Source organism: Streptomyces sp. NPDC030893, assembly GCF_055571535.1.
On the sequence record NZ_JBVIFC010000023.1, the window covers coordinates 1 to 55,779 of the forward strand.

The following is a 55,779-nucleotide window of genomic DNA, read 5'->3' on the forward strand; positions in this document are numbered from 1 at the left end:
CCCCCCCCCCCCCCCCCCCCCCCCCCCCCCCCCCCCCCCCCCCCCCCCCCCCCCGTCCCCCCCCCCCCCCCCCCCCCCCCCCCCCCCCCGCGCCCGGTGCGGGCGTGCGCGCCTCGCGCCCGGCGCGAGGTGCGTCGGCCCGTGTCAGTCGAAGTTGGCCTGGCCGCCGTCGAGCGGCACCGTGGCGCCCGTCAGGTAGCGGGCGTCGGGGCCGCACAGCATCACCACGGCGCGTCCGATGTCCCGCTCGCAGTCCCCGACGTAGCCCAGGGGGATGGTGGCGCGGAAGGCGGCCGCCTCCTCCGGGTTCTCGTCCTGCCACTTCGTGAAGCCGGGTGACTCGGCGTGCGGGGCGATGGAGTTGACCCGGATCCCGTCGGGGCCCCACTCGTGGGCGGCGGCCCGGGTCAGGGTGCGCAGGGCGGACTTCGCCGCCGCGTAGGCTCCGTAGGTGCTCAGGTCCCAGCGGACCATGGCCGAGGTGACGAGGTTGACGATCGAGCCGCCGTTCCGCTTCAGGTGGGGGTGCGCGGCCCGCATCAGGGCGAACGCCGCGAACGGCCCACTGCGGAAGCCCTTCGCGAACCGGTCGTCGTCCATCGACAGCAAGGGGCCGTAGCTGCCGGTGTAGGCGTTGTTGACCAGGATGTCGAGGCCGCCGAAGCGGGCGGCGACGGCGTCGACCGTGCCGGGGATGCGGTCCGTGTCCAGCACGTCGAGGACGAACGGCTCCGCCTCCACTCCCCTGGCGCGCAGCAGCTCGCAGGTCGCCTCCAGCTTGGCGGCGGTGCGCCCGAGCACGGCGACGCGGACGCCCTCGGAGGCCAGCGCGAGGGCGATGCCCCGGCCCACTCCCTGGCCGGCGCCGCTGATGAGGGCCACCTTGCCGTCGAGGCTCCGTACCGGCTCTGTCATGGTCGTCCCCCTCCTCAGCTCGGCCGCGGCAGCCGCTTGTTGATGAACAGGCCCTCCGCGGTGACGCAGACCCGGCCGCCGGCCGTGATCTCGCCGGCCGTGCGGATCCGGGAGCCGTCCACCGAGACCTGCCGTCCGGTGACGGTGAGGGGCTCGAACAGCGGGGTGGGCCGCAGGTAGCGCAGGGTGAGTTCGGCGGTCATCCCGGAGGTGCCCGCCCAGTGGTTGGCCACGCCCAGCGTGTGGTCGAGGAGCAGCGCCGAGACACCGCCGTGCACATGGCCGGGCGGGCCCTGGTAGGGCAGGTCGAGGGTGACGACGCCCTCGATGGAGCGGTCCTCGCGGCCGTGCAGGGTGAGCGGCGGCGCGACGGCGTTCTCGGGGCCGGTGACGGGGTCGTGGCGGGTGACGCCCTCGCCGCGCCACATCTCGGCGAGGCGTTCGGGGACGGTGGGGGCCTTCTCGGTGAGCCGGTCGGTGACGGCGTCGAGCCGTGCGGCGATCTCGGTCATGTCGGCGCCGGTCCCGTCGCCGGCCCGCAGCAGGGCGGTGACCAGGCGGCGGGCGGCGGCGACCGCGGCGTCCACGCCGTCGGCGCGGGGCTCGGCCACGAGGCGGGGGCCCGTGGCGGGCGCGGGGGTGGAGGCGGGGGTGCCTTCGGCGGCTGCTCCGGGCCGGGCGGCTTCGTCAGCGGTGCGGGCGTTCACGGGCGCACCGTCGCGGTCGCGTGGGTGAGCACGGGCGCGTCGTCGCGTTCGGGGCAGGCGGCGTGCAGCAGGAGCCGCTGGGCGCCGTCGTCGGCCGGTGGCCCGTCGCGCCACACGGACGTCACGATCGACTCACCGGGGACGAGGGGGCCCGCGAAGCGCACGGTGAGGCCGGTGAGGCGGGTGACGTCGCCGTTGAGGACGCCGTCGACCAGGGCTTTGGCCACGAGTCCGTAGGAGGCGAGGCCGTGCAGGATCGGCCGGTCGAAGCCGGCCGAGCGGGCGAAGGCAGGGTCGGCGTGGAGCGGGTTGAGGTCGCCGTTCAGCCGGTACCACAGGGCCTGTCGGGGCGTCGTGGCGGTGGTGAGGACGGTGTCGGCGGGGCGGTCCGGTGCCGCCGTGTGCTCCTCGGGGCCGGGGTCGCCGCCGAAGCCGCCCTCGCCGCGGGCCCAGATGCGGGTGGTCGTGGTCCACAGCGGTTCGCCGTCGGCGCCGGTGGCCGACGACTCGAGGACGACGAGCGCGGCCTTGCCCTTGTCCCGGACCTCGGCGACGCGGGAGCGCAGGGTCGCGGTGCCCGACGCCGGCAGCGGCCGGTGCACCGTCAGGCCCTGGCCGGCGTGGAGCACGGCGCGCAGGTCGACGTCGACGCCGGGCATCTCCAGGCCCGGTGCGGGCGCCTCTCCGGCGGAGGGGCCGGTGCCGGCCACCAGGGCGAAGGTGGGCAGCACCATGAGGTTCTTCTCGTAGGTCAGGTGCAGCTCGGGGTCGGTGTCCGCGGCGGCGCCGGCGCCCAGGCTCAGGTGGTACAGGAGGACGTCGCGTGCGGTCCAGCGGATCTCGCGGACGGCGGGGTCCGCGCGCAGCGCCTTGTCGCGGTCGATGGGCATGTCAGCCTTTCCGGGTGGGCTCGGGGTCGCGGGGCAGTCCGAGGAGGCGCTCGCCGATGATGTTGAGCTGGACCTCGGTGGTGCCGCCCGCGATGGACAGGCAGCGGGAGTTGAGGAACATCCACATGGCGTCGTGGCGTGCGCCCTCGCCGGTGAGCGCGGCGTCGCCCTGCCAGTCCACGCAGGTCTCCCAGACCCGCTGCTGGTCCTCGACGCCGAGGAGCTTGGCGATGGACGCCTCGGCGCCGGGCTGCTGTCCGGCGACGGTGCGCAGGGTGGTGCGCAGGGCGAGGAGGGCGCCGGTCTGCGCGTCGCAGAGGTGGCCGCCGAGGGTGGTGAGGCGTTCCCCGTCCAGGTCGTCGCAGGCGGCGGCGAGCTCCAGCAGGGTCTCGGCGCCGGAGCCGACGGCGTCGTGGGAGAGGGCGACGCGTTCGTTGGCGAGGGTGGTGCGGGCGAGTTTCCAGCCCTCGCCGGGGGCGCCGACGAGCAGGTCGTCGGGGACGAACACGTCGTCGAGGAAGACCTCGTTGAACTCGGACTCGCCGGTGATCTGCCGCAGCGGCCGGATGTCCAGGCCGGGGCTGGTCATGTCGAGCAGGAAGTACGAGATGCCCTTGTGCTTGGGCACGCCCGTGTCGGTGCGGGCGAGCAGGACGCCCCAGTGGGCGTCGCGGGCCATGGACGTCCACACCTTCTGGCCGCTCACGCGCCAGCCGCCGTCGACCTTCTCGGCGCGGGTGGTGAGGCCGGCGAGGTCGGAGCCCGCGCCGGGTTCGCTGAAGAGCTGGCACCAGCGAATGTCGCCGCGCAGGCTGGGGGCGAGGAACCGTTCGCGCTGGGTGGCGTCGCCGTGGGCGATGAGCGTGGGCACCACCCAGCCGCCGATGATCATGTCGACGGGGGTGAGGCCGGCGGCCTGGAGTTCCCCGGCGATGACGAGCTGGGTCACCGGGTCGGCCCCCTTGCCCCAGGGGGCGGGCAGGTGCGGGGCGGTGTAGCCGTGGTCGGCGAGGTAGGTGGAGCGGTCCCTGCCGTCGAGGGCGGCGGCCTCCCGCAGTTCGGCGCGGATGCCCTCGCGCACGGTCTCGGCCTCCGGCGGCAGTTCGACGCCGAGCCTGCGCCGGGTGCCGTCCAGGGCGAGGCGGGCGACGCGGCGGCGCCACCGGGGGGTGGGACCGAGGGCCGTGCGCAGGGTCTGGGCGCGGCGCAGGGCGAGGTGCGCGTCGTGTTCCCAGGTGAAGCCGATGCCGCCGAGCACCTGGATGCAGTCCTTGGCGGTGACGAACGCGGCCTCGACGGCGACGGCGCCCGCGACGGCCGCGGCGAGCGCGGCCTCGTCGGGGTCCGCGCCGCCGGGGTCGGCCGCGCGGGCCGCGTCCCAGGCGCAGGCGCGGGCCTGCTCGGCCTGGGCGAGCATGCGGGCGCAGCGGTGCTTGACGCCCTGGAACTGGCCGACGGGACGCCCGAACTGCTCGCGCACCCGGGCGTAGTCGGCGGCGGTGGTGACGCAGCGGTCGGCGATGCCGGAGGCCTCGGCGGCGAACAGGGTCGCGGCGAGGTCCCGTGGGCGCTCGGGTGCGAGGTCGAGGAGGTCGGCGGCCGGGACGGGCACCGAGCGAGCGGTCACCCGGGAGGAGCGGCGGGTCAGGTCGTGGCTGCGGACGTCGGTGGTGTCGACGGCGGCGCGGGGCAGCACGAGCCAGGTGGTGCGGCCCCCGTCGGCGGCGGGCAGCACGAACACGTCGGCGAGGTGGCCGCCGACGACGAGTCCGGAGGTGCCGGTGAGGGTGGCCGTGCCGTCGGCGGCGCGGGTCAGGGCGAGGGTGCCGGGGGCGAGCGCGACGGCGCCGACGGAGGTGCCGGAGGCGAGCGCGGCGAGGTGGGTGCGGTGTCCGGCGGCGTGCAGGACGGCGGAGGCGAGCACCGTGGGCAGGAAGGGGCCGGGGGCCATCGCCCGCCCCAGTTCCTCGGTGACGACGGCGAGTTCGACGAGGCCGTAGCCGGCGCCGCCCGCCTCCTCCGGCAGGTGCAGTCCGAGCAGTCCCTGTTCGGTGAGGCCGCTCCAGTGGGCGGGGAGGGTCTCCTTGTCGGCGTCGGCCGCCGTGCGGGGGGTGTCCTCGGTGATGTGCCGGCCGGCGAAGGCGCGTACGGCGTCGCGCAGGTCGCGGTGCTCCTGGGTGAGACCGATGGTCATGACGGCGCCTCAGATGCGTTCGATGACGGTGGCGGTCGCGTGCGCCCCGCCGGCGCACATGGTGACCAGCGCGGTGGACTTTCCGGTGCGTTCCAGTTCGTGCAGGGCCTGGGTGATCAGCCGGGCCCCGGTGGAGCCGACGGCGTGGCCGAGCGCGATGGCACCGCCGTTGACGTTGACCTTGTCCAGGTCGGCCTTGTGGACCTGTGCCCAGGACAGCACGACGGAGGCGAAGGCCTCGTTGATCTCGACGAGGTCGATGTCGCCGAGGGTCATGCCGGCCGTGGCCAGCACCCGTTCGGTCGCGGCGACGGGTCCGTCGAGATGGTAGTACGGGTCGGAGCCGACCATGGCGGAGGCCACGATCCGGGCGCGCGGGCGCAGCCCCTCCCGGGCGGCGCGCTCCCGGCTCATCAGCAGGACGGCGGCGGCGCCGTCGCTGATCTGGGAGGAGGTGCCCGCGGTGTGGATGCCGTCCGGGAGGACCGGCTCGAGGGCGGCCAGTGCCTCGGCGGTGGTGTCGCGCAGTCCTTGGTCGCGGGTGACGTGGGCGGTCTCGCCGGTGGGTCCGTCGGGCCCGGTGACGGGGGCGTCGATGCCGAGGATCTGCCGGTCGAAGCGGCCTTCCGCCCAGGCCCGGGCGGCCTTGTGCTGGGAGGCCAGGCCGAGGGCGTCGGCGTCGGCGCGGGTGATGCCCCGGTGCCGGGCGATGCGTTCGGCCGCGGTGAACTGGTCGGGCATGTCCAGGGACCAGCCGTCCGGCACCGGGACCCCGGTGCCGGGGGCGAGCGCCTTGCCGAGGAAGACACGGCTCATCGACTCGACGCCGCAGCCGATGCCGGTGTCGATCGCGCCGGCCGCGATCAGGCCGGCGACCAGGTGCACGGCCTGCTGGGACGATCCGCAGGCGCAGTCGATCGTGGTGCAGGCGGTGGTGTGCGGGAGCCCGGTGTGCAGCCAGGCGTTGCGGGTGACGTTGTTGGACTGCTCGCCCGCCTGGGTGACACAGCCGCCGATGACCTGCTCGACGGTGCCGGGGGTGATGCCCGCCCGCTCCACGAGACCCTTCTGGGTGAGCCCGAGGAGTTCCGCCGGGTGGAGTCCGGACAGGACGCCGCGACGCCGGCCGACCGGTGTCCGCACGGCTTCGACGATGACGGGCTCGGTCATGGCGCTCCATAGGGGTGGGGGGCCGCGGTGGCCCGGAGGGGTACTGACGCCGGAAAACTAGAATTCGTTCTCGAAATGGGCAAGGGCCAGTCCCGCTCAGTGGCAGCGGGGCGACCGGCCGCCCACGCGGGCCGTCAGATGTGCGATCCGCCGTCCACCCGCATCTCGGCCCCCGTGAGGTATCCCGCGTCACGCGACGCCGCGAAGGCGATCACGCCGGCGATCTGCTCGGGGTCCGCGGTGCCGAAGGGGGCGCGGATGCGCCGGTAGTACGAGGTGTCCAGCTCCGCCGGCAGCACGTGGGGACCGGCCAGCGGCGTGTCGACCGAGCCGGGTGACACGGGCACCACCCGGATTCCGCGGTGGGCGACCTCGGCGGCCAGGGACAGGGAGAAGCCGAGGACGGCTCCCTTGGAGGCGGCGTAGGCGGTCATGTACGGGTTGCCGTGCGACGCCGCCGACGAGGCGATGTTGACGATGACGCCGGTGCCGTCCGGCAGGTGGGGCAGGGCCTCGCGGCAGAACAGAGCGGTGCCGACCGCGTTGACCGTGAAGAGCCGCTGCAGGTCGGCGACGGTCAGCCGGTCGACCGGCGTGGTGCGGTGGATGCCCGCCACGTTCACCAGGACGTCGATCCCGCCGAGTTCGCCGGCCGCCGCCCGTACGGCCGCCACCACCGACCCCTCGTCGGCGACGTCGGCGATCCGGGTCACGATCCGCCCGGGGCCGGACACCGCCGCGGCCGTCTCCGCCAGCCCCCCGGCGGACAGGTCGACGGCGAACACGGCCGCTCCCTCGGACACCAGGCGCAGCGCGGTGGCCCGCCCGATGCCCGAACCCGCCCCGGTGAGCAGGACGTTCACACCTTCGAAACGGTTCATCACGGGCTCCTCGCTGCCGCATGCGCCGACGGACGGAGCGGCGGACTGTACGCCCGCGGCAGGGGCGCGGGCGGCCCGCGGTCCCACCGACCGGGACCGGCGCCCGCACGGTCCGGCGGCCGCCGGTTCCGGTCAGTGGGACTCCCCGCCGTGGCCGGCGGTGTCCGCGCCTACCGTCCGGACCCTTACGACCACGCGTCCTGAGGGGATGAGAGCTACGTGAGCGCAGTCGAGTCAGCACACGACGACGTCAGGGCCATCGAGGCGGCCGCGGCACCCACCCGGTTCGCGCGCGGCTGGCACTGCCTGGGCCTCGCGGAGAAGTACCGGGACGGCAAGCCGCACTCGGTGCGGGCCTTCGGCCAGAAGCTCGTGGTGTTCCAGGCCGCGGACGGCACCCTCAACGTCCTGGACGCGTACTGCCGCCACATGGGCGGCGACCTCTCGCAGGGCACGGTCAAGGGCGACGAGGTCGCCTGCCCCTTCCACGACTGGCGCTGGGGCGGCGACGGCCGCTGCAAGCAGATCCCGTACGCCAGGCGGGTCCCGCTGCGGGCCCGCACGGCGGCCTGGCCGACCCTCGACCAGGACGGCATGCTCTTCGTCTGGAACGACCCGGAGGGCAATCCCCCGCCGGCCGACGTGACCATCCCCCGCATCGAGGGGGCCACGAGCGAGGAGTGGACGGACTGGGTCTGGTACGAGACCGTGGTCGACGCCAACTGCCGCGAGGTCGTCGACAACGTCGTGGACATGGCTCACTTCTTCTACGTCCACTACTCCTTCCCGACGTACTTCAAGAACGTCTTCGAGGGGCACACCGCCACCCAGTACATGCGGGGCACCGGCCGTCCCGACGCCCGCCCCCAGGAGGCGGACGGCAGGCCGAAGACCACCGGCAGCAACTCGGTGGCCTCCTACCACGGCCCGTCGTTCATGATCGACGACCTCACGTACCACTACGAGACCGGTGACGTGCAGTCGGTGCTGATCAACTGCCACTACCCGGTGGACGCGGACCGCTTCGTGCTGCAGTACGGCATCGTCGTCAAGCGGTCGGAGTCCCTGTCGGACGAGGCCGCCGACGAACTGGCCGCGGGGATGGCGCAGTTCATCAAGCTGGGTTTCGAGCAGGACATCGAGATCTGGAAGAACAAGGCCCGCATCGACAACCCGCTCCTGTGCGAGGAGGACGGCCCGGTCTACCAGCTGCGCCGGTGGTACGAGCAGTTCTACGTCGATGTCGCCGACGTGACGCCGGAGATGACCGACCGCTTCGAGTTCGAGCTGGACACCACGCGCCCCGTGGAGGCGTGGCAGAAGGAGGTCGAGGCGAACCTCGCCCGCAAGGCCGCCGCCGCCGGCGCCGGGAACGAGCCGGTCTGATGCGGCTCGACAACAGGCTCACGGACGGCGCCCCGATGCGGCCGCTGGCCTGCGAGCGGTGCGCCGCCCAGGTCCTGGTGCGCAAGAGCAGCTGGCAGCAGACCAGCGTGCAGTGGAACGCGCGGGCCAGTGCGGCCTGCGCGGAGCGGGACCCGGCGGGCGGGGCCTTCGAGGGCTGCCACTCCTTGCGCGCCACGATCCGCGAGGCCGCGCTGCTCGGCACGATCGAGCTGGCCGACGGCGGTGCCGGCGTCGAGCGGCCCGCCGGTCCGGTGGATCCGCACTGACGGACGGGCCTTGCCGGCCCGGAGCCGGCCGGCCCGGTCACCAGGACCGACCCGCCGGCCCTCCGCCGGATCACGTCCCCCGGCTCCGGCGGACGGCGGAGCGGCCGGGTACGCACCCCGCGTGCCCGGCCGCTCCACGTCCTGCCCCCGCTCGCTAACCGCCCGCCGCCGCGACGCCCGCCCGGCGGCCGAAGAACGTGCCGTCGCCCAGCGAGGTGCCGCTGACGTACCCCTCGCCGTGGATGCCGGAGGCCGCGCGGCCGGCGGCGAACAGGCCGGGCATGACACGACCGGACACGTCGAGCACGGCACCGTCCACGGTGGTGCGCAGCCCGCCCAGGGTGAAGCCGGCGATTCCCGTCCCGGCCCCCGCGCTCGGCCGCCCGCCCGCGTGGAAGCCGGCCCTCGGGTCGAGCGCCGCGTACGGGCCCTTCAGCGGGCGCAGCCAGCGCGCGTCCTTGTGGAAGTACGGGTCCTGCCCGCGTTCGGCGTGCGCGTTGTAGGCGCCGACGGACGCTCGCAGGGCTCCGGGCGGCATGCCGAGTTCGGTCTCCAGCTCCTCCAGGGTCTGTGAGACGAAGCGGGGGGCGGTGCCCCAGCGGTCCCGCTCGGGCACCGCCTCGTAGCCCTCCTCGTCGACGATCACCCAGTAGGGGGCGGGCTGGGTGAGGGCGGCGGCACTGAAGAGACCGGGGTAGACGTCCTCGTTGATGAAGCGCTGCCCGAGACCGTTGACCAGGACGCCGCGCACGGCCAGAGCGGGCAGCGCGGTCAGGGACAGCTGGGTCACGCCCATCCGGCGGGTGGCGGCGCCCAGCGCGGCGGCCATCCGGATGCCGCTGCCGTCGTCCAGTCCGTCGCTGGTCCTGCCGTGGCCCAGGAGGTGCGGGGCGTGGTCGGCGAGCATCTCCTCGTTGTCGGCGAAGCCCCCGGTGGTGAGCACCACTCCCCCGCGCGCCCGGTACGCCAGGTCCTCGCCGTGCCGGCGTGCGGTGACGCCGACGACCCGGCCGGTGTCGTCCGTGATCAGCGCCGTGGCGAGGGTGTCGGCGTGCGTCACGGCTCCCGCGGCCCCGGCCGCGGCGGTCAGCTTCTCCATCAGCAGCCGGCCGCCGTACCCCTCGGTGGCGCAGCGGTGGCCGCGCGGGGCGGGCCGGGCGATCTCGTTGTACGGCCAGGCGTTCTCGCCGAGCCACATCAGGCCGTCCCGGGTGGTGGGCATCCAGGTGGGCTCGTCCCACAGGGTGGGTTCGAAGTCCAGTCCGCGGTCGACGAACCACTGGAAGTGGGCGGCGCTCCCGTCGCAGTACAGCCGCAGCTTCTCCTCGTCCGCGTGCGGGCCGAGGGCCGCGGCGAGGTAGCCGAACATCTCGTCGGCACTGTCCTCGAAGCCGCATGCCCTCTGCACCTCGGTGCCGCCGCCCAGGTACAGCTCGCCGCCGGACAGCGCCGACGATCCGCCGGGGCCTCCCGCCCGTTCCAGGACCAGGACGTCCGCGCCCGCCGACGCCGCTTCGAAGGCGGCGGCGGCCCCGGCGCAGCCGAAGCCGACGACCAGCACGTCGGTCTCGGCGGCGTAGCGGGTGACGTCGCCGGCGCGGACCGGTGCCACCGGCCGGCCGGTGCTCACGGGGCCCCGGGCGGGGTGAACGCGGCCAGCGGCTGGGAGCCGGACCAGTCGTGGCCCCAGTAGCTGTCGGCGGTGATCTCCTCGGCGGTGTAGTGCCGTTCGTCGACGCGCATCCCCTCGCAGCCGTACTCGATGTCCCAGCCGCCGGGGGCGCGCACGTAGAACGACACCATCTTGTCGTTGGTGTGCCGGCCCAGCGTGGAGGAGAGGGAGAAGCCCTGCCGGCCCACGTTGTCGAGGGCGCGGCCGACCGCGTCCAGCGTGTCCACCTCCACCATCAGGTGCACCAGTCCCGGTTCCCCGCTGTGCGGGGCGGGGCAGACGGCGAGGCTGTGGTGGCGTTCGTTGACGCCCAGGAAGCGCAGGCGCCTGGCCGGCGCGTCGGCGGCCCGGCCGCCGAGCCGGATGGCGCCGCGCGGCAGGAAGCCGAGCACCTCGGTGTAGAAGGCGACCGTCTCGTCCATGGCGGTGGTGGGCAGCACGACGTGCCCCATGCCCTGGCCGCCGGTGACGAAGCGCTGCCCGAGGCCGGTCAGCAGGGGGCTGTGGTCGAGGACCGGTCCGAAGAACACCTCGACCAGCACGCCGGCCGGGTCCTCGAAGGCGATGGCCCGCTCCACGCCCCGGTCGTCGGCCTCCTCCTGACCGAGCAGCTTCACGGCCGTGCCGGACGCCTCGACGGCGCGGCCGACCGCGGCCAGCGCGAACTGGTCCCGCACCTCCCAGCCGACGGACAGCACCCGGTCGCCGTCGCCCGGCAGGACGGCGAGCCGGGCCCGGCGCTCGTCCATCCGCAGGTACAGGCCGTCGGGGTCCGGGCCCGATCCTTCGGCGAAACCGAGGGCGTCCACGGTGAGTTCGCGCCAGCGGTCGATGTCACGGGTCTGGACCCGGAGATAGCCGAGCCCTCGGATCTGCGTCATGCGTTCCACTTCCTCGTCCGTCTCGTCATCGCAGCGAACCTCAGATCATCGAACGCATCGGTCCCTGCGGCGGCTCGACGCCGATCTCCGTCAGGGCCGAGGCGTGGAAGACGGGTCCCGGCACGTGGATGGCGTGCGTGAGGCCCGTGTGCACGTCGCGCCAGAAGCGCTGGATCGGGTTGTCCAGGCGCATCGCGTTGCCGCCGGAGCGGGCGACGACCTCGTCGACGGCGCGGACCGCCCGCCAGGCGGCGGCGGCCTGGACACGCCGGCCGACGGCCCGCCGCTCGAAGGAGATCTCCCGGCCGGCGGCGACCATGTCGTACAGCCGGCAGACGTTGTCCAGGAGCGCGGAGCGGGAGGCGGCGATCTCGGCCGCGGCGTCGCCGACGGCGTACATGACGTACGGGTCGTCCTTCGCCGCCTGGCCGGTGATCTGCACCCGGTCGCGCTGATGGGCGAGGTGGTGGGCGAGGGCCCCCTCGCACATGCCGATGACGGCCGAGGTGATGCCGAGGGGGAAGGCGGCGGAGAACGGCAGCCGGTAGGCGGGGTTGGTCAGCCCGGCCTCGACGGCCAGCGAGCCGTCCACCACCTTCGCGTACTCGATGACGCGGTGGGCCGGCACGAAGGCGTCCTCGACGATGATGTCCTTGCTGCCGGTGCCGCGCAGGCCGACGACGTCCCAGGAGTCCTCGACGATCTCGTAGTCGGCGCGCGGCAGGATGACGTGCACGGAGCGCGGGGGGCTCAGCCGGTTGCCGTCGGGGTCGGTGAGGAAGCCGCCGAGGAAGATCCACCGGCAGTGGTCGGTGCCGGAGGAGAACTGCCAGCGGCCGTTGAAGACGTAGCCGCCGTCGACGGGCCGCAGCAGGCCCATCGGGGCGTACGGGGAGGCGATCCAGGTGTCGGGGTCCTCGCCCCAGACCTCCTCCTGGACCCGCGGGTCGGCCATCGCCATCTCCCACGGGTGGACGCCGACGACGCCGGCGACCCAGCCGGTGGAGCCGTCGCAGGAGGCGATCCGCATGACGGTCTCGGCGAACTCGCGCGGGTGCAGTTCGAGGCCGCCGTACGCCTTGGGCTGGAGCATGCGGATGGCGCCGGTGTCGCGCAGGACCTTGACGGCCTGGTCGTCGAGCCGGCCGAGGGATTCGTTGGCGGGGCCGAGGGCGCTGATCTCGTCGGCGCGTGCCTCGACGGCCTCGAGTACGGGATTGGTCATGGCGTGGCTCACTTCCCCGGGGCTGTCGGTGCGGCGGCGCGGTCCCTCTCGGCGAGGCCCACCGCGATCTCGATGAGCTGGTCCTCCTGGCCGCCGACGAGTTTGCGCCGCCCCGCCTCCAGCAGGATCTCGGCGCCGGACACGCCGTACTTGCCGGCCTGGCGGGCGGCGTGCTTGAGGAAACTGGAGTAGACGCCGGCATAGCCCATGGTCAGGGACATGCGGTCGAGCAGGCACTCGCCGTCCATGACGGGCCGTACCACGTCCTCGGCGGCGTCGATGATCTTCAGTACGTCGATGCCGGTGCGGATGCCCAGGCGTTCGGCGACGGCGGCGAACGCCTCGACGGGGGTGTTGCCCGCGCCCGCGCCGAACCGGCGGGTCGACCCGTCGATCTGGGTGGCCCCGGCGCGCACGGCGAGCACCGAGTTGGCGACGCCGAGGCCCAGGTTCTCGTGGCCGTGGAAGCCGACTTGGGCGTCGTCGCCGAGTTCGGCGACCAGCGCGGCGACCCGGTCGCTCGTGTCCTCCATGACCAGGGCGCCGGCCGAGTCGACGACGTAGACGCACTGGCAGCCGGCGTCGGCCATGATGCGGGCCTGCCGGGCCAGTTCCTCCGGCGGGCTGCTGTGCGACATCATCAGGAACCCGACGGTCTCCAGGCCCAGTTCGCGGGCGAGGCCGAAGTGCTGGACGGCGATGTCGGCCTCGGTGCAGTGGGTGGCGATACGGCAGATCGAGGCGCCGTTGTCGGCGGCCTCGCGGATGTCGTCCTGGAGGCCGAGGCCGGGCAGCATCAGGAAGGCGATCCTCGCCCGGCGGGCGGTCTTCACCGCGGCCTTGATCAGTTCCTGCTCGGGGGTGTGGCTGAAGCCGTAGTTGAACGAGGACCCGCCGAGGCCGTCGCCGTGCGTGACCTCGATGACGGGGACGCCCGCGTCGTCGAGGGCGGCCACGATGGAGGTGACGTGGTCGACGGTGAACTGGTGCTGCTTGGCGTGCGAACCGTCCCTGAGGGACGAGTCGGTGACGCGGATGTCCAGGTCGGTGCTGTAGGGCATGACTGGTGCACTCCTCGGTGAGCGGGGGTCAGGCGCCGGCGCGGCGGGCGGTGATCCGCTGGGCAAAGCCCTCGCCGACCTTGGTGGCGGCGGCGGTCATGATGTCGAGGTTTCCGGAGTACGGGGGGAGGAAGTCGCCCGCGCCCTCCACCTCCAGGAACACCGCCACGCGGGCGAGCCCGCCGCTGACCGCGCTCGGCCCGTCGAACTGCGGCTCGGTGCGCAGCCGGTAGCCGGGCACGTAGGAGGCCACCTTGGCGACGGTCTCGTGGATGGACGCGGCGACGGCGGCGCGGTCGGCGTCGGCGGGGACGGCGCAGAACACGGTGTCCTGCATCAGCATCGGGGGTTCGGCCGGGTTGAGGATGATGATGGCCTTGCCCTTGGCGGCGCCGCCGATGGTCTCGATGCCCCGGCCAGTGGTGAGGGTGAACTCGTCGATGTTGGCGCGGGTGCCGGGCCCGGCGGACGGCGAGGCGACGCCGGCGACGATCTCCGCGTAGGGGACCTCGGTGACCCGCGAGACGGCGTGCACGATCGGGATGGTGGCCTGTCCGCCGCAGGTGATGAGGGAGACGTTCGGCGCGTCGAGGTGGTCGCCGAGGTTCACCGCGGGCACCACGGCGGGGCCGATGGCGGCCGGGGTCAGGTCGATGGCCTGGATGCCGAGGGCGGCGTACTTGGGCGCGTTGGCCCGGTGGACGTGGGCGGAGGTGGCCTCGAAGACCAGGTCCGGCCGCTCGGCGCCGTCCAGCAGCGGGTCGACGCCGTCGGTGCCGGTGTGCAGGCCGTGGTCGGCGGCACGCTTGAGGCCGGGGCTCCGGTCGTCGATGCCGATCATCCAGCGCGGCTCGATGTGCTCGGAGCGCAGGAGTTTGTACATCAGGTCGGTACCGATGTTGCCGGATCCGACGATCGCGGCGGTCGCCTTGGTCACGTGTGGAACCTCATCCGAGTCGAGGGAGGGGACGATGGGAGGCGGTCAGCCGTCGTAGGTGACCTTGAGCCGGTCGCTGACCGGGCGCGCCTGGCAGGCGAGGACGAGACCGTCGGCGAGGTCCTGGGCGTCGAGGACCTCGTTGCGCTCCATGACCACCTCGCCCTCCACGAGGACGCAGGCACAGGCGCTGCAGGCGCCCTCCCGGCAGGAGTAGGGGGCGTCGAGGCCGGCCCGCAGGAGCACGTCGAGCAGGGGCTCGCCGTGCGGCCACTCGACGGTGCTGCTCGTCCCGTCCAGCTCCACCTCGGCGGTGCTGACGGGGCCCGCGGGGTCCGGTGCGGGCCCGTCCCCGGGCGTCGCGAACGGGTCGCCGGTCAGGGAGGTGAACCGCTCGACCGTGATGCGGCGCGACGGCACGCCCAGGTCGGTGAGTGCTCCGGTGGTGAGGTCCATGAAGGGACCCGGCCCGCAGACGAAGGCGTCACGCCCGGCGTACGGCCCGGCGAGGGCGCGCAGACCGGAGGCCGTGGGCCGGCCCTGGAGGGACTCCAGCCAGTGCAGCACGGTGAGCCGGTCGCCGTGCTCCCTCGCCAGCGCGGCGAGTTCGTCGCGGAAGATCACGGACCGCTCGTCGCGGTTGGCGTAGACGAGGGTGACGTGGCCGGTCCCGGCGTGCAGGGCCGAGGCGAGGATCGACATGACCGGGGTGATGCCGCTGCCGGCGGCGAACAGCAGGAAGTCGCCGTCGAGCGAATCGGGCGTGAAGGTGCCCGCGGGCCGGAGCACCTGGAGGGTGTCGCCCTCGGTGACGTGGTCGCAGATCCAGTGGGAGGCGTAGCCCCCGGCGGTGCGCTTGACGGTGACCTTCGGCAGTTCGTCGCGGACCGGTGAACTGCACAGCGAGTAGCAGCGCGCGACCGAGCCGTCCCGCTCCGAGGGCACCCGGAGGGTGAGGAACTGGCCGGGCCGGTAGGCGAAGGCGGCCCGGTCCTCCTCGGCGGGCTCCAGCACCAGGGAGTGCGCGTCGGCCGTCTCCCGGATCACCTTGACGACGCGTACGGTCAGGGGGCCCGCGCTCACGAGGCACCTCCGGGGATGACGGACCGGGTGCGGGAGGCGGCCGCGTGCCGGGCGGCGACGTAGCCGAAGACGATGGAGGGGCCGATGGTGGCGCCCGGTCCCGCGTACTCGTTGGCCATCACGGACGCCGAGGTGTTGCCCGTGGCGTACAGCCCGTCGATGGCCGTACCGTCCTCGCGCAGCACCCGGCTGTGTTCGTCGCAGACCAGGCCGCCCTTGGTGCCGAGGTCGCCGACCTCGATGCGGACCGCGTAGTAGGGGGCCTTGTCGATCCGGTCCAGGTTGGGGTTCTTCAGGGTGGGGTCGCCGTAGTAGCGGTCGTAGGCGCTGTCGCCCCGCCCGAAGTCGGTGTCCTTGCCGGCGCGGGCGAAGCCGTTGAACCGCGCCACGGTGTCGGTCAGCGCGTCGGGCGGGACCCCGATCATCGCCGCGAGTTCCGCGATGCTGTCCGCCCGGTGCACGGTGCCGTTGTCGTAGAACGCCCTGGGGAACGGCATGCCGGGCAGGATCTGGGCGAAGGGGTAGCGGCTGCGGGCCTTGGCGTCCATCACGAACCAGGCGGGGACGTGCCCGCCGGCCAGCTGGTCGTGGACGAAGTTGACGTACGGCGACGACTCGTTGGTGAAGCGCCGGCCGCCGGCGGAGACGATCAGCGACGGCGGGATGCACCGTTCGGAGACCAGGGGGATGGTCGCGCCGGCGGGATGCCGCACGGACGGCATCCACCAGGCGTCGTCCATCAGGTCGAGGGCGGCGCCGAGCGCCCGGCCGGCTCTGATGCCGTCGCCGACGTTCTCGACGGCTCCGGCGCTGTGGTCCTCCCGGCCGCCCTCGGGCAGGTACTTCCGGCGCATCTCCGGATCGTGGTCGAAGCCGCCGGTGGCGAGGAGCACACCGTGCCGGGCGCCGACCCGCACGGTCCGGCCCTGCCTGGTCACGACGACGCCGGTGACCCTGCCGCCCCCGTCGACGACGAGTTCGCTCATCGGGCTGCCGAGCCACACCGGCACGCCCGCGTCCTTCAGCGCCATGCGCATGCGGGCGACCAGGGCCCGCCCGCCGGTGGCCATGTGGCGTCGGCGCACCACGTTGGACGAGACCCGCCAGGCGGCGACGACGGACGCCCAGCGTCCGCGCCAGGTCCGCTTGACCATGGCCAGGTCGCGGTAGTCCTTGGCGGTGATCCAGAGACCGAGGGGCCCCTTGAGGCTGTTGGGACGCTGGTGCTTCTCGTCCTCGCCGAGCTTGCGGGTGTCGAAGGGCAGCGCCTCGACGGACCGGCCGAGCGGGCGGCCGCCCTCGTACTCGGGGTGGTAGTCGGCGTAGCCCTTGACCCAGAAGAACCGCATCCAGCGGCTGCGGCCGAGCAGTTCCATGGCGGCCGGGCCGTGGTCGACGTAGGCGTCGAGCCGGGCGGACGGCACCCGGCCCTCGGTGAGCAGGTCCAGGTAGCGGCGGATCGACTCGCGGCTGTCGTCGTGTCCCCGGGCGCGCAGGGTGGGGTTGTTGGGGATCCAGATGCCGCCGCCGGAGATGCCCGTGGTGCCTCCGTAGAGCGACGCCTTCTCCACGACGACGGTGGACAGGCCGGTGTCGGCCGCGGTCAGCGCGGCGGCCATGCCGCCACCGCCGCTGCCGACCACGACGAAGTCGAACTCCTCGTCCCAGGCCTGGCCGGCCGGGGCGCTCACGCCTGCTCCTTCCGGGTCAGGAAGGCCAGGACGGCGCTCTCCCAGGCGGCCTTCTGCTCGATCATCACCCAGTGCCCGCAGTCGGGGAAGACGTGCAGTTCGGCGTCCGGGATGGTGCGCATCGGCAGGATCGCCATGTCGAGGGGGCTGACCCGGTCGTCGCGGCCCCAGGTGATCAGGGTCTTCGCCTTCAGCCGGTGCAGCTTCGCCCAGTACGGCGCCTCGTCGGAGGCGGCCGCGGCGGCGGCCTGCGCGGCGAAGGCCTCGCTGCCGTACATCCGGCGGGCGCCGGCGAGCGTCCCGGGGTCGGTGGCCTGCGTCCAGCGTTCCTCGATGAGTTCCTCGGTCACCAGCGACCTGTCGTACACCATGGAGTTCAGCCAGCGCACCAGGCCCTCGCGGGAGGGCGCGTCGGTGAACTCGGTGAGCAGTTTGATGCCTTCGCCGGGTCCGGGACTGAACACGTTGCGGCCCAGACCGCCGATCGTCACCAGGCGCCGTACCCGGTCCGGGTGGTCGAGCGCGAACCGGGCGCCGATGATGCCGCCCATGGAGTTGCCGATGACGTCGACCTGCTGGAGCCCCAGCCCGTCGAGGAACCGGGTCACCGACGAGGCCGCGGTCGCCATGGGGTGACCGTCGACGGGGTCACTGACACCGAATCCCGGGAACTCCAGGACCAGACAGCGGAAGTGCTCGGCGAACGCGGCCAGGTTGCCCCGGTAGTTGCGCCAGCCGGTGACACCGGGTCCCGATCCGTGCAACAGCAGCAGGGGCGGGCCGTCGCCGGCCTCGTGGTAGCGCAACACGCCCTGTTCGGTGGGGAGCTCGCGCAGTGTGGAGTCGTGACTCAGCTCCGTCATCATTCCTGCCCTCGGTTGACCTCGGTGAAAGCCGGCCCTGGTCACCGGCGGTGTCCGGGCGGCCGCCGGCTGCGGGCGGCCACGGTGCCGGGTGATCGGTTCCTGGACGGTAGTCATCGCGGGCGGCGTCACGCGGTGGACGTCTCGGTCAGCGGGATGGGCGCCGCCGCCCGGGTTCCGGACCGGTGCGCGGCCCCGGGCGGCCGGAGCGTTCCACTCATCGGGAACGGGTGTCGGGCACGGTCGGACGGGGGCCCGGCCTGGGGGTCCCCGCCCGCTTCCGGGCACCTCGCGGCACCGTCCCCGCAGAGGTGAATCGACGACCGCCGAGTCCCCGTCCACGCCCGGAGCCGCAGAGGAGACCGGGCCGGCGCCCCTGCGGATGCGGCGTGTCCTGGGCGATTCCGCGTCCGGTGCGGCGGTGGTGACGGGGGCCGGTCCGGACGGCTTCGCCTTCCAGTCGTTCGTGTGCGTCCCGCCGGCACCGCGCCGGTCCTGTTCCGCGCCGATCACCGCGGCCGCGTCTGGCCGGGGATCAGGGAGGCGGGACGGTTCGCGGTCGCCATCCTGGCGGTGGAGCAGACGGGCCTGTCCGGGCGGTTCGGGCCGGGAAGGGGCCGCACGTACGAGGGCTGCGCGGGGAGCTGTCCCGCCGGGGAACGCCCTCGCTGCCGGGGGTGCCGGCGCGGGTGCACGCCGGGGTGCACCTCGCGGGCGGCCATGACGTGGTGGTGGGCCGGGTCCTCGCCCCTGGAGTCGGTGACCGACCGGCAGCCGATGCTCTTCGGCCGGGGCGGCTCCGGCGTCGAGAGCCCGCCGGCTGCCCTCCCGGACCCGGGCCCCTGGGGCTGGGGGGACCGCCGGGGATGAGCGGTCACCGCCCGGGAGCGGGAGTGCCGGGCCCTACCGCCAGTCCCCGTACTGCCCCGCGGCGAGCAGCCGGTCCCAGGTCTGCGCGGACCACGTCTCCTCCGGCGCGGCCGCCGGCCGCCGCCTCGCCGGGGCCGGTGTCCGGCGGTCGGGGTACAGCTCCCGGGACACCTGCCGGGCCGCGTCCACCACCAGCGGGGCGGCCTTCTCCAACGGGGACAAGGTGTCCCCCACCAGGGAGATCGCGGCCACGGGTCCCTCGGGACCGCGGATCGCGGTGGCCACGCACGCGATGTCCGGGAAGCACTCGCCGCGTTCGAAGGCCAGGCCGTTGCGGCGCCGGATGCGGTGGAGCTCCTGGTGGAGGGTGCCGAGGTCGGAGATGGTGCGCTGGGTCATGCGGCCGATGGAGTCACCGGCCCTCGCCTCGACGTCCTCCGGTTCGAGCCAGGCCAGCATGGCCTTGCCCAGCGCCGTCGAGTGGGCGGGGGCCCGGCCGCCGACGCGCGACGGGACGGTCGTGGCGAAGCGTCCGCCGACCTTGTCGAGGTAGTAGACCTCCGCCCCGTCCAGAACGGCGAGGTGGACGACCAGCCCGGTGTTGATCTGCAGGTGATGCAGCCGGACGGCGGCGGCCTCGCGGATCCTGCCGTGTGCGCCGTCCCCGCCGCCGAACCCGAGCGCGCGGCGCCCGAGCCCGTAGCCGAGGCCGTTGTGTTCCAGCCAGCGCAGCCGCACCAGCTGGTCGAGTATCCGGTGCGCCGTCGACCTGGGCAGCCGCGTACAGCGGGCCACCTCTTCGAGGGACAGCCGGGCGGTCCGGCCCTCGAACAGGTCCATGATCAGTGTCACCCGCTCGACCATCGACGGCGGCAGCTCGCGACGGGCCTGCGCCTGCACGGGGGGAACAGTCTCGACAGCCGCCATGGGAGCCTCCAGCCACAGACTGAAATGAATTCTTGTTTTCCGGAATGTAACAGCGCCCCCGGGCTCCGAGAAGAGGTACGCACGGGCTGATTTCGCCGTGCGACGCAGCGTTGCCACGAGACCCTGGCCGCTGCCTGCTCGTGTGTCCGGGCACGGGCCGCCGCGGGGCACGGCCCGGAGCGCGCCCAATGGGGTTATCCCGCACCGAGTCGCCCGGCTGCGCCGTCGAACGATCGTTACGCTCAGCCACCACGGCTTGCTTCATCGGCAACGGGGAAGTTCGGCGAGCGCCGTCACTCCCCCGGGCCGCCCCGGATGGGACGCGGAGGCTCTCACATGGCGAGGTACGACTACGCGTGCGAACGGTGCGGTGTGTTCGAGGTCGTCCGTCCGATCGACGCCCCGGTGCATGAGCCGGCGTGCGCCACATGCGGCGGAGCGGCGACGCGTCTCTACGCCCCGCCCGCCCTCACCTCGCCCCGCTCCGCCCTGCGACGGGCGCGCGACGCCGCCGAGGCCAGCGCTCACGAGCCGACGGTGCGCCACCGCGTGCCCGCGCCACCCCGTCGTGGTGCCCAGCCGCCGAACCCACTGCACGCACGCCTCCCGAGGCCGTGACCCCCAAGGCAAGGAGCGACAGATGCCCGAGGTGCTCTTCAGCATCGACCAGTCCCGGTCGTTCTACGACCAGGCAGTCCCGCCGCACAACCGCTGGCACCCCGACATCCCGCCGGTGGCGACCGTCCGGCCCGGCACCGAGTTCCGCCTCGAATGCCGGGAGTGGTTCGACGGGACGGTGCACAACGACGACTCCGCCGACGACATCCGCGACCTCGATCTCTCGATGGTCCATCCTCTGAGCGGACCGATCGCCGTCGAGGGCGCGCAGCCCGGTGACCTGCTGGTGGTCGACATCCTCGACATCGGTCCCGTCCCGCAGGAGACCGGGCCGGTGGCGGGCCAGGGCTGGGGCTACACGGGCATCTTCGCCAAGGCCAACGGCGGCGGTTTCCTCACCGAGCACTTCCCGGACGCGTACAAGGCGGTCTGGGACTTCCACGGGCAGATCGCCACCTCCCGCCACCTGCCCGGCGTGCGCTTCACCGGCATCACCCACCCGGGCCTCATCGGCACCGCCCCGTCCCACGACCTGCTCGGCCGGTGGAACGCCCGGGAGGCCGAGCTCATCGCGACCGATCCCGACCGGGTGCCTCCGCTCGCGATGCCGCCGGATGCGCAAGGGGCGATCCTCGGCACCCTGGAAGGCGAGGCGTTCGAGCGCGCCGCACGGGAGGCCGCGCGCACCCAGCCGCCACGCGAGAACGGCGGCAACCAGGACATCAAGAACCTCACCCGCGGCGCCCGGATCTTCATGCCGGTGTACGTCGAGGGGGGCAAACTGTCCGCCGGTGACCTGCACTTCAGCCAGGGCGACGGCGAGATCACCTTCTGCGGCGCGATCGAGATGGGCGGCTACCTCGATCTCGGCGTCGACCTCATCAAGGGGGGCATGCAGGCCTACGGGGTGACGACGAACCCCGTGTTCTTCCCCGGCAACGTCGAGCCGCGCCACACCGAGTTCCTCACCTTCGTCGGTATCTCCGTCGACGAGGACGGCCGCCAGCACTACCTCGACTCACAGGTCGCCTACCGCCGAGCCTGCCTGAACGCGATCGAGTACCTGACCAAGTTCGGCTACTCGCCCGAGCAGGCCTACCTGCTCCTCGGAGCTGCCCCGATCGAGGGCCGCTTCAGCGGCGTGGTCGACATCCCCAACTCCTGCGCCACGCTCTATCTGCCCACCGCCATCTTCGACTTCGACATCCGCCCGTCCGGCGACGGACCGCAGAGGGCCGACCGGGGAAACTGCGCCCGCTCCAGCTGACGGGCCCGTGCACGGTGAGCGGGGAGCAGCGGGACCGGGACGCGCTCACCACGCGCCGGCTCGTCGAGGTCCGACACGCCGTGCGCCGGACGCCCGCGGCGGAATCCCTTCGGCCCGGTGCTCCGCCTGAAGCGGGAGTACCGGGCCGATGCGGGGAGGCGGGCGTCAGTCGTCGTACGACAGGCCGTGTCCGGAGCGGAAGAGGACCTTGGCCGGGTCGTCGGCCCGTTGGACGGGCACGGGCAGCTTGCCGCGCGGCTCGACCCGGCCGGCGATCACCCGGGCGGCGGCGCGCAGTTCGACCTCGGTCCAGCAGTAGGAGACCAGTGAGGCCGGGACGCCGTCGAGGTGGGCGATGTCGTACGGGTTGCGCACCGCGAGGTGGACGACGGGGACGCCCGTCGCGAGCAGCCGGGACACCAGGGTGCGCTGGGCGCTGGTCGCGCCGACGTTGTCGGTGGTGACCACCACCGCGTCCCGTCCGCGTGCGGCGGCGACGGCCTCGTCGATCTTCGCCGCGTCGGGCGACCGGCCGGTGGCGAGGTGGGTGGTGCTGTAGCCCAGTTCGTCGAACGCCTTGGCCAGTTCGGGCACGGTGGTGCGGGTGTCGTCGGTCGGGAAGGCCGGGCTGGCGCCGACCACGAGCAGCTTCCGCTGCCTGCGGCGCAGCGGGAGCGTCTCGTGCTTGTTGACGAGCAGGGTGGTGGTGCGCTCGGCGATGCGGGCGGCGGCGCGCTGGTGCCGGGGGGCGCCGACGATCCGGTCGACCTCCCGCCGGGAGACGTAGGGGCTGCCGCTGAGCAGGCCGGCCTTGTCCTTGAGCCGCAGGATGCGCAGGACCGACTCGTCGAGCCGTTCCTCGGTGATCTCTCCGCTGCGGACGGCGGCCAGGACGCCGTTGTAGGCGACGTCGATGTTCGGCGGGAACAGCAGTTGGTCGGCGCCGGCCTTGAGGGCGAGGACGGGCACCCGGTCGTCGCCGTACTTGGTGCGCACGCCCTGCATGTTGAGGGCGTCGGTGACGATCACGCCGTCGAAGCCGAGTTCGTCGCGCAGCACGCCCTGGAGGATCGCGGGCGACAGGGTGGCCGGCTCGTTGCTCGGGTCGAGCGCGGGGACCTGGAGGTGCGCGGTCATGATCGAGTCGACGCCGGCGGCGATCGCGGCCTTGAAGGGCGGGGCGTCGATGCGTTCCCACTCCTCGCGGGTGTGGGTGATCACGGGGAGTCCGGTGTGGCTGTCCTGCGCGGTGTCCCCGTGGCCCGGGAAGTGCTTGGCGCAGGCCACGACGCCGGCCTGCTGGTAGCCGGTCACCTGGGCCGCCACCATGCGCCCGACCTCGCGGGCGTCGGCGCCGAAGGAGCGGATGTTGATGATGGGGTTGGCCGGATTGATGTTGACGTCGGCGACCGGGGCGAAGTTCTGGTGGATGCCCAGGGCGGCGAGTTCGGTGCCCGATATCCGTCCGGCGGTGCGCGCGTCGGAGAGCGAGCGGCCCGCGCCGAGCGCCATCGCGCCCGGCAGCTGGGTGGCTCCGCTGCCGATGCGGACGTTGGCCCCGTGCTCCTGGTCGATGGAGATCAAGGACGGGACGGGGGTGGGCAGGGCGAGCGAGGCCCGCTGCACACCGTTCGTCAAGTCCGCGACCTGGCGGGGGTCCTGGATGTTGTTCGTCCAGCCGGAGAAGTAGATGACACCGCCGATGTGGTACTTGGCGATGAGCTCGGCGACGGTCCGTACGCCGAGTTCCCTGAGGTTGCGGTCCTGGTCGAACTGGCTGGGAGAAGTCGCCGACGCGCCGTAGAAGTACGGCACGAACAACTGGCCGATCTTCGCCTCGACGCTCATCCTGGAGATGATCCTCTTGAGGCGGTTGTCGCGCCTGTGCGCGACCGCGGGGGTAGCCGTCACACCCACGACGCCCGTCGCGCTCGCGGCGACCACGGTCGCGGAGGCGAGCACGGTTCGTCTGGACAGACTCCGGTCCTGCATGCGGACATGCTCCTTCCAGCCTTGCTCATCAAGGGAGTTGAAGGAAACGTGCGGTATTCCGAACAGCGGGAAACGTAGCCCGCAGGTCATGGGCAGGGCAAGAGGTCTAGACAAAATAGGTCTAGACAAGGTGGGCCGGGGTCGGGGAGCGGAGCGGGGCGCCGGGCGGGACCATGGGGGGTGGCAGCCTGGCGGCGAGGAGGTTCGAGTGGTGGGTGTCCCTGATTCCATGCGCGCGGTGCGCATCACCGGGTACGGCGGTCCGGAGGTTCTGGAGCCGGCGGACGTGCCCGTGCCCGGTCCGCAGGCGGGAGAGGTGCTGGTCCGGGTCGGCGCGGTGGCGCTGAACAACACCGACCTGTGGACCCGGGAGGGTGCCTACGGCCGTCCGTGGGACCCGGAGGCGCTGTCGGGGTGGCGGGGTCCGATCGACTTTCCGCGCATCCAGGGCGCGGACGTGGCCGGTCGGATCGCGGCGGTCGGTGCGGGCGTGGACGCACGGCTCGTCGGGCGTCGCGTGGTCGTCGACCCGGCGATCTACGACGCCGAAGGGCCGGACGCGAACCCGGTGGGTCTGATGGGCAGCGAACGCGACGGCGGGTACGCCGAGTACGTGACCGCGCCGGCGGACCGCGTGCACGACATGGGGGATTCCCCTCTCAGTGACGACCAGCTCGCCGCGCTGCCGACGGCCTACGGCACGGCGCTGGGCATGATCGAGCGGGGCCGGCTGCGGGAGGGGGAGACCGTTCTCGTCTCGGGTGCGTCCGGCGGTGTCGGTCTCGCACTCGTGCAGCTCGCCCGTGCGCGGGGCGCGAGGGTGCTCGCCCTCAGCAGCGGAGCCAAGACCGACGCGGTGCGCGACGCGGGCGCGCACGAGGTCGTCGACCGCGCTCGGGATGTCGCCGGGCAGCTCCGTGCCGCCGCCCCGGGAGGCGTCGACGTCGCACTCGACGTCGTGGCCGGGGAGCTGCTGACCGAAGGGCTGCCGCTGCTGCGCGAAGGTGGGCGGTGGGTCGTCGCCGGCGCACTCGGCGGTCATGACGTGGCCCTCGACGTCCGCCGTCTCTACCTGCACAACGTCCAGGTGATCGGCTCGTCGATGCACACGCCGGCACACTTCGCGCTCCTCATGGACCTGGCTCGCCGGGGTGAGGTCCACCCCGTGGTCGCCGCGGCCTTTCCCCTGGAGCAAGCCGCCCGGGCGCAGGAGGAACTCGCCCGCCGCGAGCACGTGGGAAAGATCGTCATGCATCCCTGACGACCTGGAAGGCACCTGGTCGGTACGGCAGCCCCGAGCGCGGGCTCCCCGGCCTTCCGGGGCGATCCGCTGAGCGCCGTCCCCCCCTGCCCGGATTCGCGGGAGGGGTCCGGGGTAGGCGGATCGCCACAGCACATCGTGGACCGGATCGGGGAGCGGACTTGAACGAGTCGGAGTTCATCGCCCTGCAGCAGGAGATCGCCCGGCTTCTGGGCGTCGCCGAGACCTTCGACGCGGGTCGGGAGATCGAGCGGCGGGTGGCCTTCCTCAGCGAACGGCTCACGGCGACGGGCCTGCGCTCCCTCGTCCTCGGCATCAGCGGCGGGGTCGACTCCACCGTCGCGGGCCGGTTGTGCCAGCTCGCCGTGGAGCGGGCGCGCGCCGCCGGACGCGAGGCGCGGTTCCACGCCATGCGCCTGCCCTACGGGGTCCAGGCCGACGAGCACGACGCCCGGCTCGCCCTCTCCTTCATCCGGGCCGACCACGTCCTGACCGTGGACGTCAAGCCCGCCGCCGATGCCGCGCTCGAGGCCACCCTGGCCGCCGGGGTGGGTTTCCGCGACGCACGGCATCAGGACTTCGTGCACGGCAACATCAAGGCACGCCAGCGCATGATCGCCCAGTACGCGGTGGCCGGCGCGCAGGACGGACTCGTCGTCGGCACCGACCAGGCCGCCGAGGCGGTCACCGGCTTCTTCACCAAGTTCGGCGACGGCGCCGCCGACCTGGTCCCGTTGGCCGGCCTCACCAAACGGCGGGTACGTGCCCTCGCGGACGCGCTCGGCGCACCCCGCGAGCTGGTGTGGAAGATCCCCACCGCCGATCTGGAGAGCCTCGACGCGGGCAAGGCGGACGAGGACGCGCTCGGCGTGAGCTACGACGTGATCGACGACTTCCTCGAGGGCAAGCCCGTGGACGAAGAGGCGTTCGACACCATCGTCCGCCGGTATCGCCTCACCGACCACAAACGTCACCTGCCCGTCGCCCCCTGGGACTGACGGGTTCCCGGCGACACCCCGTGCGCCGTCCCCGTCAGGGCCGCAGCGCGCCCGGGCTCAGTCCCAGTACCGTTTCGGCGATGTGGCGGACCATCCCGCCGGCCGCCGGGCCACGCAGGTCGGCGCTGGTGTTGACGTACGAACCGGTGCCGTCGATCGCGACCAGGAGGCGTACGGCCGCCGCCCAGGGGTCCTCGCAGCTGAACACCCGGCCGTCGACTCCCTCGGCCACGACCTGCTCCAGGCGTCGGCACCAGAGCAGTTCCTGGCTCACCACCTGGTCCCGGAGGACGGGCCGGTAGCGCGACAGGTGGCGCGCGTTCAGCCACAGCTTGCTGACGTCGTCGAACTCGGCCCCGGAAGTGCGGGCGACGAGTAACCGGACGGCGTCCAGCGCCGCCGGTCCGCTCCGGCCGTCCGGCACCTCCGGGAGCAGACTGTCGAGTTCGGCCAGGGTGGCGCCGGCGAACGCCTCGGCCACGAGCTCCTCGGCCACCGGGAAGTAGTGGCCGACGAGGCCGGCCCGGACCCCGAGTTCCTCGGCGACCCGTCGCAGGGTGACGCACTCCAGGCCCTCACCCAGCGCGACCTGCGCGGCCGCCCCCACGATCTCGCTGCGCCGCTCGGCGGGCGGCTTTCGGATCCGTTTGCCGGCACCCCTTGACTCCATGGGACGGAATGCTATTGGGTAAGCAGCCAATAAAGCAATTGTTCACGCGCCCAATAACGTTGGCCGCGTGGGCGGCTGCCGTCGCAAGGACCCCCTCACGCGAAGGAACGGGCCACCGACCGCCCCGGTCGGACCGGCCCGTCACCACGCCCGGTGCCGGCCGCTGCCCTGTAATGGCGGTGCCGTTCGGGCCTGCGCCCGCACGCACCCCTGTCAGGAGACAAACGTGGGAAACACACGCAACGATGCCGCCGAACTGGCCGAGTACGGCTATCAGCAGGAGCTGAACCGGACCCTGTCCGCCTGGGCCGTCTTCGCCATCGGGTTCGCGACCATCTCGCCCGTCGTCGGCATCTACGCCGTCGTACAGCTCGGGTTCGTCTTCGCCGGCCCGGCGTGGATCTGGGCGGTCGTCATCGCCTTCCTCGGCCAGTTGCTGGTCGCCACCGTGTACGCCGAACTGTCGTCCCAGTTCCCGATCACGGGCGGCGTCTACCAGTGGGTGCGCAGGCTCGGCGGACCCCGGCTGGGCTGGCTGGTGGGCTGGATCTATCTGGCCTCGGCCATCGCGTCGCTGACGACGGTGGCCTACCTGGGCGCGGGCTGGCTGCACATGCTCTTCAGCGACGCTCCGCTGTCGGCCGGCACGCATGTCCTCCTCGGTGTGGTCTTCGTGGCCGTGGCGCTGGGCATCAACCTGCTGGGCGTCAACCCGGTGAAGCACTTCCTCAACGCCGGCATCATCGCCGAGGGCGTCGCGTCCATCGCGGTGAGCCTGATCCTGCTGGTCTTCGCGCACAACAACGGCTTCGGCATCCTCTTCGACACCCTGGGCTCCGGCGCGGCCTCCGGCGGGTCGGTGGCGGCCGGGTTCCTGACCTGCCTGGCCGTGGCGGGCTGGGCGTTCCTCGGCTTCGACGCCACCACACAGGTGGCCGAGGAGACCGAGCATCCGCGCCGGAACGTACCCCGGGCCCTGATCCGCGCGTACCTGTTCGTCGCCTTCACGGTGCTGCTGACGGCCCTCGCCGTGACCCTCGCGCTGCGCCGCCCCGAGGACGCCGTCTCCGGCGAGATCGCGGACCCGGTGTTCGCGGCCGTCACCGAGAGCCTCGGGGCCTGGAGCGAGAAGCCGTTCGTCGCCGTCGTCCTGATCGCGTTCATCGCCTGCGCCATCTCCATCCAGACCTACATCGGGCGGGCGGTCTACGCCTTCGCCCGGGACGGGCAGCTGCCCTTCTCGGCGAAGCTCGCCACCGTCGGACCGCGGCAGATCCCCTGGGTGTCGCTCCTCGTCACAGCCGTGCTCGCCAGCCTCGGGCTGCTGCTCGGACTGAACGGCAACGCCGCCGCCACGCTGATCTCGTTCGGCTCCGGTGGTTTCTACTTCATCTTCCTCACCGTCGCCGCCGTCGCGCTCGTCGCCCGTCTGCGCGGCCGCTGGAACCCGGCCGAGGGGCAGCTGCGGCTGGGACGGGCCGGTCTGCTGATCAACGTCCTCGCCGTGGCCTGGCTGCTCTTCGAGGCGGTCAACGTCGCCTGGCCGCGCGAGGAGCTCGCCCCCGTCGGGGGCAGCTGGGTCCAGGTGTGGGCCGTGGTCCTCGTCTTCTCCGTACTGCTCGCCATCGGCCTCGTCTACGTCGTGACCGCCAGACCCCACACGAAGCACGTCGCCCGCCCGTCCCAGGAGAAGGAAGAGGTCGAGGCGTCCTGATGCCGAAGCAGCTCTCCCCCGCCATCGTCTTCGACCCCGCCACCGGGCTCCACTCGCGCGACGTCTCGCTCAGGCCCGCGGGCCCCGGGGAGGTGGAGGTCGACGTGCGCGCCGCGGGCGTGTGCCACTCCGACCTGCACATCGTGAACGGGGACTGGCCCACCGACCGCCCCCTCGTCCTCGGCCACGAGGCGGCCGGTGTGGTCACCGGAACCGGCCCCGGGGTCACCTCGGTGAAGCCCGGCGACCACGTCGTCCTGTCCTGGTTCGCCCCGTGCCGCAGCTGCCGCAAGTGCCTCGCGGGGCAGGCCTGGCTGTGCACCGGTACCCGGGCGGTCGCCAACACCCTGCCCGACGGGAGCACCCCCTTCCGCGACGGCCGGGACGAGGAGGTGTGGCCCTACCTGGGCCTCGGGGCGTTCACGGACCGCGTCGTCGTGCCGGAAACGGCCGCGGTGCGGGTCCCCGAGGAACTGCCGTTCACCATCGGCGCCCTCCTCGGGTGTTCCATCACCACGGGCGTCGGCGCGGTCGTGAACACCGCGCGGGTGCGGCCCGGCGAGTCCGCCGTCGTCGTCGGCGCGGGCGGGGTGGGGCTGTCCGTCGTCATGGGTCTGCGCCTCGTCGGCGCCGACCCCGTCATCGCCGTGGACCTCTCGCCCGAGCGCCTCGCCGTGGCCGAGCGGTTCGGAGCCACCCGCACCCTGGACGGCCGCACCACCGACGTCGCCGCCTGGTGCCAGGAGGAACTCGGCGGAGTGGACTACGCGTTCGAGGCGATCGGCAGTCCCCGGGTCATCGAGACGCTGCCCGCCATGCTCACCTCGGGCGGGGCCGCCGTCCTGGTGGGGATGGCTCCCACCGACGCGACGGGGGCGTTCAACCTGTTCGACCTCGCCGACCAGGGCAAGCGCATCCTCGGATGCAACTACGGCTCCAGCGTCGGAGCCATCGACATCCCGAAGCTCGCGGGCCTCTACCTGGCGGGGCGGCTCCCCGTCGACGAACTGATCGGCACCGTCCGGCCGCTGGCCGAAGCGCCCGCCGCCTTCGACGACCTCAGGGCGAACGCCGGAGTACGCACCATCCTGCGGCCGTGACATCCGAGCCGGCCCCCGCCCCGGCCCGTGGACCTGGGCGGGGGCCGGCGCCCGACACCGCGCGCCCCTCACACCTGGAGATCACATGTACGCCGTCACCGATCCGGCCACGAACACCGTCGTGTCCGCCTACCCGACCGCGAGCGACGCCGACGTCGCCACGGCCGTGTCCGCCGCCCACTCCGCCACGGCCTGGGGCCGCGACAGCTCCGTGGCCGAACGCGCCGCCGCGCTGCGCCGGCTCGCGGACCTGCACGCCGGGCACCGCGCGGAGCTCGCGGCGAGCATCGTGAGGGAGATGGGCAAGCCGCTCCCGGAAGCGGAGGGCGAGGTCGACTTCTGTGCCGACATCTACCGCTACTACGCCGACCACGCGGAGGAGTTCCTCGCCGACGAGCCCCTCGCCGTCACCTCCGGCCCCGGTCGCGCCGTGATCCGGCGCGGCCCGCTGGGCGTTCTCCTCGGCATCATGCCGTGGAACTTCCCCGCCTATCAGGTGGCGCGGTTCGCCGCCCCCAACCTGGCCGTGGGCAACACCATCGTCCTCAAGCACGCCCCGCAGTGCCCGGCGACGGCGGCTCTCCTCGAGGGGCTGTTCGCCGAGGCGGGCTTCCCGCCGGGCGCGTACGTCAACGTCTACGCCACCAACGAGCAGATCGCCGAGGTGATCGCCGATCCGCGCGTCCAGGGGGTGTCACTGACCGGCTCGGAGCGTGCCGGTGCCGCCGTGGCCGAGATCGCCGGCCGGCATCTGAAGAAGGTGGTCCTCGAACTCGGGGGCTCCGACCCGTTCATCGTGCTCTCCACCGACGACCTCGACGCGGTCGTCGACGCGGCGGTCGCGGCCCGCCTCGACAACACCGGTCAGGCCTGCAACGCCGCCAAGCGGTTCGTCGTCGCGGCGGAGCTGCACGACGCGTTCGTGGAGAGGTTCACCGAACGGCTGCTCGCCGGCCGGTCCGGTGCGCCGCTGTCGTCGGTCGCCGCGGCCCGAACCCTCGGCCGTCAGGTCGACGCGGCCGTCGCCGAGGGGGCGACACTGCACAGCGAGGGTGAGCGCGACGGCGCGTACTTCCCGGCCGGGGTGCTCACCGGGCTCACCACCGAGCACGCCACCGCCCGTCAGGAACTCTTCGGTCCGGTCGCGATGGTCTTCCGGGCCGTCGACGAGGAGGACGCCCTGCGAATCGCCAACGACACTCCGTACGGCCTCGGTTCCTACGTCTTCACCACCGACCCCGCGCAGGCCGAACGCGTCGCCGACCGGATCGAGGCCGGCATGGTCTTCGTCAACGGTGTCGGCGCCGAGGGGGCCGAGCTGCCGTTCGGCGGCATCAAGCGCTCCGGGTTCGGGCGTGAGCTCGGCCGCCTCGGGATCGAGGAGTTCGTGAACAGGAAGCTCATCCGCACGGTCGCCTGACGGGGCGGGGAACGCGGGCGGGTCCCCTCCCCCTGCGACCGGGTCCCCTCCCCCGTGGGCGGGTCCCCGCGCGCCTCTACGGCCGGATCGACCGGCGGGTCGGTCGCCGACGCGGCGGGAGCGGGCGCCCGCCCGGCCGTGTACTGGCGGGGGACGGGTCGGTGGGCTGGGCCGGCTCCACCGGCCCGACGCTACGGGGGTGCCGGGTGCCAGGGTGCGTCGGCCCGGGTGGGCAGCGTGTCGGCGGCCAGCCGGAGGGCGAACACGGGGGGTTCGTCGCCCGGGAGGGGGCCGAGGTAGTGGTGGCCGGTCATGTGACACCAGGCGGGCAGGTCGAGCGGGGCCGCGGGGTCGGTGGCGATGACGTGGACGACGGTGCCCGGCTCCACCCCGTCGATCTCCTTGCGCAGGCGCAGCAGGAGGGTGACGCAGAGCAGTCCGGTGCCGTCGACGGTGATGCCGGGCGCGGGGGTCTCGGAGGGTGTGGGGTTCATTTGCGGTGGGCGGTGGCGGCGACGGCGGGCAGGACGGCGAGGGAGAGGATGCCGCCCGTGAGGGCGAGGGCGGGGTAGCTGGTCGCGGCGACCATGAGGCCGGAGGCCATGCCGCCGGTGGCGCCGGCGATGGCGATGGACACGTCGACCAGCCCCTGGGTCCTGGCGCGGGTGGCGAGCGGGACGGTGTCGGTGACGATCGCGGTGCCGGAGACGAGGCCGAAGTTCCAGCCCAGGCCGAGCAGGGCCAGCGCGAGCGCGAGCAGGGCGACCGAGTCGCCGGGCGCGAGCGCGGCGAGGACCCCTGAGCCCAGCAGGGTGACGCCGGACGCCGCGGCCACCTTCATCCGTCCGTAACGGTCGACCAGTCGGCCGGTGAGCGGTGAGGGCAGATACATGGCACCCACGTGGATGGCGATGACGAGGCCGGAGGCCGCGGTTCCGTGGCCGTGGTCGTCCATGTGGACCGGCGTCATGGTCATGATGGCGACCATGACGAGCTGGGTGAGGACCATGATCAGGGCGCCGAGGACCACTCCCCCGCGGCCTTCGCCCGCGTCGTCACCCGCGGCGGCGGCCGGCCCGGCCGCGGCATCGGCTTCCCGGGCGACGGCCCGGGCCAGGAGGAGCGGGTCGGGGCGCAGCCACAGGGCGAGGACGAGCGCGGCCAGGGCGTAGGCGGCGCCGGAGAGGATGAACGGCCCGGCGAGGTTCGGGATGCCGAGGGTTTCGGCGAACCTGCCGGTCGGCGCGGCGAGGTTGGGGCCGGCGACGCCGCCGAGGGTGGTGGCGACCAGGACGGTGGAGACGGCGCGGGCCCGGTGGCCGGGTGCGGCGAGGTCCGCTCCGGCGTAGCGGGCCTGGAGGTTGGTGGCGGTGCCGGCGCCGTAGACGAACAGGGCGATGAAGAGCAGGACCGGGGTGTCGGTGGCCGCGGCGACGATGACGCCGGCGGAGCCGAGGGCGCCGGTGAGGTAGCCGGCCGCGAGGCCGGGGCGGCGGCCGCGGGCCTGGGAGACGCGGCCGACGGCGACGGCGGCGAGGGCGGAGCCGGCGGTGAACAGGGCGCTGGGCAGTCCGGCCAGGCTGGTGGAGCCGAGCATGTCCTGGGCGAGGAGGGCGCCGACGGTGACGCCGGCCGCGAGGCCCGCGCCGCTGAGCACCTGGGAGGCGACGAGGACGCGCAGGATGCGGGCCTGTGCCTGGTCGGGGTCGGATATGTGGGCCGCCGAGCCGGCGGGTGCGGTGCTGGTCATGTTTCCTTCCGAGCAGGGGCGCGGGCATCGCCGTCGCTCCCCGCGTCTCGTGCGGGCCGGCGGTCAGGGGCCGCGGTGAGGGTGCGGCCCCTCGTGCGGAGTCGGGCCGGCGGAACGGTGACGGATCCCCCGTCGGCGGCGGCCGCGGTGTGCGGACGCCGAAACCACCCGTCGTGGCAGGGGGGCCGGGGCCGGTTCCCTCCCACGACGGGTGTCGGGCGCGTCAGCGGTGCGCGGCCGGCTCCGTGTCCGGCGGTGACTGCGTGTCCCGCCGTCGGGGCGGCCGGAGCAGCACCACCAGTGCGGCGAGCGCCGCCACGCCGGCCAGGACCAGCACGACCGTCCGGTCGGACACCGCCGCGCCGATGGCGGACAGCCGTTCCTCCAGGGCGAACTCGGTGCCGGTACTCAGCGGGGACGGCAGCGCGGACGTACCGTCGAAGGCCAGGAACGCCGCCCCCAGGGCGACGAAGAACAGGCCGCCGGCGAGAGAGGTGCTGTGCAGGGTCACCGGTCCCGCCCGGAAGGTCCGGCCCCGCAGCCAGCGCCTGCGCCCCAGATCGAAGCGGTCCCACAGCAGGGCCAGTACGAACATCGGCACCGCCATGCCCAGGGCGTAGACGGCGAGCAGCACCCCGCCGTGCAGCGGGTCGCCGTTCACGGCCGCCACGGTCAGGATGCCGCCGAGGATCGGTCCCGCGCAGAACCCCGCCAGCCCGTACACCGCGCCCAGGGCGAACACCGACAGCGCCGAACCCGAACGGCGCCCGCCCGCGGCCTGCGCCATCCGGCGGGAGCCGAAGCCCAGCCCGGCGATCTGCGCCACGCCCAGGGCGATGACCGTCCACCCTCCCACCGTCACCAGGGTGTCCCGGTGGCCGTAGAAGAGGCGGCTGGCGAACGAGCCGGCCACACCGAGCGGTACGAGTGTCGTGCACAGGCCGATGTAGAACAGGCCGGTACGCGCCACCAGCCGGGTGCGGCTGGTGAAGGAGTAGGCGAAGAAGGCCGGCAGCAGCAGTGCGCTGCACGGACTGAGCAGGGCCAGCAGTCCGCCGAGGAAGGCCACGGCCAGGCCGGCCTCGCTCATCGCCCGGCCGCCTTCGCCGCGGTCTCCACGGCTTCCTCGAAGGTGGCGGTGGGCTGAGCCCCCAGGATCGGTGTGCCGTTGATCAGGAACGCCGGGGTGCTGGTCACGCCGAGGTGGTAGCCCTCCTCCTGGTCCCTCTGGATGGCGCTGCGGGCCTTGTCGGACGCCATGTCGGCCCGGAACCGCTCGATGTCGGGGATTCCGGCCTCGCGGGCCATGGCGGTGACGTTCTCGGCGCTGAACTCGCCGGTGTTGCGTGTGCGCGGCTTGCCATAGGCGACGTCGTGGAACTCCCAGAACTTCTTCTGCTGTCCGGCCGCCCAGGCGGCCAGCGCGGCCTGCTCGGATTCCTCGCCGAAGATGGGGAAGTTGCGCCATTCGATGCGCAGGATTCCCTCGTCCACGTACGAGCGCACCAGTTCGGGCTCCGTCTCGCGGGCGAACTGCGCGCAGAACGGGCACTGGAAGTCGGAGTACTCGATCATCACCACGGGAGCGTCCGCGCGTCCGACCGCCAGACCGTCGGACGGATCGCGGCGGGCGAGGGCCAGCAGGCTCTCGTCGGCGGGGGCGGGGGACTCGTCGACGGCCACGGACGTCCCCGCTTTCCCGTTGCGGGCGTCCGAGTCGTCGAGGGTGAGGGCGAAGGCCGCGGTCACCGCGGCGGCGGCGAGGACCGCGACGGCCGCGACGGTCCGCCTGCGGGTGCGTCGGGACGGGGACGGGTTGGATGCAGTCATGGGACACCTCAGACGTCGAGGAGGAAGGAGGAGAAGGGTGTGGGACCGGCCGCGGGTCAGGCGGACGCCGTGACCGGGCACTCGGTCTGGGAGGAGAGGCGGCGCAGCGCGGCTTCGGCCAGCAGCCCCGCCGACAGGACGGCCAGCAGTGGCTGCAGGGGAGCCCAGTAGCTCAGGGCGCCGGAGGCCCCGAGGAGCACGAGGACGAGCTTGTTGCAGACCGGGCAGCCGACGGCGAAGAAGGACAGCACCCCGCCGATCGCCCCGAGGCGGCTGCCGTCCTTGGCCGCCGGCTCGGGAGCGGGCGAGGGGCGGCGCACGTAGGTGCTCAGGACGATGCCGGCGAGGACGGCGGTGACGGCGAGGGCCGGGTAGTTCCACCACTGCACGGGGATCGACCGGCCGAACAGCGGATTGGGCACCACGTCGGTGGGCGCGCCGACCAGGAGCGCCGTGGCGAGGGCACCTGCGCCCGCCACGGTCCACTGCCGGGACCGCCAGGCACGCAGCGCCGCACCCGCCCGGCGCCAGGAGCGCGGGGAAGCGGACATGCTGAAGAACTCCATTCTTGGGGATTCAGGGACGCGGCCGACGGGCCGGTCTAAATCCGCAGAACGGAGTGGAGTGGCAGGGGCGGCGGAGCCGGGCTGCCGGACAGCACGCCGGCATGCCGGGCCACGGACGGTGCGGAATCCACGGGCGACGACACGGCGGCGGGGCACGGAGCGGACGGCGGGGTGAGCTCGGCCGCGCGCTGCGCGCCGGGGTCGGCGACAGCCTTCTTGCCGCACGGCGCCGCTCCACCGTCCGACGGTTCGGCGACCGTGTCGGCGGGACCGCTCTGCGTGGCCGTCAGGGGCGCGCCCTGTCCTGCGCCCTCCGCGTGCCCGAAGACACAGAGCAGCGCCACCACGGCCACGAGCAGAGCCAGCACACCACGGAGCCGGGCGTGCGCCCGCCCCTGTGCCGCTCGACTCATCGCCCCTCCCGCCCCCTGTTCGTGGACACGGCCACCCTATGCCACGCGGGCCGGAGCATGGTCAGCCAGGTCGGCGAAGGAGGCGTGGTGCGGTGGCGACGCGGTCCGGCCGGCCGACAGGCGCCGGGCGGTGTCTACAGGTCGAACTCCAGGTGTTCGATGTCCGTGAACCGGACCTCCTCCAGGGAGCCGGCGCGGCGGCCGCCGTCCTGGAAGTAGACCTCCTTGAGCGCCTCGGCCGCGATCTCCTGAAGGCGGGCGTCGCCGGCTCCGGCCTCCTGGGCCTCGAAGAGGCGGGCGGCGTGCCGGGGAGGCAGGGCGACGGTCAGGTGCCGGATGCGGTCCTGGTCCGTCGATCCGATCGGCGCGGTGTAGCCGAGGCGGGCGCGGGTGTCGATGACGATGCCGTCGGTCGTCGCCGCCTTCCGCCGGGCCCTGGCCCGGATCTGCGGCTGCCACCGCTTCTTCACCTCGCGCTCCAGACGCGCGGCGAGTTCCGGGCGGGGCTTCCTGATCTGGTCCTTCACGTACCGCTCGACGGTGCGCTGGGAGATCCGCAGCGTCCGGGCGACCGCCCTGGTGCCCTTCAGCTGCTTGACCAGGTACCGCATCTGCGCGGGTGCGGTCTTGGGTGCCGGGCGGGTGAACGCCTTCTGCACCGCGGCGTCCAGGCCGTCGCCGAACAGGCTCATCGTCGCCCCTCCCTACTCTCCGCCGTCGACGTCGGTGACGGTGCCGTCCTTGATGTACCGGGCGAGGTTGAGGTCCGGGGCGTCGAACCGCTCGCGTACCTCCTCGCCCCACAGCACGGACTGGGTTCCCTCGTGCTTGACCAGGCCGGGATTGACGCCGATCTTGAACCCGCCGGGCAGCGGCCTGCCCTCCCGGTAGGGCAGGAAGTCGAGCGGGCCGGTGCCGCCCGCCGCGTAGACGACGCAGTCGGACAGCACCGCGACCGGGTACTGGCCGGTGAACGCCGCATGCCTGACGATCTTGCGGTGGAGGTTGACGCGGGTGCGGGAGATGACCGCCGCGCGGATGTCCGGCCGCCACGTCGGACGGGACAGGGCGCGCCACGGCTCGCCCGGCCGCCAGCCTTCTCCGCGCGGGCGCTCGCGCAGCTTGCCCAGGCCGCCCTTGACCGTGGCCTTGACGGCCGAGACGACGATCGCCAGCTGCGGGTCACGGCTGCGGTGGCCGTCCATCGCGGCGAGGAAGTCGGCCGGCGCCATGTCCGCGTGCACACCGAGGTCGGCCATCGTGGCGAGGTAGGCGTCGCGCAGCCGCTGGTACCAGGCGTCCAGGTAACGGCCGTTCTCGTACCGGACGTACGCCTCGGCCGGCCGGACCTCGTAGCCGAGCTCCACCGCGTACGCCACGGTCGGTGTCGCGTACCAGGCGGGGCCCTCGGGCCGTTCGCCCTTCGGCGTGAACGGGCTGGGCAGCAGGCTCGCGTCCAACTCCGCCCACTTCTCCTTGCCCACCCTCACCCTCGACAGGTCGACGTGGGAGAGGTCCACCAGCCAGGAGCCGGGCAGCTTCGGGTCGAACACCGGCCGCTCGACGTGGGTCGGTGCGCCGAGGCCGACGACGAGGCCGTTGGCTCCGGCGGCGAAGGCCATGTTCACGTCGATGCCGACCAGGTGCCGCAGGGTGCACTCGGCGTCCGTCATGGGCCGCGCCCAGTCGTACGCCTCCTCGAACAGCTTCTCCGCGGGGCCGCGCACATGGAATCGCGGCAGGTCCTTGAGCAGCGGGTGCCCGTCCGGGGCCTCGCACGGCGCGCAGTGCACCGGGTCCTTCCCGAGCGAGCCGGGGTTGTGCTCGGAGTGCCGTCTGCCTTCGGCGTCCGGCTCGGAGGCGCGGGTCGCCGGGTGCAGCGCGGTCATCAGTTCCAGGCCGGTCACGGCCGTGGACCCGCGCGGCGTCATGACCCGCGCGGCGTACACGCCGAGGACGCGGGCGAGTTCGGCGGGCGGGAGCTGTCCGGCTCCGTTCCAGTGCCGGGTGTCCAGCGCGTTCCAGGACGGGATGCACAGCTGCACGCAGGCCCGCTCCGAGCCCTGCGCGGGGCGGTAGATCCGCGCCCACGGCCCGAAGCCGCGTTTGGTCAACTGCCATTGCGCACGGGTCAGTTGCTTGACGACCTTGTGGCCGTCCGGGATCCGTCCGGCGAGCCGCTCCTTCTCGGTGAGGGTGACCGGCAGGCCGTAGCGCCGCAGCGCGGCGGCGGTCAGCACGAGGAGCGGGTCGGCGTCCTTGCCCGGTCCGGACAGCTTCGCCTGCCCGAGCCCTGCCTCGTTCAGGGTCCACTGCACCAGGGCCGGGAGTGACTTGGCGGGCACCTCCAGGATCAGGCCGCCGGCGCAGTACGCCAGCACCTGGCCGTCGGCGTCGACGTCGACGACCGCCAGCGGACCGTTCTCGAACCGCCGGCCGGTTCCCTCCGCATCGGGGTGGCTGGGCGAGGGCGGTTCGGGGCTGGTCCGGGCGTTCTCGGTCACCGTGGGGACCGCCGTGTCCGGAGCGCTCGGCGTCTCCCGTGCCGGGGGCGGGGGGTAGAGCTCCGCGAGCTGCTTCAGCAGCCGTGCGTACGCCTCACGCTCCGGGCCGCGCGGCTCGGTCGGCTTCCTGGCCGACTCCCAGCCGGACACCGTGGCCCGCCGTACCTGGAGCGCGGCGGCGACTTCGTCCAGTGTCAGGCCGTGTGCCGTACGCAGCCGCTTGCGCTCCTCCGCCGGCGGCAGCGGGGAGCGGGACGCGACCAGCGCGTCGACCGCGTCGAACAACTCCGACATGGAACACCTCCGGACACGGACTCTAGCGCCTCGGGCGTACGGATCGCGCACGGTTGCCGTACGGATCGCGTACTGCGGCGGCACCGTACTCTTTCCCCCATGGTTCCGATGATCCGCGCCGCCAGCCTCCGCGGTTTCGTGGAGCTCGTGGACGGGCTCGGCGGTGACGCGGGCGGGCTGCTCGCCCGGTTCGGCATCGCACGGGAGGTGCTGGAGTCCGACGAGGGCCTCATCCCCATCACCGCCAACGATCTGGTGCTCGACGCGGCGGCGGCCCGGCTGCGCTGCCCGGACCTCGGTCTGCGCCTGGCGGAGGCGCAGGACCTGAGCATCCTCGGACCGCTGGCGGTGGTGATCGAGGCGTCGTCGACGGTCGCCGAGGCGCTGCACGCGGCGTCGCAGTACATGTTCGTGCACAGTCCGGCGCTCAGTGTCGGCGTCGAGGCCGATCCGTACGGGAACCGCGGGGTCGTCGCGCTGACCTACCGCAAGGACCTGGGCGAGTCGCCGTACTCGCCGCAGGCGATGGAGCTGGGGCTCGGGCTCTTCCGGCGGGTCGCCGTGATGCTCGTCGGCAGCCCGACGGGGCTGCGTTCGGTGGAGGTCCCGCATCAGCCCCTCTCCCCCGTGCGCCGCTACACCGAGTTCTTCGGCACCGACGTGAGGTTCGGCCGGCCGACGGGCGCGCTCCGGGTGGAACGGCACGTGCTCGACAAGCAGTTCCGCACGGCCGACGAGGCGATCCGGCAGCTGGCGGTGGGATACCTCGCCGACCACTACGCGGATCCCGGACGCGAGGTGTCCACCCAGGTCCGGCGCGCCCTGTCGGGCAGCCTCGGCGTCGCTCCCCCGGCGCTCGCGGGTGTCGCGCGGCTGCTGTCCGTGCACCCGCGGACGCTTCAGCGGCAACTGGCCGGCGAGGGCACCACCTTCGAGACGCTCCTGGACGAGGCGCGGCGGGACGCGGCGCACCGCTGCATCACCACGACCGACCTCCCGCTGGGGCAGGTCGCGGCACTCGTCGGGTTCAGCGAGCAGTCCACCCTCAGCCATGCCGTACGGCGCTGGTTCGGGACCAGTCCGCGCGCGTTGCGCCGGGCGGCACGGCCCGCCGACGGCCGGCCGGGATTGTCGCACTGAAACAAGTATCGAGGCCGCCGTGTCAGCACCCTGGGGGGAACCCCGGCCCTGGAGGGAGCGACCCATGGTGGAACAGAAACAGCGAAGCGACACGGATCTCGCCGCGATCGGCGCCCGCCCGATTCCCGAGTTCGACGGCGTGCACGACGTGTGGCCGCGTGGCGAACGGCTGGCGGCGGTCCGGCGGTCCGCGGCGGCGTACAAGGAGCGCTTCAAGGCGCAGGGCCAGGTCCTCGCGGTGCGTTCGGTGGACATCGCGGCGGCGCCGTACCCCGTCTCGTACGCCTTCCACGGGGCGGTCTCGGTGCCCACCCTGCCCCTGATCTCCATGATCAACCGGATGGTCGTCGTCCAGTACGACGACTGGAACGGCACCCCCCGCACCCTGGTCTTCGAACCGACGGTGCCGGACGGCTCCGCCGAGGCACCGTTCTACCGGAACCTGCGCAGGCTCATCGACAAGGTGCCCGGCGGCCGTCTGGTCGAGAAGACGGTCCTGAAGTACTACAACGAGCCCGGCGACGTCCTCGCCGAGGTGGGACTGACCACCGACGACATCGACTTCTGCACCTTCGACCACCTGCATGTGCAGGACCCGCGCATGATCCTCGGCTCCACCGAGGTCATCGAGGGCGAGACGGAGCCGCGCCGGCCCCTGTTCGGCGAGGCGAGGATGCTGGTGCACAGTCGCGAACTCGCCACCCTGCGCTCCCTGCACCCGATGCAGTGGGCCTGGTACGTCGACGGCGGTCTCGGCGGAGTGGACCCCGAGAAGCTCGTGACGTTCGACGGCGACATCGAACTGGGCCCCGGAGTGGCGCTGTTGTGGACGCCCGGTCATACGGACGGCAACCACTCGCTGGTGATCAACACCCCGGACGGCGTGTGGGTGTCCTCGGAGAACGGCATCTCCCTGGACAACTGGCAGCCGGAGCTGTCGAGGATTCCCGGCGTGCGCAAGTACCACCGGCAGTTCGGGCGCGAGATCTGCCCGAACGCCAACACCCTGGAGGACTCCCTCGACCAGTACGACTCGATGGTCAAGGAGAAGACACTGGCCGACCGTTGCGCGAAGGACCCCCGCTGGCTGCAGATCCTTCCCTCGACCGAACTCGCCCCGTGGAAACGGTTCTGGCCGGTCGTGCCGACCTACGCGCACGGCGGGATCGCGTACGGCGAGATCACGTCGGGCCGGCGATGAGCCGCCCGCCCGCCGGTGCGGTCGTCACCGGCGCCGGCCGCGGCCTGGGGCGGCGGATCGCCCGGCTCCTCGTCGAGCGCGGCCACCAGGTCCTGCTCACCGACCGGGACGCCGCCTCCGCCCGGGCGGCCGCCGACGAACTCGGCGGCGCGGCCACCGCTCTGGCGGTCGACGTCCGCGACCAGGACCAGGTCGAGGCCGCCCGGGACGCGATCGTCGCCCGGGCGGGGCGCCTGGACGTGTGGGTGAACAACGCGGGCGTACTGGTCACCGGCCCGGCCTGGGAACAGGACGAGGCGACCCGCCGGCTGATGATCGAGGTCAATGCCCTGGGCACGATCAACGGCACCGTCGCCGCGATCGGCGCCATGCGCGGCAACGGCGGGGGCCATGTGGTCAACGTCGTGTCCCTCGCCGGGCTGACGGCCGTGGCGGGCGAGGCGGTCTACGCGGCGTCCAAGCACGCGGCGATCGGCTTCAGCCTGAGCACGATGGCCGATCTCAAGCTCGCCGGCGTCAAGGACATCAGCATCTCCTGCGTCTGCCCGGACGGCATCTGGACACCGATGCTCCACGACAAGCTGGACGACCCCGCCTCGGCACTGTCCTTCTCGGGCAAGCTGCTGCGCTCCGAGGAGGTGGTCGACACCGTCCGCCGCGTGCTGGACAAGCCCCGCCTGGTCACGGCCGTACCGGGCTGGCGCGGGCTGCTGGCCCGCCTGGCCGACGCGGTGCCGGCACTGGGCCTCGCCACCGTACCGCTCGTGGTCGCCCAGGGACGCCGTGCCCAGAGGAAGCTGCTGGCCAGGGGCGGACCGCAGGGGCCGTCGGCCGGCTGACGGCCCGGCGGGCCACCGCCGGGAGCCGTCGGGCGGCTGCCCGGCGGTTGGGGGCCGTGAGCCGGGGAACCCGCACCCCATGATCTTCTTCCGCGCCGGGTCGGCGGCCTGCCGCGCCCGGTGCGGGACGAGCGGAGCGCAAGGGAAACGGAATGACGAAACAGTTCTCCGTCGGAGACCACGTGCGGTGGAACTCCGAGGCCGGCCATGTCGAAGGCGTCATCGTCAAGAAGCACACGCACGACGTCCAGTACAAGGGGCACACGCGTCGCTGCTCGAAGGAGGATCCCCAGTACGAGATCGAGAGCGACAAAACCGGCCACATCGCCATGCACAAGGGCGGGGCGCTGAAGAAGTCGTAATGGGGCACCACCATCGCGCGGCAGGGATCATGAGTCTCGTCGAGGACGTCCGGGAGGCCGTCGCGTCGGTTCCTCCCGGTTCGGTCGCCTCCTACGGTGACATCGGTGAGCGGATCGGTGCCGGTCCGCGGCAGGTGGGACGCGCCATGAGCCTGCTCGACGAACAGGTGCCGTGGTGGCGTGTGGTGTACGCCGACGGCACGCCGGCGTCCTGCCACGGCGGGCGCGCGCCGGAACTGCTGCGCGGCGAGGGCACCCCGATGCGGGGTGCGCGGGTGGACATGGAGCGTGCGCGGCACCGGTGGACGGCGTGAACTCCCCCGCCCTGTGACGCCCCGGCACCGGCACACTGGCGGGCCCCGTCGTTTCAGTGCGGCGGCCCGCGGGCAGAGTCCCGGCAGCGTGGACCCGGTCCCAGGACCCGGCGAGGGGGAGCGCGACGGTGCCCGACCAGGTACGTACGGCGGACGGACGGCGGTTGCGGGTCGAGGTCTCGGGGGATCCGCACGGGCGGCCGGTCTTCCTCCTGCACGGCATGCCGGGCAGCCGGGTGGGCCCGAGACCCCGGTCCCTGTTCCTCTACCAGCGCGGCGCCCGTCTCATCAGCTACGACCGGCCCGGCTACGGCGGTTCGGACCGGCGGCCGGGCCGCCGGGTGGCGGACGCCGTCCAGGACGTGGCCCGCGTCGCCGACGCACTGGAGCTGGACCGGTTCGCGGTGGCCGGCCGCTCCGGTGGCGCCCCGCACGCCCTGGCCTGTGCCGCGCTGCTGCCCGACCGGGTGACGAGGGCCGCCGCGCTGGTCGGCCTCGCGCCGCAGGACGCGCGGGGACTGAACTGGTTCGAGGGCATGGCGCCGTCCAACGTCACCGAGTTCCGTACGGCGGTGGCCGACCCGGAGCGGTTCGCGGCCGGGATCATCCCGCGCTCGGCACGCATCCGCGACAACCCCGCCCGGCTGCTGGAGGAACTGCGCGACGATCTCACCGCGGACGACCGGCTGATCGTCTCCGACAACACCGTCCGCTCGATGCTGCTGCGCAACTACCGCGAGGCGCTGCGCACTTCGCCCTACGGCTGGATCGACGACGCGCTGGCCATCACCGGGCCGTGGGGCTTCGACCCGGCGGGGATCCGGGTGCCCGTACTGCTGTGGCACGGCGCGCAGGACGTGTTCTCACCGGCCTCGCACTCGGCCTGGCTCGGTGACCGCATCCCGCACGCCACGGCCGTCCTGGAGACCGGCGCGGCCCACTTCGCCGCCCTGCGCGCACTGCCCGAGGTACTGAACTGGCTGCTCGCCGACTGACCCGCCTCACACCGCCAGCGGCTCCAGGTCCCGGTAGATGCGCTGCTCACGGGTGACCAGCCGGGTGATGCCGTTGTCCTCGCCGAGCAGCCGCCGCAGCTCCGTCAGCGCCTCGTCCCGCAGCAGCCGTCCCTCCGCCTCCCGCCCCAGACTCCGCAGGGTGAGCGAGTGGTTGGCGGCCACGGCCAGGCTCTCCGGGTGGTGGTGACCCAGGACGACGCGCAGCGCGGCCAGATACCGCTCCTCGCGGCCCCGGGCCTCGTCCAGCCGGCCCTGGGAGAACAGCACGTTGGTGTAGTTCACGCCGGCGAACAGGGTGTGCGGATGCTCCTCGCCGAGCACCTCCGTCATCCGCGAGATCACCTTCAGGAAGACCCTTTCGGCCTCCTCGAGATCGCCGCAGCCCCAGTGGAAGATGCCGATGTTGTTGAGCGCGGCCTGGGTGTACGGGTGTGCCTCGCCCGGCACCTTCATGTACTCGGCCAGCGCCTCCAGGGCCACCTCGCGGGCGGCCTCCCGGTCGTCCGCCGCGAACAGGTCGGCCGCCATGTTCAGATCGCAGGCCAGCGAGTCCGGTGTGGGCGCCTCGTACTGCGCCCGGTACTGTGCCCGGGTGGCCGTCGTCAGCCGGTGGGCGTCCTCGAGCTGGCCGTCCCTGCGCAGCGACACCGCCAGCGACTTGGCGCAGCGCAGCGTGCCGGGGAAGTCCTTGCCGAGGATGCGCTTGTGGGCGTCGTAGGCCCGTGCCAGTGTCGTGACCGACTCCGCGTACCGGCCCACCTCCCTCAGGTCGCGGCCCAGGCCCTCCGCGGAGGCCAGCGTGTAGGGGTGGTCGGGCCCGAGGACGTCCATGCGCCGGTCCAGGGTGTCCTGGTCGATCCTGCGCGCCTCGCCGTACTGGCCGACCATGCGCAGGGCGAGGGCGAGGTTGTTCGCGGCGTTGAGGGTGCGCCGGTGCGACTCGTGGAAGATCTGGCCGAATCCGCGGTACGCCTGCTCGGCGAGGTGCACCGCCCTGCGGTACTCGCCGAGCGCGGCGAGGTCGCTGGCGAGCGACGACATGGTGACGTACGTGTGCGGGTGCGACGCGCCGAGGACGCGTGCCTGCCGCTCCACCAGTTCCTCGTCGATGGCCCGTGCTTCCACGTAACGTCCCTGCGAACGCAGCACGTTGGCGAGCTGGCAGCGCAGGTAGAGGTACTGCATGTCGTCCTCGCCCAGCAGCGGCCTCCAGTGCTCCAGCAGGTCCTCGGCGAGCCGTTTGGCGGCGGGGAAGTCCCCTCGCTTCCACTGGTAGCGGACGCGGTCGATGAGCAGCCTGCGGGTTTCGGCCGCCTCGCTGCTGCGGGCGTCGGAGGCGGCGAGGTGCGGCCAGATGATCGCGAACCGGGGCCAGGTGTCGGGGTCGTCGATGGGTTCGTCGCCGTCGGGCCGGGCACCGGCCAGGACGGTGTGCACCACGCGCCGGGCCTCGCGCTGCTCCTCCTCCGGCATCTGGGAGCGGATCACGGCCTGGACCAGCCGGTGCACCTGGATGCTGCTGGTCTTCTGGTCGACCTTGGCGAGGGCGAACCGGCCGATCTCGCGGATGATCCGGCCCAGCAGCAGGCTCTCCTGGAGCGCGGCGTCGTAGGGTTTGAGGGCCTCGATCATCTCCTTGCTGTAGAGCAGTTGTGCGGAGATGGGCTCGGGGGCGAGGAAGGCGCACAGCTGGAGCAGCCTGACCGCGGCCCGGGAGCGTTCCTCCATCCGGGCGATCGACACGTTCCAGGTGGCGGCGACCGTCTCGGGGTAGTCGGAGGGCTGGCTGAGGGCGAGCACGTCGGTGGTCTGCCTGGCCAGCAGCCGCAGGTAGTCCTCGATCGGGGTGGCGGTCTCGGCGAGCCACGCCGCCGCCTGCTCGACGGCCAGCGGCAGGTCGCCGACGGCTTCCGCCACACGGTCGGCGTCCTCGGCGGACAGCCCCCCTTCGGTACGCCGGGTCAGGTGCTCCACGCTCTCCGCCCGCAGGAAGACGTCGATCTGCTCGGACGTGCCCTGCTGCTGCCAGGTCTGGTTGCGGGAGGTGACGAGGATGTGCCCGCTGCCGCCCTTGGGGAAGTAGCGGGCGAGCCGGGCCGGGTCGTCGGCGTTGTCGAAGACCAGGATCCAGCGTTTGCTGGGCACTCCGCGCGACAGCCGGTGCACGGTCTCCTGGCAGGCCAGGGTGATGTCCTCGCCGCCGGGCACGCCGATCAGGGCGCCGAGTTCGGCGAGGGAGGCGACGACGTCGTCGACGTGCTCGGCGGACGTCCACCACACCAGGTCGTAGTCGGCCATGAAGCGGTGCACGTATTCGATGGCGAGCTGGGACTTGCCCACGCCGCCGAGCCCGTACAGGGCCTGCGGCTGCGGCGGTCCGGGGGTCGTGCCGAGCCGGTCGCGGACGCGTTCCAGGATCACGTTGCGTCCGGTGAAGGTGGTGTTGCGCTGCGGCGCGTTCCAGATCGCCGGTGTGTTGCCGGGGAATCGGGGTGCCGTGGGCGCCGACTCGGCGGGCATCACGGGGAGTTCGAGGGCGCGCAGCAGCACGGTCACGCACTCCGCCTCGTCGAGCCGGTGCAGGTCGATGAACGACTCCGGGAGCTGCCGCACCTCGTCGACGCGTACCGCCACCACCGGAGGGTCGACGGCGTGCGCGGAGGGGCCGGTGAGGGTGCGCCGGACGGAGCCGGCGTGGCGGGACTTCTCGAAGACCTTCGACAGCAGCACCAGGGTGCGGGTGCCGGGGTCGGCGGGTTCGGCCGGGCCGGTGGAGATGTCGTGCAGGGTGACGTCGCAGCCGGCCCGCCTGAGCAGGTATCTGACCCAGTCGGCCCAGGTGCGGTTCTCCGCGGCGTACGCCACCAGGAAGGCGGCCGCCCCGGCCGGCGGGCGGCGCCTGAGGTAGGCGTCGCGGCAGCGCAGCCGCACCGCCTCGGGGACCGGGGGCAGGGAGGTGACCTCGCGGTCGGAGATGACGGCGGTGAGCCGTTCGAAGGCGGACAGCAGCGAGTTGGCGATGCCGGCTTCGTCGCCGACCGTGGCGAGGGTCTCCTCGTAGGCGTAGTAGGGCCGGTAGGGGATCTCCACGTTTCCCCAGTAGGCGCTGCTCTCCTCGGCGGACAGCTCCCGGCCGTCGGCTGCCCTGGGCAGTCCCTCGAACCGCATCCGGGCCAGGGCCCGTCCCGCGTCGACCTTCTCCTTCTCCCCCTCGTCGATGCGCATCGGTACGGGCAGCACCCGGATGCGGCGCGGCCGGTAGCCCTCCTCGATGCTGCGTGCCACCGCGGCGGCGCCCTCCAGCGCCTGGTCGCTCAGGGTGAAGCAGTCGACCAGCACGTCCGGCATCTGCATGGTGCAGATGTCCGCGTTGTCCGACAGTCCGGTGCGGCTGTCGATCAGGACGTAGTCGTACGTCGCCTTCATGTCGGCGCGCAGCGCGTTGAGGAACTTGCCGCCGCCCAGGCGCTCGTAGAAGTTGTCCCACTCGAAGGAGGTCACCGTCGTCGAGTAGGCACGGTCCTGGCGGCCGGCGGAGAGGAAGTCCAGGGAGCCGCCGTCCGGGAAGCGCAGGTCGAGGCGTTCGGGGCGGATGGACAGGGCGTGCTGTTCGACGTGCGCGTAGGGCAGGTGCCAGTCGTCGGGCCGGTCGTGCGTGCCCGTGGTCGCGGCCCAGGCGTAGTCCTCGATGATGTTGATGACACCGGGGGTGGCCGACAGCGCCTTGAGGTCCAGGAAGGGGTGGAAGAAGCGGTGCAGGCCGGGGGCCTCGAGGTCCCAGTCGACGGCCAGCACGCGTTTGCCGTTGGCGGCCAGGATCCAGGCGGTGTTGGCCAGGGCCATGGTGCGCCCGGTGCCTCCCTTGTACGAGTAGAAGGTGATGATGCGTCCATCCCGCGCGGCCGTCATGCTTCTCCTTCGTCGTCGGGTCCGCCTGCCGGGTCCGGCGGCTGGGTGGGGCCCATCAGACGGGGCCGGGGTATGTGCGGGCCGGGCGGCGGGTAGGCCTCGGCGTGTTTGAGGTACTGGCGGGTGGTGTGCGCCACGACGGCCGGGAGGACGTCGGTGAAGGCCTTCAGGGTGGGGACGCCGTTGACCGCGATCCGGCTTTCGGTGCGTCTGCCGCGTTCCAGGATCAGCGGCAGGGTGTGTTCGAGTTCGGCGGTCAGCCGTCTGCCCTCCTGGCTGTGGCACTGCAGATCCGCCCGGTTCCAGGGCACGATGGCGCTGGTCCAGGGCGGTGAGGCGCGGTCGAACGCCGCGAGCCGGTCACGCCGGTCGTCGTCGGTGAGGGCCCAGCGGTCCACCAGGAGAATGCCGGGGCGGCCCGCCGCCTTGCCTTCCCGGCCGGGGCCGGCCTGCTGAGGGCCGTGGGTGTCCTCGTCGTCCAGGGAGGAGACGGTGATCCGGTAGTCCAGCGAGCGGATCAGTTCCTGGGCGAGCGCCGGCAGCGGCCGGGTCGACTCCGAGTGGTACGGGTTCCAGTCCTGCGGATCGTCGCCGTAGGGGCCGGCGTCCCGGTGGTGCGGGATGGTGTCCCGGGTGGGGGCGGCCACCGTCAGGTGGATGCGCCGGGGTCCTTCGCCGCGTGGCCGGAACGCGCTCGGCGCGTGCTCGTAGTCGCGGGGTCTGCTCGGCGGCAGCGGGGTCCGCTCGGCGACCTGGACGATCCGCTGGGCGAGCGTGAGCACGGTCTCCTCGTACTCGTCGCGCAGCCGGCTGAGTTTGATCAGTCCGTAGATGCCGTTGGTCGCGTACCGCTCGCCGAAGGCGGCGTGGTCGAGGTGGAGGTGCCGTACGGAGTCGGGCAGTTGGGCGTAGTCGACGCGGGTCCACAGGGCCGGGACGATGGCGGAGACCTCCCTGCCGTCGACTGCCTTGACCCGCACCTGGCGCTCGTGGAAGGCGTACCACTCCCGGCCGCACATCTCGCTGGTGAAGTAGCGCGGGGAGAGCAGCGGCACGAACACCCGGCAGCGGGCGAGGTTCTCGCTGAGTTTCTGCGGCCAGCCGTCGCCGGAGCTCATCTCCCGGTCCATGAAGCCGGCGGGTGCTCCGGCGGGCAGGTCGGTGAGCGCCATGATGTGGTTGCACAGGTCCCGGTAGAGCACGTGCACCCAGTGGTCGGGGTCGCCGCCGCCGGGTCCGACGCGCGGTGTGTGGGCGTAGCTGAGGAAGAAGTAGGGCTGGTCGTCCGAAGCCCTGTCCCGTTCCCTTCCGGGTACGTCCAACACGTCCCCCCACCCGTTGTCGCACCCGCGCCCTCGCGGTCGCCCCGACCGACGCCAACAATGTGCCCGACGACCGCTCCGGCGGGACCGCTTGTTTCACACCAATCGTCGGGCGCTCCTGGACAGTTGGTCCGTGGCGTCGTCGACGGCGGGGCGCATCCGGAACAGCACGACCGCTCGTGACGACCATTCCCGCCGCGTGAGGAGATCACTCGGCAGCCGCTGTCCGATCTCCGCGAAGTCGCCGTCGTCCAGGGCCGCGTCCTCGTACGAGGTCCAGTTGCCCTTGTCCTCGACCACGCACCGGTAGGTGCGCCGGGGCGGTGGCGGGTTCTTCCGGTACTCGGCGAGGTGGAAGGCGCTGCAGACGTCGAACCCGACGCGGAGCAGGAGGACTTGGGCGTCCGCCGCGTACAGCCGGGCCAGGGGGGACCGCTCGCCGAGGTGGCAGTGCGGGTCGTGTCCGTCGAGCAGTTCCGCCGCCCGCGGTCCGATTCCGGCGAACGAGGTCTGGGGGTGGGCGCTGCGCAGGGCCCCGGGTGTTGTCCGTACGCATTCGGCGAGGGCACCCGTCGTGGGGCAGGGGGTGGTACCGGGCTCGAAGGGGAGCATCGACTCCCGGAAGGCACGCACCTCCGTCTCGTCCAGGCCGGCGATGAGGTCCTGGTGGGCGCGGGAGGTGTCGGAGTTCTCCGGGGTGAAGGCGGGCACGACGAGGGTGCCGTCGGGGCCGAGCGCGGTGAGCAGGGCGTCACGTACGCGTTCGGGGGCGGTGCCGGTGCCCCGGAGGGAGGCGTGCACCAGGAGAGCGCCCCCGCGGCGGATGCCCAGCTCATGGAGGAGTGCGTGGATTCCGCCGGTTTCAGACATGTCGGCCGTTCGTGCGTGCGGCCCACTCGGCGCGCAGTTCGGCCACCAGGGCGGCTCCGGTCTCGGTGAGGTCGCGGGCCGCCGGGCCGGTCAGCTCGGTCAGGGCGTGCGCCGCCCGGTCCGGCGCCGGTGCCGCCTCGTGTGGTCCGGACCGGTGGCGGGCGGCGTCGCCGAGTGCCTCGACGGCCTCGGTGATCAGCTGTCCGGCACGGGTGCCCGGCACGTTCAGGTCCGTCGCCCGTCGTAGGCCGGCCAGCCGGGCGCGTCGGCCCAGGCGCGGCAACTCGGCCGCGATGTCCTCGGGTTCGGCGTCGATGGCCACGCCCAGGGCGCCGAGGCCATCGGTGTCGAGCCGCACTCCGGTGCCGGCCGCCAGGGGCGTGACCACATCGGCGCGCAGTGTGTTGAGGTCGTCGTGCCGTCCGGGCTCACGCTCGGCGAGGATGCGGTGGGCGGTGCGCAGTCGCTGTCCGAACGCGGTCAGGGCGGGCGGTTCCAGAGGATCGGTGACGGCGGCGTCGTAGCGGGTGCGCCAGGGGTCGGCGTCGTCGACGAGCACCGGCCGGGTGTCCCCGATGTCCACGAAGGCGGACGGCCGCCAACGCGGGGCGCGTTCCTGCGCGTCCACCGTGTGGTCGGTGCCGTCGGGCATGCGGACGGTGAAGTCCCGGCCCTTCACGGCGACTTCGACGCGCCCGGGGGCGGGGAGGGTGAGCGTTCCGAGCGTCGGCAGATGCAGCGTCGGGTCCGGCTGCGGCCAGGACAGGCGCAGGGGTACGCGGGCGTGGACGGCGGCGGCGACCGCGGCGGCGGCGACGCGGGCGGTGACGATGCCGTCGGCCGCGGGGTGGCCGAGGGAGGCGCGCAGATGGCTGCTGGACATCACCCGGTCGAGGTGGGTGGCGGATTCCTCGTCGGCGTCCAGCCGGAGCAGCGCCCGCCAGACCTCGTCCCAGTCCGGTTGGCCGGCCAGCCGTTCGCCGGTGTGGAAGAGGAGTTCGCGGTCCCGTCTGAGCTGGGCGAAGCGCAGTTCGTCGGCGTCTCGGACGCCCGGGCACAGGGCGCGCTCGGTGATCCGTTCCGCGATGCCCTCGACCAGGGCACGAAGGTCGGAGCAGAAGACCGAGGGATTGTCGAACATGCGGTCAGCGCTGTAGCGGTGGGCGTAGAGGCCTCCGCCGCAGGAGTCGACGACGGGGCAGCGGCGGCAGGTTCGGGAGACGCCCTGGAGGCCGAGTCTGCGGGCCTGTACGCCGGGGTGGCGGGAGAACTCCTCGAAGTCGTGCCGGAAGACGTCGTAGCCGGTGGCGGGGGCGCCGTCGTAGGCGATCTTGAGGGAGTCGGCCTGCTCGAAGGTGCCGTCGGTCTCCACGACGGCCAGGTCGGAGGGGGCCAGCCCCATGGCCTCGGTCAGGCTGGGCCCGCCGCGCAGTGTGCTCAGCACCGAGTCGAAGAGTCTGACCGGCACTTTCGCGCCCTGCTCCAGCCAGCGGTCGAAGACCGCGAGGAGCCAGTCGGCGTAGGGGACCCGGGAGTCGGAGAGGCCGCGGGGCGGTGGGCTGTCCCACGTGGAGTGGGGCAGGAGGTAGTCGATCCGGGGCGGGTCCAGCGCGGTGAGCGCGTCGTGGACGGCGACGGGGTCGTTGGCCACGTCCACCGTGCAGAGCAGTCCGCCGAACAGGTGCCGGTACTCGGGGGCCTGCAACAGGCCGATGGCGCGAAGTACGCGGTCGTGGCTGCTGCGGCCACGGCGGTCGAGGCGGTGTCTGTCGTTGGCGACGCGGTCGCCGTCGAGCGAGATTCCCAGGCGGACGTCGAATTCCCGGAACACGTCGAGATGACGTCTGCCCAGTTGTACGCCGTTGGTGTGCACGCGCAGGTCGAGCTGGGTGACCGCGCCCACGGTGGCCCTGAGTTCGGCGCAGACGGCGCGGAGCCGGGCGGGTCCCGCGAGCAGGGGTTCGCCACCGTGGAGGATCACGGTGACGGTCTCCAGAGCGCGTAACCGGGCGTAGTCCGCGAGTCGGCGCGCGGTGTGCGCGACCGTTTCCTCCGCCATGACGACGGGCCGGGCCCGCCAGCTCTGGTCCGCGTGCTCGTAGACGTAGCAGTGGTCGCACGCCAGATCGCAACGACTGTGGATTTTGAGCACCAGTTGCTGCAGCGGAGTGGCCGCGGGGTCGTTCATTCACGACAGACTATCGCGGGCCGTCGGCGCCGGCCGCCCTTGTCTCCCTTGCCGTCAAGGGTGATCGACCGGAGCGGGTCGTGCCGCCGGACGGTCGCGGGCGAACGGGGCCGCGCCCGGTGTGCTGCCGGGCGTGACCCGTTGTCGTCACGTGGTTCCCGGGGGTTCGGTCCGGGTTCCGCGCGGGTTTCAGACCGTGGAGTTGAACGTGACCCGCTTCGCGGAGGGCCGGCCTGCGGTTTCCATGACCCGGGCGGCCGTCCTGGCGGCGTCGCGCGGGTCGATCGCCGCCAGCGGGGTGAGCGGTCGGCGCGGCGCGGGGCCGGCGGCCGACTCCCGTCCGGCGGTCATCTGTGCGTTCATCGTGCTGATGTCTCCTCTCAAGGACACCGGCTTGTCCCCGGTCCAACGGGACCAGAGGTCCGGTGCCATGGGTGGTCCTCGGACTGCTGTGAAAGGGACAGCGCGGGTTTAGGCGGACCCTACCCCAGGGACGTGCCGGGAGGATGGCCCTGCGGGCCGTTCGCGTTCATACTTCGGGGTGCGAGGCGACTTCGGGGGTGGTCGATGAGCTCCACTGTTCCCGGTCCCGGCACGACGTTGACCGAGAGGGACCTGCCGCCGCTCTTCCATGCGAACGATCAGTGGGCAATCGCCCGCCAGAGTGAGTCCTTCCGCGCCGTGCGCACCCAGTTGGCCGTTCTGCTGACCGCCACCGCGGTCGCCATGCTGGCCGAACGGCTCGACAGCCGCTTTCCCGCGGCTCTCGCCGCGGTGCTGTACGCGCTCAGCATCGCCCTGGGCCTGCACATCTCGCGGCGCCGCTCCCGCGCTCACTGGCAGACGCACCGGGCCGTGGCCGAGCTGCTGAAATCGCTGGCCTGGCAGTACATGGTGCACGGTGGTCCCTTTCACTCCCGGGTGCCCAACCCCGATGCTCTGTTCGAGGAGCGTCTGGAGGCCCGGCTGCGGGAGTTGCGCAAGGTCGGCTGGCAGGACTCCCGGGGCCGGGCCGGCCATCGGGGGGCGCGGCAGATCACCCCGGCCATGCGGGCGGTGCGGGCCAAACCCTTCGCCGTGCGCCGGGACATCTATCTGCGCGACCGGCTCCTGGAACAGCAGGCCTGGTACAAGCGCCGTGCCGCCCGGGCCCACCGGGCCGCCGCGCGCTGGTCGTCCATCACGGCGCTGCTGACCCTGCTCGCCCTGACCGCGGCCGTGCTGCGGGCCGCCGGCCTGATCGGCGGCTGGGATCTGACGGGGCTGTTCAGTACCGCCGCGGCGACGGCCGTGGCCTGGCAGGAGGTGCGGCGGCACCGGCCGCTCACGTACGCGCACTCGCTCGTCGAGCAGGATCTGGACACCCTGCGGGTCGCGATGACCACCACGGTGACGGAGGACGGCTGGGCGGAGGCGGTGGCGGAGGCCGAACGGCTGGTGTCTCCTCAGCACTCGGACTGGCTGGGCACGTTCGGCCGTTGACGGCACGCCCGGTCCCCGGGCCGGCGCCGGGTCAGTCGCGTTGCACGCCCGGTTCCCACAGCACCGTGACGGGCACGCCGCTGCGCCGCGCGTACGCCACCACGTCCCCGGTGCCTCCGGGGCCGCGGGCCGGGCGGCCGTCCCAGACGGCGACCAGTCGGTCGGCGTGGTCGACGATCCAGCGGCCGGCCGCGGAATACGCCTCTTCGTGTGTCGGCTCGGCCGGCAGCTGCACCCGTGCGCTGCACGAGCCCAGGATGCGTCGGTAGGAGGCCCGGGCGGCGGCGTCGCCGAGGTGCGTCTCGTAGTCCATGCCGGGGATGACGGCCGTCACCGGCACCCCGCGGGCCAGTGCGATGTCGGCGAAGAGCTGGTCGGCGCCGGCGGCGAGACTGGTCAGCGCCTCCAGGTTCCCGCCGTCACGCAACAGCCTGCGCATGCCGGACCGTACGGAGGGCTCCACCGCGGCGGGAATCGAGCGGTGCCCGGTGACGCCGATCCGGGTCACCCCCGTACGCCGGACGGAGAGCGCTGCTTCGCTGGGCCCCCGGACGGTCGTCCGGGCCGCGGAGCCGGTTCCGGCCACAACAGGTCCCTTCCCGCTCGCTGTCCGTGACGACCACCTTAGCGCCGGGTCACCTGGCCGCGCAGGGGCCCTGACCGGCCATCACCGGCCGTACGGCCCGTCGCCGCGCCGGGCCGCACGGATCCGGTCGAGCCACTCCCTGCCCAGCCGGCGCCCGTCGGGGAGTTGGTCGCCCGGGTCCCAGCGCCATGCTGTGATCATCGCCAGCACGAGGACACGGCACTCGCGCACCAAGTCCTGGTCGGCACCCGGGTATCGGGGGCCGACTTCTTCGGGTGCGTGCGCGATGTCGAATTCGACGGGTCCACGGCAGCACGTCTCGAGATCGATGAACAGCGGCCCGTTCTCCGTGGCGAGCACATTGCCCGGGTGCGGCTCACCGTGCAGCAGCTGCTCGGCGCCACCGCGCCCGGCGATCGACCCTCCCAGGCCGCGCAACGTGGTGACGAGCAGTTCCCGGTCCGCTTCGGCGAGCGAGGGAGAGCGGTCGCGGTCCTCGACGAGCCGCAGGGCCTGCTCCACGCGATCCGTGAAGTGGGGTGCCGGGACATCGACCCTGCGCATTCCGGCGTGCAGCCGCTCCAGCGCGCCGGCGTAGTCGGCCGGGGGGATCTCCCGAGTGGTCACGGGTTCGTGGTAGGTCCACAGTGTGACCACGAAGCCGTCGCGCTCGTGGACGCGTGGCTCGACCCGGGGTTCCGGAGCGGCTACGGGACACCCGGCTTCGGCGAGCCGCTGAGCGAGCTCGACCTCGAAGTGTGCGACCTGGTCCGCCGCGGGCGCCACCCGGGCCAGGACGCCGCACGGGCTCAGAAGCAGGGTGAGTTTGTTCGAGTCGTGGAGGACGGTCGCGTCGTCGGCTGGCAGGCCGAGTGATGAGGCGGTCTCCAGGGCCGCGGCCACCGCGCGCGGAAGATCCGACACCTTCATGGTCGCCTGCCCTCCTCTCCGGCACCCTATCGAGCGGCCGGGGCGAGGGTCGCGGAAATGCCGTACGACGCTGTTCGGATCTAGACTCGTGAGGGCCGCCATGACGTCCGCGTCGCCCGATCCACCGGCGACGGCCACGAGGAGGGCCGCAGACATGGGCCAGGTCACCTGTGACATCACGACCACCGTCGACGGCTACTCGGCCGGGCACCACCAGACCGAGGAACGCCCGTTCGGTGACGACGGCGGCGCCGGGACGGGCGACCGGCTGCACGCCTGGATGCTCGAAACGCCCGAGGAGAACAGGGCCGAAATCGACCGGTTGGGCGGAGCCGGCGCGTACATCATGGGCCGCAACATGTTCGGCCCGGTGCGCGGCGCGTGGGACCGGCCGTGGAACGGCTGGTGGGGCGCGGATCCGCCGTTCCACGCGCCGGTGTTCGTGCTCACCCACCATGCGCGCGAGCCGCAGCCCATGGAGGGGGGCACCACGTTCCACTTCGTCACCGACGGGATCGACGCGGCACTGGATCGGGCGCGTGAGGCGGCGGGTGAGGGCGATGTCGCGGTCCAGGGCGGCGCGACGACGGTCAACGAGTACCTCGCCGCCGGCCTGATCGACGAGCTGCGGCTGCACATCGTGCCGTACACCATGGGCGCCGGCACCCGGCTGTTCGACGGCGTTCCGCCGCTGAAGCTGGAGCAGGTGGCGTCCCGGTCGGCGACGCTGGTCACACATGTGACGTACCGCGTGCTGTCCTGAACCCCTAGAAGGATGCCCGGCCCCCGGGGCGTCCCGCCGGACGGCGCCGCTACTTGATCACGGCGTTGGCCCCGATGATCACCAGGCCGATGACCATATCCCCGGCTCCGGCCCGCATGGATGCCGGCCGGCTGCGGCCGGCGCGCCGCGCCGTCCATGCTCCGCCGGCCGCGAGGAGCAAGGTGTTGAACAGCAGTGCGACGTTCACCGCGTCGCTCTCCGGCCACCAGGAGGGGACGGAGGTCAGCAGGAACACGACGGTGGGCACCGCCGCCGCGACGACCGGCCACTCGGCGACCATGGCGCGCAGGCCGACCCCGACACCGCTGTGGTCCGCCGACATCCGGTGCGCGAGGACATGGGCGTAGCCGTGGGCGGCCGCGGCGGCGACGGCGGTGAACAGGACCCACACCGCGTCCGAGCCGAGCCGGGGTCGGTCTGCTCGTCCGGGGAATCGAGGGCGGCTGCCAGCGCGCTGGCCAGGACGAGTCCGTAGACGCCGCTGAGGAGTCGTGGTTCCGGCAGGTGCCGTCCTCTGGCCCGCGGGGCCGGCGGCTCGGGGGAAGGGGCTGCGGGGTTGCGCATCGCTGCGGCCTCCGGGGGGAGGAAGACGGGGCAGTACGGCACCCGGCGGGCGGCCGGGTCCGGCCGGGTGCCGCGTGCTGCTGACTCAGCTTCTGTGTCTCATGGAGGCAACGCCCATTCCTGAGGCGTGCTCCATTCGCCTGACCTGCGGGAAGCCGTGCGAGTCGCGGGGCCGGGCATCCCGGGGAAGAATGGAGCATCTGCCGATCGCCGGCCCGGCCACGGGTGAGACGTG

The 55,779-nt window shown here is 73.0% G+C and carries 50 protein-coding genes; 17 read left to right on the top strand and 33 right to left on the bottom strand.

Annotation, left to right across the window (positions count from 1 at the left end; translation table 11 throughout):
• Positions 1-144: 144 nt before the first annotated feature.
• From ACZ434_RS30030 to ACZ434_RS30055, 6 genes are all read right to left on the bottom strand, one after another.
• Positions 145-915, bottom strand: coding sequence for an SDR family NAD(P)-dependent oxidoreductase (locus ACZ434_RS30030; RefSeq protein ID WP_468461367.1), 771 nt, complete (start codon positions 913-915; stop codon positions 145-147).
• Between the two features lie 14 nt (positions 916-929).
• A complete protein-coding gene (locus ACZ434_RS30035) occupies positions 930-1,622 on the bottom strand; it encodes a PaaI family thioesterase (protein WP_468461369.1) in 693 nt (230 codons plus the stop codon).
• Entirely contained in the window at positions 1,619-2,512 is an 894-nt protein-coding gene (locus ACZ434_RS30040) for a MaoC/PaaZ C-terminal domain-containing protein (protein ID WP_468461371.1), read from the bottom strand. The genes ACZ434_RS30035 and ACZ434_RS30040 overlap by 4 nt, the downstream gene beginning before the upstream one ends.
• 1 nt (position 2,513) lies before the next feature.
• On the bottom strand, positions 2,514-4,706 hold the full coding sequence (locus ACZ434_RS30045; protein ID WP_468461373.1) for an acyl-CoA dehydrogenase: 2,193 nt from the start codon (positions 4,704-4,706) through the stop codon (positions 2,514-2,516).
• Between the two features lie 9 nt (positions 4,707-4,715).
• Positions 4,716-5,876 (bottom strand): steroid 3-ketoacyl-CoA thiolase, encoded by a 1,161-nt coding sequence (locus ACZ434_RS30050; protein ID WP_468461375.1) that lies wholly within the window; start codon positions 5,874-5,876, stop codon positions 4,716-4,718.
• A gap of 134 nt (positions 5,877-6,010) precedes the next feature.
• The gene (locus ACZ434_RS30055) at positions 6,011-6,757 is read right to left on the bottom strand and encodes an SDR family NAD(P)-dependent oxidoreductase (RefSeq protein WP_468461377.1); all 747 of its coding nucleotides are present in this window, start codon (positions 6,755-6,757) and stop codon (positions 6,011-6,013) included.
• 219 nt (positions 6,758-6,976) lie between these two features.
• Here ACZ434_RS30055 and ACZ434_RS30060 point away from each other — a divergent pair, with 219 nt between their 5' ends.
• Both ACZ434_RS30060 and ACZ434_RS30065 read left to right on the top strand, forming a co-directional pair.
• Positions 6,977-8,143: a Rieske 2Fe-2S domain-containing protein gene (locus tag ACZ434_RS30060; RefSeq protein ID WP_468461379.1), complete on the top strand. Its 1,167-nt coding sequence runs from the start codon at positions 6,977-6,979 to the stop codon at positions 8,141-8,143.
• Complete coding sequence (locus tag ACZ434_RS30065) at positions 8,143-8,430, top strand: ferredoxin (protein WP_468461381.1); 288 nt, start codon at positions 8,143-8,145, stop codon at positions 8,428-8,430. The genes ACZ434_RS30060 and ACZ434_RS30065 overlap by 1 nt, the downstream gene beginning before the upstream one ends.
• 154 nt (positions 8,431-8,584) lie before the next feature.
• On the opposite strand, the gene ACZ434_RS30070 is transcribed toward ACZ434_RS30065, so the two are convergent.
• The 9 genes from ACZ434_RS30070 to ACZ434_RS30110 all read right to left on the bottom strand — a co-directional run bounded on the left by ACZ434_RS30070 (position 8,585) and on the right by ACZ434_RS30110 (position 19,640).
• Positions 8,585-10,060, bottom strand: coding sequence for an FAD-dependent oxidoreductase (locus ACZ434_RS30070; protein ID WP_468461383.1), 1,476 nt, complete (start codon positions 10,058-10,060; stop codon positions 8,585-8,587).
• On the bottom strand, positions 10,057-10,983 hold the full coding sequence (locus tag ACZ434_RS30075) for a VOC family protein (RefSeq protein ID WP_468461385.1): 927 nt from the start codon (positions 10,981-10,983) through the stop codon (positions 10,057-10,059). Before ACZ434_RS30075 ends, ACZ434_RS30070 begins: the two co-directional genes overlap by 4 nt.
• Before the next feature lie 40 nt (positions 10,984-11,023).
• Positions 11,024-12,208 carry an acyl-CoA dehydrogenase family protein gene (locus tag ACZ434_RS30080; protein WP_468461387.1) on the bottom strand — a complete coding sequence of 395 codons (1,185 nt, stop codon included), beginning with the start codon at positions 12,206-12,208 and terminating at the stop codon, positions 11,024-11,026.
• A gap of 8 nt (positions 12,209-12,216) precedes the next feature.
• Complete coding sequence (dmpG, locus tag ACZ434_RS30085; protein ID WP_468461389.1) at positions 12,217-13,269, bottom strand: 4-hydroxy-2-oxovalerate aldolase; 1,053 nt, start codon at positions 13,267-13,269, stop codon at positions 12,217-12,219.
• A gap of 28 nt (positions 13,270-13,297) precedes the next feature.
• A complete protein-coding gene (locus ACZ434_RS30090; protein WP_468461391.1) occupies positions 13,298-14,206 on the bottom strand; it encodes an acetaldehyde dehydrogenase (acetylating) in 909 nt (302 codons plus the stop codon).
• A 45-nt stretch (positions 14,207-14,251) separates the two neighbouring features.
• A complete protein-coding gene (locus ACZ434_RS30095; RefSeq protein WP_468461393.1) occupies positions 14,252-15,289 on the bottom strand; it encodes a 2Fe-2S iron-sulfur cluster-binding protein in 1,038 nt (345 codons plus the stop codon).
• Complete coding sequence (locus tag ACZ434_RS30100) at positions 15,286-16,980, bottom strand: FAD-binding protein (RefSeq protein ID WP_468461395.1); 1,695 nt, start codon at positions 16,978-16,980, stop codon at positions 15,286-15,288. The genes ACZ434_RS30095 and ACZ434_RS30100 overlap by 4 nt, the downstream gene beginning before the upstream one ends.
• Positions 16,977-17,843, bottom strand: coding sequence for an alpha/beta fold hydrolase (locus tag ACZ434_RS30105; protein WP_468461397.1), 867 nt, complete (start codon positions 17,841-17,843; stop codon positions 16,977-16,979). The genes ACZ434_RS30100 and ACZ434_RS30105 overlap by 4 nt, the downstream gene beginning before the upstream one ends.
• 903 nt (positions 17,844-18,746) lie before the next feature.
• Positions 18,747-19,640, bottom strand: a complete 894-nt coding sequence (locus tag ACZ434_RS30110; protein WP_468461399.1) for an IclR family transcriptional regulator — start codon at positions 19,638-19,640, stop codon at positions 18,747-18,749.
• A gap of 336 nt (positions 19,641-19,976) precedes the next feature.
• Here ACZ434_RS30110 and ACZ434_RS30115 point away from each other — a divergent pair, with 336 nt between their 5' ends.
• Positions 19,977-20,258: an FmdB family zinc ribbon protein gene (locus ACZ434_RS30115; RefSeq protein ID WP_468461401.1), complete on the top strand. Its 282-nt coding sequence runs from the start codon at positions 19,977-19,979 to the stop codon at positions 20,256-20,258.
• Positions 20,259-20,280: 22 nt separating this feature from the next.
• Positions 20,281-21,525, top strand: a complete 1,245-nt coding sequence (fmdA, locus tag ACZ434_RS30120; protein WP_468461403.1) for a formamidase — start codon at positions 20,281-20,283, stop codon at positions 21,523-21,525.
• A 165-nt stretch (positions 21,526-21,690) separates the two neighbouring features.
• On the opposite strand, the gene ACZ434_RS30125 is transcribed toward fmdA, so the two are convergent.
• Entirely contained in the window at positions 21,691-23,517 is a 1,827-nt protein-coding gene (locus tag ACZ434_RS30125; protein ID WP_468461405.1) for a glycoside hydrolase family 3 protein, read from the bottom strand.
• A gap of 211 nt (positions 23,518-23,728) precedes the next feature.
• Between ACZ434_RS30125 and ACZ434_RS30130 the strand changes: the two genes are divergently transcribed.
• A complete protein-coding gene (locus tag ACZ434_RS30130; protein WP_468461407.1) occupies positions 23,729-24,778 on the top strand; it encodes a zinc-binding dehydrogenase in 1,050 nt (349 codons plus the stop codon).
• 161 nt (positions 24,779-24,939) lie between these two features.
• Positions 24,940-25,776 carry an ammonia-dependent NAD(+) synthetase gene (gene nadE / locus ACZ434_RS30135; RefSeq protein WP_468461409.1) on the top strand — a complete coding sequence of 279 codons (837 nt, stop codon included), beginning with the start codon at positions 24,940-24,942 and terminating at the stop codon, positions 25,774-25,776.
• Between the two features lie 34 nt (positions 25,777-25,810).
• Here the strand turns inward: nadE and ACZ434_RS30140 are convergent, their stop codons facing one another.
• Positions 25,811-26,446, bottom strand: a complete 636-nt coding sequence (locus tag ACZ434_RS30140) for a TetR/AcrR family transcriptional regulator (protein ID WP_468461411.1) — start codon at positions 26,444-26,446, stop codon at positions 25,811-25,813.
• 226 nt (positions 26,447-26,672) lie between these two features.
• On the opposite strand from ACZ434_RS30140, the gene ACZ434_RS30145 reads away from it, so the two are divergent.
• The 3 genes from ACZ434_RS30145 (at position 26,673) to ACZ434_RS30155 (ending at position 30,680) form a co-directional block, all read left to right on the top strand.
• Positions 26,673-28,160, top strand: coding sequence for an APC family permease (locus ACZ434_RS30145; RefSeq protein ID WP_468461413.1), 1,488 nt, complete (start codon positions 26,673-26,675; stop codon positions 28,158-28,160).
• Positions 28,160-29,260 (top strand): alcohol dehydrogenase catalytic domain-containing protein, encoded by a 1,101-nt coding sequence (locus tag ACZ434_RS30150; RefSeq protein ID WP_468461415.1) that lies wholly within the window; start codon positions 28,160-28,162, stop codon positions 29,258-29,260. Before ACZ434_RS30145 ends, ACZ434_RS30150 begins: the two co-directional genes overlap by 1 nt.
• Positions 29,261-29,345: 85 nt before the next feature.
• Positions 29,346-30,680, top strand: a complete 1,335-nt coding sequence (locus tag ACZ434_RS30155) for an NAD-dependent succinate-semialdehyde dehydrogenase (protein ID WP_468461417.1) — start codon at positions 29,346-29,348, stop codon at positions 30,678-30,680.
• Between the two features lie 191 nt (positions 30,681-30,871).
• On the opposite strand, the gene ACZ434_RS30160 is transcribed toward ACZ434_RS30155, so the two are convergent.
• From ACZ434_RS30160 to tap, 8 genes are all read right to left on the bottom strand, one after another.
• Complete coding sequence (locus tag ACZ434_RS30160) at positions 30,872-31,174, bottom strand: sulfurtransferase TusA family protein (RefSeq protein ID WP_468461419.1); 303 nt, start codon at positions 31,172-31,174, stop codon at positions 30,872-30,874.
• Positions 31,171-32,430, bottom strand: a complete 1,260-nt coding sequence (locus ACZ434_RS30165; protein WP_468461421.1) for an MFS transporter — start codon at positions 32,428-32,430, stop codon at positions 31,171-31,173. The genes ACZ434_RS30160 and ACZ434_RS30165 overlap by 4 nt, the downstream gene beginning before the upstream one ends.
• 223 nt (positions 32,431-32,653) lie before the next feature.
• Entirely contained in the window at positions 32,654-33,520 is an 867-nt protein-coding gene (locus ACZ434_RS30170) for a cytochrome c biogenesis CcdA family protein (RefSeq protein WP_468461423.1), read from the bottom strand.
• Positions 33,517-34,260, bottom strand: coding sequence for a DsbA family protein (locus ACZ434_RS30175; protein ID WP_468461425.1), 744 nt, complete (start codon positions 34,258-34,260; stop codon positions 33,517-33,519). Before ACZ434_RS30175 ends, ACZ434_RS30170 begins: the two co-directional genes overlap by 4 nt.
• 56 nt (positions 34,261-34,316) lie before the next feature.
• On the bottom strand, positions 34,317-34,811 hold the full coding sequence (locus ACZ434_RS30180; RefSeq protein ID WP_468461427.1) for a hypothetical protein: 495 nt from the start codon (positions 34,809-34,811) through the stop codon (positions 34,317-34,319).
• A gap of 50 nt (positions 34,812-34,861) precedes the next feature.
• On the bottom strand, positions 34,862-35,239 hold the full coding sequence (locus tag ACZ434_RS30185; RefSeq protein ID WP_468461429.1) for a hypothetical protein: 378 nt from the start codon (positions 35,237-35,239) through the stop codon (positions 34,862-34,864).
• Positions 35,240-35,373: 134 nt separating this feature from the next.
• On the bottom strand, positions 35,374-35,931 hold the full coding sequence (tpg, locus tag ACZ434_RS30190) for a telomere-protecting terminal protein Tpg (RefSeq protein ID WP_468461431.1): 558 nt from the start codon (positions 35,929-35,931) through the stop codon (positions 35,374-35,376).
• Between the two features lie 12 nt (positions 35,932-35,943).
• Positions 35,944-38,037: a telomere-associated protein Tap gene (gene tap, locus ACZ434_RS30195; RefSeq protein WP_468461433.1), complete on the bottom strand. Its 2,094-nt coding sequence runs from the start codon at positions 38,035-38,037 to the stop codon at positions 35,944-35,946.
• 99 nt (positions 38,038-38,136) lie between these two features.
• Between tap and ACZ434_RS30200 the strand changes: the two genes are divergently transcribed.
• The 6 genes from ACZ434_RS30200 (at position 38,137) to ACZ434_RS30225 (ending at position 42,888) form a co-directional block, all read left to right on the top strand.
• Positions 38,137-39,177: an AraC family transcriptional regulator gene (locus ACZ434_RS30200; protein WP_468461435.1), complete on the top strand. Its 1,041-nt coding sequence runs from the start codon at positions 38,137-38,139 to the stop codon at positions 39,175-39,177.
• A gap of 64 nt (positions 39,178-39,241) precedes the next feature.
• Positions 39,242-40,378, top strand: a complete 1,137-nt coding sequence (locus ACZ434_RS30205) for an MBL fold metallo-hydrolase (RefSeq protein WP_468461437.1) — start codon at positions 39,242-39,244, stop codon at positions 40,376-40,378.
• Complete coding sequence (locus ACZ434_RS30210) at positions 40,375-41,217, top strand: SDR family oxidoreductase (RefSeq protein WP_468461439.1); 843 nt, start codon at positions 40,375-40,377, stop codon at positions 41,215-41,217. Before ACZ434_RS30205 ends, ACZ434_RS30210 begins: the two co-directional genes overlap by 4 nt.
• Positions 41,218-41,369: 152 nt before the next feature.
• On the top strand, positions 41,370-41,579 hold the full coding sequence (locus tag ACZ434_RS30215; RefSeq protein WP_468461441.1) for a hypervirulence associated TUDOR domain-containing protein: 210 nt from the start codon (positions 41,370-41,372) through the stop codon (positions 41,577-41,579).
• Positions 41,580-41,608: 29 nt separating this feature from the next.
• A complete protein-coding gene (locus ACZ434_RS30220) occupies positions 41,609-41,893 on the top strand; it encodes an MGMT family protein (RefSeq protein ID WP_468461443.1) in 285 nt (94 codons plus the stop codon).
• 128 nt (positions 41,894-42,021) lie between these two features.
• Complete coding sequence (locus tag ACZ434_RS30225; RefSeq protein ID WP_468461445.1) at positions 42,022-42,888, top strand: alpha/beta fold hydrolase; 867 nt, start codon at positions 42,022-42,024, stop codon at positions 42,886-42,888.
• 6 nt (positions 42,889-42,894) lie between these two features.
• Here ACZ434_RS30225 and fxsT read toward each other — a convergent pair whose 3' ends face one another.
• The 5 genes from fxsT to ACZ434_RS30250 form a co-directional block, all read right to left on the bottom strand.
• The gene (fxsT, locus tag ACZ434_RS30230) at positions 42,895-46,818 is read right to left on the bottom strand and encodes an FxSxx-COOH system tetratricopeptide repeat protein (RefSeq protein ID WP_468461448.1); all 3,924 of its coding nucleotides are present in this window, start codon (positions 46,816-46,818) and stop codon (positions 42,895-42,897) included.
• Positions 46,815-48,140, bottom strand: a complete 1,326-nt coding sequence (locus ACZ434_RS30235) for a TIR-like protein FxsC (RefSeq protein WP_468461526.1) — start codon at positions 48,138-48,140, stop codon at positions 46,815-46,817. Before ACZ434_RS30235 ends, fxsT begins: the two co-directional genes overlap by 4 nt.
• Positions 48,141-48,236: 96 nt before the next feature.
• Positions 48,237-49,010: an AAC(3) family N-acetyltransferase gene (locus ACZ434_RS30240; protein ID WP_468461450.1), complete on the bottom strand. Its 774-nt coding sequence runs from the start codon at positions 49,008-49,010 to the stop codon at positions 48,237-48,239.
• Complete coding sequence (gene fxsBH / locus ACZ434_RS30245; RefSeq protein ID WP_468461452.1) at positions 49,003-51,198, bottom strand: radical SAM/SPASM protein FxsBH, inactivated beta-hydroxylase extension form; 2,196 nt, start codon at positions 51,196-51,198, stop codon at positions 49,003-49,005. Before fxsBH ends, ACZ434_RS30240 begins: the two co-directional genes overlap by 8 nt.
• Before the next feature lie 189 nt (positions 51,199-51,387).
• Complete coding sequence (locus tag ACZ434_RS30250) at positions 51,388-51,561, bottom strand: hypothetical protein (RefSeq protein ID WP_468461454.1); 174 nt, start codon at positions 51,559-51,561, stop codon at positions 51,388-51,390.
• Positions 51,562-51,765: 204 nt separating this feature from the next.
• On the opposite strand from ACZ434_RS30250, the gene ACZ434_RS30255 reads away from it, so the two are divergent.
• Positions 51,766-52,680, top strand: coding sequence for a DUF4231 domain-containing protein (locus ACZ434_RS30255; protein ID WP_468461456.1), 915 nt, complete (start codon positions 51,766-51,768; stop codon positions 52,678-52,680).
• 31 nt (positions 52,681-52,711) lie between these two features.
• Here ACZ434_RS30255 and ACZ434_RS30260 read toward each other — a convergent pair whose 3' ends face one another.
• Positions 52,712-53,188 carry a hypothetical protein gene (locus tag ACZ434_RS30260; protein ID WP_468461528.1) on the bottom strand — a complete coding sequence of 159 codons (477 nt, stop codon included), beginning with the start codon at positions 53,186-53,188 and terminating at the stop codon, positions 52,712-52,714.
• 159 nt (positions 53,189-53,347) lie between these two features.
• Complete coding sequence (locus tag ACZ434_RS30265) at positions 53,348-54,196, bottom strand: phosphotransferase enzyme family protein (RefSeq protein WP_468461458.1); 849 nt, start codon at positions 54,194-54,196, stop codon at positions 53,348-53,350.
• A 154-nt stretch (positions 54,197-54,350) separates the two neighbouring features.
• Here ACZ434_RS30265 and ACZ434_RS30270 point away from each other — a divergent pair, with 154 nt between their 5' ends.
• Complete coding sequence (locus ACZ434_RS30270; RefSeq protein WP_468461460.1) at positions 54,351-54,959, top strand: dihydrofolate reductase family protein; 609 nt, start codon at positions 54,351-54,353, stop codon at positions 54,957-54,959.
• 49 nt (positions 54,960-55,008) lie between these two features.
• On the opposite strand, the gene ACZ434_RS30275 is transcribed toward ACZ434_RS30270, so the two are convergent.
• Positions 55,009-55,371: a hypothetical protein gene (locus ACZ434_RS30275; RefSeq protein ID WP_468461462.1), complete on the bottom strand. Its 363-nt coding sequence runs from the start codon at positions 55,369-55,371 to the stop codon at positions 55,009-55,011.
• Positions 55,372-55,779: the final 408 nt, after the last annotated feature.

Coding starts and splice junctions, on each gene's coding strand:
- ACZ434_RS30115 (WP_468461401.1), top strand. CDS start 19,977: ATGGCGAGGTACGACTACGCGTGCGAACGGTGCGGTGTGTTCGAGGTC.
- ACZ434_RS30110 (WP_468461399.1), bottom strand. CDS start 19,640: ATGGCGGCTGTCGAGACTGTTCCCCCCGTGCAGGCGCAGGCCCGTCGC.
- ACZ434_RS30200 (WP_468461435.1), top strand. CDS start 38,137: ATGGTTCCGATGATCCGCGCCGCCAGCCTCCGCGGTTTCGTGGAGCTC.
- ACZ434_RS30075 (WP_468461385.1), bottom strand. CDS start 10,983: ATGACGCAGATCCGAGGGCTCGGCTATCTCCGGGTCCAGACCCGTGAC.
- ACZ434_RS30250 (WP_468461454.1), bottom strand. CDS start 51,561: ATGAACGCACAGATGACCGCCGGACGGGAGTCGGCCGCCGGCCCCGCG.
- ACZ434_RS30215 (WP_468461441.1), top strand. CDS start 41,370: ATGACGAAACAGTTCTCCGTCGGAGACCACGTGCGGTGGAACTCCGAG.
- ACZ434_RS30050 (WP_468461375.1), bottom strand. CDS start 5,876: ATGACCGAGCCCGTCATCGTCGAAGCCGTGCGGACACCGGTCGGCCGG.
- ACZ434_RS30040 (WP_468461371.1), bottom strand. CDS start 2,512: ATGCCCATCGACCGCGACAAGGCGCTGCGCGCGGACCCCGCCGTCCGC.
- ACZ434_RS30150 (WP_468461415.1), top strand. CDS start 28,160: ATGCCGAAGCAGCTCTCCCCCGCCATCGTCTTCGACCCCGCCACCGGG.
- ACZ434_RS30220 (WP_468461443.1), top strand. CDS start 41,609: ATGAGTCTCGTCGAGGACGTCCGGGAGGCCGTCGCGTCGGTTCCTCCC.
- ACZ434_RS30205 (WP_468461437.1), top strand. CDS start 39,242: ATGGTGGAACAGAAACAGCGAAGCGACACGGATCTCGCCGCGATCGGC.
- ACZ434_RS30265 (WP_468461458.1), bottom strand. CDS start 54,196: ATGAAGGTGTCGGATCTTCCGCGCGCGGTGGCCGCGGCCCTGGAGACC.
- ACZ434_RS30125 (WP_468461405.1), bottom strand. CDS start 23,517: ATGCAGGACCGGAGTCTGTCCAGACGAACCGTGCTCGCCTCCGCGACC.
- ACZ434_RS30255 (WP_468461456.1), top strand. CDS start 51,766: ATGAGCTCCACTGTTCCCGGTCCCGGCACGACGTTGACCGAGAGGGAC.
- ACZ434_RS30180 (WP_468461427.1), bottom strand. CDS start 34,811: ATGTCCGCTTCCCCGCGCTCCTGGCGCCGGGCGGGTGCGGCGCTGCGT.
- fxsBH (WP_468461452.1), bottom strand. CDS start 51,198: ATGAACGACCCCGCGGCCACTCCGCTGCAGCAACTGGTGCTCAAAATC.
- ACZ434_RS30165 (WP_468461421.1), bottom strand. CDS start 32,430: ATGACCAGCACCGCACCCGCCGGCTCGGCGGCCCACATATCCGACCCC.
- ACZ434_RS30155 (WP_468461417.1), top strand. CDS start 29,346: ATGTACGCCGTCACCGATCCGGCCACGAACACCGTCGTGTCCGCCTAC.
- ACZ434_RS30030 (WP_468461367.1), bottom strand. CDS start 915: ATGACAGAGCCGGTACGGAGCCTCGACGGCAAGGTGGCCCTCATCAGC.
- dmpG (WP_468461389.1), bottom strand. CDS start 13,269: ATGCCCTACAGCACCGACCTGGACATCCGCGTCACCGACTCGTCCCTC.
- ACZ434_RS30080 (WP_468461387.1), bottom strand. CDS start 12,208: ATGACCAATCCCGTACTCGAGGCCGTCGAGGCACGCGCCGACGAGATC.
- ACZ434_RS30065 (WP_468461381.1), top strand. CDS start 8,143: ATGCGGCTCGACAACAGGCTCACGGACGGCGCCCCGATGCGGCCGCTG.
- ACZ434_RS30170 (WP_468461423.1), bottom strand. CDS start 33,520: ATGAGCGAGGCCGGCCTGGCCGTGGCCTTCCTCGGCGGACTGCTGGCC.
- tpg (WP_468461431.1), bottom strand. CDS start 35,931: ATGAGCCTGTTCGGCGACGGCCTGGACGCCGCGGTGCAGAAGGCGTTC.
- ACZ434_RS30055 (WP_468461377.1), bottom strand. CDS start 6,757: ATGAACCGTTTCGAAGGTGTGAACGTCCTGCTCACCGGGGCGGGTTCG.
- tap (WP_468461433.1), bottom strand. CDS start 38,037: ATGTCGGAGTTGTTCGACGCGGTCGACGCGCTGGTCGCGTCCCGCTCC.
- ACZ434_RS30240 (WP_468461450.1), bottom strand. CDS start 49,010: ATGTCTGAAACCGGCGGAATCCACGCACTCCTCCATGAGCTGGGCATC.
- ACZ434_RS30160 (WP_468461419.1), bottom strand. CDS start 31,174: ATGAACCCCACACCCTCCGAGACCCCCGCGCCCGGCATCACCGTCGAC.
- ACZ434_RS30105 (WP_468461397.1), bottom strand. CDS start 17,843: ATGACGGAGCTGAGTCACGACTCCACACTGCGCGAGCTCCCCACCGAA.
- fxsT (WP_468461448.1), bottom strand. CDS start 46,818: ATGACGGCCGCGCGGGATGGACGCATCATCACCTTCTACTCGTACAAG.
- ACZ434_RS30175 (WP_468461425.1), bottom strand. CDS start 34,260: ATGACTGCATCCAACCCGTCCCCGTCCCGACGCACCCGCAGGCGGACC.
- ACZ434_RS30185 (WP_468461429.1), bottom strand. CDS start 35,239: ATGAGTCGAGCGGCACAGGGGCGGGCGCACGCCCGGCTCCGTGGTGTG.
- ACZ434_RS30140 (WP_468461411.1), bottom strand. CDS start 26,446: ATGGAGTCAAGGGGTGCCGGCAAACGGATCCGAAAGCCGCCCGCCGAG.
- ACZ434_RS30270 (WP_468461460.1), top strand. CDS start 54,351: ATGGGCCAGGTCACCTGTGACATCACGACCACCGTCGACGGCTACTCG.
- ACZ434_RS30210 (WP_468461439.1), top strand. CDS start 40,375: ATGAGCCGCCCGCCCGCCGGTGCGGTCGTCACCGGCGCCGGCCGCGGC.
- fmdA (WP_468461403.1), top strand. CDS start 20,281: ATGCCCGAGGTGCTCTTCAGCATCGACCAGTCCCGGTCGTTCTACGAC.
- ACZ434_RS30045 (WP_468461373.1), bottom strand. CDS start 4,706: ATGACCATCGGTCTCACCCAGGAGCACCGCGACCTGCGCGACGCCGTA.